We start from the raw sequence: 57,671 nt of genomic DNA on the forward strand, positions 1-57,671 counted from the left end.
GCCGGCGTTAAACACCAGCTTCAGCGGGGTGAGATTGCTGACGCTGATATAGCCGAGCAGGTGGTCGATGTAGGCGTCGCGCAGGCTGATTTGTCTGTAGCTGCCGCGCGCGGCCTCGTTCACCGGCGGGAAGTCGCCCGCTTCCGCCAGACGCTGAACGTCGCGCAGACCGGTGTCGCCGCTTATCGGGCGGGCGCCCTCGCGTACCAGCTTCATACCGTTGTAGTCCATCGGGTTATGGCTGGCGGTCACCTCAATACCGCCGTCCACGCCGAGGTGGAAGGTGGCGAAGTAAATCTCTTCGGTGCCGGACATACCGATATCCAGCACGTCAACGCCCGCGTCCTGTAACCCTTTCGCCAGCGCCAGCTTCAGCGCCTCGCTGGTCAGACGCACGTCGCCGCCCAGCACGATGGTTTTCGGTTTTAAATATTCGCCGTAAGCGCGGCCAATCCGCCACGCGATATCTTCATTGAGCTCTTCGCCCAGCCTGCCGCGAATGTCGTAGGCCTTAAAACAAGTTAAATTATTCATTATTACGTTATTCCTTAATTACGACCATACTTATCTGAAAAACGAACAATATCATCCTCCCCTAAATATGCGCCGGATCTTACTTCAATAAGCTCAAGTGGAATTTTCCCTGGGTTTTCAAGGCAGTGCTTAACACCGACAGGGATATATACGGATTCATTTTCAGTTAAAATTTTCACTTCACCTTTTATGGTTATTTTTGCGGTACCTGCAACGATAATCCAGTGTTCCGCGCGATGATAATGTTGCTGCTCTGAAATTCCTTCTCCGGGTTTTACAGTGATTCTCTTTACCTGATAACGCTCACCGAAATCGATTGAATCGTATTTACCCCATGGTCTATAAACTTCCCGATGAGTTATATGCTCATGACGATTTTCTAATTTAATTTTCTCAACAATTTTCTTAACATCTTGAACACAGTTTGTGTTTGCAACCAAAACGGCATCTTTCGTTTGCACGACTATAAGATCTTTGACACCAACAGCGGTTACCAAACCCGTTTCTGCATGGAGATAGCAATTATCTGCATTGTGGCTTAATACATCGCCTTTAGTCACATTACCATTACTATCTTTATCACTTATCTCCCAAAGAGAAGACCACGAACCGACATCACTCCAACCCGCATTTAAAGGTACGACAACCGCGTCATTCGTCTTTTCCATCACTGCATAATCAATTGATTCATCCGGGCAAGCGCAAAATGAATCTTCATCCACTCGAATGAAATCGAGATCCGTAACAGCAGATTCCATCGCTAATGAGCAAGCTTTATAAATATCAGGGCGAAATTTTTTTAACTCTTCAATATATCGATCTGCCCTAAATAAAAACATACCGCTGTTCCAGTAATACTCACCAGAATCAAGATAACTCTGAGCCGTTTCTAGATTGGGTTTTTCGACAAATTCAGCCACCCTAAACGCCAAAGAACAATCATTTTCTGCAGAGAAAAGAGCTTGCCCACGCCGTATATAACCATAACCTGTCTCTGGCATGGTAGGTACAATACCAAACGTAACTAATTTTCCTGCTTCGGCATATTTTCTAGCGTCTTGTATAGTCTTACAAAACGTTTCTTCGTCCTTAATTATATGGTCAGCAGCCAATACTAACAGTAAAGCGTTTTTCTTAAGGCATTTTAAAGCTGCCAAGGCTACTGCAGGGGCCGTGTTACGTCCAACAGGTTCTAAAATTATATCGCCAGATGATTTAGATAATTCTTTAAGCTGTTCTGCAACAATAAACCTGTGCTGCTCATTACAAATAACAATAGGATCTGAAGCATTCAAATTATTAATTCGCGTAATTGTGGTCTGAAGCATACTTTGAGAGCCATCTAAACATAAAAACTGTTTAGGATATAACGTTCGAGAAAGTGGCCATAACCGACTTCCATTTCCCCCAGCCATAATTATTGGTGTAATCATTTTCCTGTTAACCTCTCAATATTTTTCACCAAAACTGATAAACGCGTTGACCAATTAAATTTCTCCGCAACAAAATTTCGCGCATTCTTAGCAATCATTTGATATACAGAATTTTCACTCAAAGTTTCTAACGACTTCAAGTACTCATCACTATTATCAGCAATTAATATCTCTTCACCAATATTTGCTTCTATACCCTCATAACCCATTCGGGATGTGATAGTTGGAAGTCCAAGAGCCATATATTCTAATATTTTATTTTGTACACCTGCACCAAACCGAACTGGGCAAATTCCGATATGTCCTATTTTAGCCGCATCAGCCATATTTGTAACGCTGCCACTCACCACAACATTTTCAAAACCTTGTAAATATAGTTTATCACTTTTGTTTATTTTACCTAAAATGTGGAAAATATATTGCTTACCGTTATTATTTTTATTTATTGATGGTAGAATATTTTTTACGAACCATTTCACTCCGTCAAAATTTTGGAATGAACACAAGTTCCCAATAAAAATAAGATTAATTATATTGGTATTTTCAATGACTCTCTTTGTAAAAGGATAATCCTCAAGATCAACTCCATTATTACAAACCAAAATGTTATCATTCCTATTCCCAAAAAGGAATTTTTTGTCAACCTCTGATATTAACGATATGAGTGAATAGCGGCCATAAACTTCTTTTTCATATTTTAATAATCGCTCTTGTTCGATAGAGTAAATGATGCTTTTTAAAGAATTTTTCGGAGCTTCTTTTTTTATACGCGAATAATTTAAGGAAATTGCATCAGTCATTTCAAGAATATGCAAGCCAGGCTTATTTAAAGTGTAATCACCAACACGAATGAGATGAGAAAGAGTCAAATCATAATTCCCAATTATCTCATTAAGTTTATTTTCAAATTCAGTATTTTTATAATAAGCTATCTGAAGTGGTTTTCTACCAGGTAATGCTTTTAATACATTAAAATAACTTTTTATTTTAGGATGATAGATCCGGAAAATTTTATCAAAGACGTGATCATTTTTTACTATAAAATTTAAGTCTTCGATACTATCGCATAGACTTAGCAAATCTAATGTGTAGTATTTAGACAATTCCTTACAAATGCGATATATCCTTAACCTATCCCCTCCTACCACTGGATACGGAAATCGTGGGGTGAGGATGAGTATTTTACTTTTTTCCATATAAAAACTCGAGTTGGGATTTAAAAATTTCATGTTCTATCAATTGTCCATGGATATCTTTATACTTGCTAGCTAACACAGCTTTATATTGGATGTGAAAGTCATTTTGATTAGTATAAAGATATACATTTTCATCTTTTTGTTCCATAAAGGCTGATATTTGTGTACATAAAATCTTTTTATGGGACAACTTAGCCTCTGCTACAGCTCTTCCATAACCCTCATATTTCGAATGTGCCCAAATAAAGGTAGAGTTACAATAAAGACTTACAACATCATCAAGATCCAGGAAAGGAATAACTTCAATTTCACTTTGGACTCTATGGTCATCAATTATTTTTTTTACCCTCTCTATGGCATTTCCACAGCCTAATATTTTAAGCGGCAATCGTTCATCCTTGCTAATAGATGAATATAATTTCAAAGCACCATCGAGATCTTTATTATCACCCACCCCTGTTACCAATAATATATATCCAAGATCAAGAATCGTATTTTTTTTCGCAATTTCCTCGAAACGAAAAAATGTGTTTGGGAAATAATAGCCTTTACAATTTTTAAAGAGTTCAATGCTATCTATAACACGCTTAGTTGTTTTTGATATATATATATAATCGGCTTTTAATTGTGATGCTTTGAGCATACAATATGACACATATTTCGCGGATAAAGAATGGTTCTTTTTTCTTAAGCTTATTAGATCATGAATAATAACCACTGATTTACCCAAGTACGCGTCTATAATTGATGTACTATTATATGGATAGATATTAAATTTTGACTTTAATATAAGTCCAATAAGCGGAGTAAGTATTTGTTCATAGAATATGAATAAAAAATTATGTATAAAAGCAGGTAAAGGGTATAGGACTTTTGGACAAGTTAATTCACAGACTTGCATAGAGTCCTTTTTCATTTGAAGAACTAACTCTTCAGTATAAATCGGTATTCCTCTTTTTAAAACACCACTAAAATAATTATTTATTACTATCATTGTTTATTAGTCCTATATACAGTTGAGCGATCGACTGCCAATTTCTTTTTTCAGAGTACTCATAGGCACTATCATTAATTTTGGCAAAGCTATCTGTATTATTTATATAATATAAAACCTTACTCAAAAGATCATTTTTATCGTTCCCTAATACGGCAATATTTTCAAATTCAGACGAAAACTGCCCCCTTAGGGAAAATACTAATACTCGATTAATCATCGCAGCAAGGGCAGTACCTCTCCGTTCTGAGATGCCATCGGGATATGGTAATATAGCCATGTCAGTTTCAGCTAGCAGATTTGATATTTCGGCTGCTGATTTATTTAAAAGTAACTCGCACTTTTGTTCTGTACACTGTTCTATAATTAAATTGGCATAACTATTGTCAGCGCCAGGAACATAACCAATCAAGGCAGAGCGGAATTTAATATTTTTCTTATTAAGTTCTTTAATAATCCAGATAAATTCTTCTATTCCCTTTCCTTTGGAAATTATACCAAAATGAACAAGATCAAATTTTTTTTCTTTCTTTTGGCAAGAAGGTATGTTAGATGCGATAGGAATTAGTCTTGTTTTTGCAGAATTAAATAATGTTTTTTCACCTATATTCTTCTCATACTGAGTTGTAAAGATTATATAATCAGCAAGCTTAAAAATTTTTAGGAAATATTGAGCTCTCTTTGATAAACTACTAAATTCGTGTAGCGTTATCGATGTTTTTAAGCCAACTAACTTAGCTAAGATAAATGCAACATGAGGTTTAAAAGCCGCAATTTTGTTTGTCGAAAATCCAATCGATGGATATTGAATATTAATAAGTTTGATAATTTTTCTATTAGAAACTATTTTATAGATTAATTCGAATAAGGATAGTTTGACAACGTTAACTGTATAATTCTTTTTAATTTCTTGGTTTAGATTATAAACATAATCACCTACTCCACATTTATCATCTGGATACGAACCCGTATATATTAATAACATTAGTAAATACCTTGACGCTGAATTTCTGAAAATACCGATATGTAAGGATAGAAAAGTTCAGGATAAGACCCTAGTATAGAGTAAACTTGATAGCCAAAATAAAAAATCACTATAAAAATCAGAGCAGGAATCCGTGTAAAAATTCCTACACGCACTAATACTGCAGGAATCAACAATATTTCGACTATAGTAAAATATATACTAATTACTGAGAACATGGCTGAGATCGGAGATAAAAATAAATATATGATAGTTCCAAATAAATATGTTTTTACCAAAAATAAATTTGCCTTATTATTTTTTATATCAAAAGATAATGTGTAAATAAAAATAGCAGAAATTACCACCCTTTTTAAAATTCCAGATATACTTATGGAACCATATTCTTGTGCATTTTGAGTATAAACAGTGAGTTTATAGCGAACAATTTCGACAGGAATTAGACTAATAACGGAAGAAATTATATCTGATAAATAATGTGACAAAGGCAATGATAGAATGGCACCAAGCACAAGTAATATTTTATATAAGTTTAAAGATAACTTATTGATTAAAAAAACAGATAAGGTAACTAAAGACGAGATATGAAATGTCGACGCACATAGAATAAGAATAAGCGATTGCACCTTTTTATTACTTTTATATTGGATTAAAGCGAAAAAAGATAACCCAATTGCAATAATTCTTCTTTCGGCCCCAAAAAAAGACCCCAGATAATAATAACTATAAAAAACACAAACAGACAGAATAGTTAATGATATATTTTTTTGTGTTTTCAGGCATCCCCAGAATATTAACGCGATAGGAATAATTGATGTAGTGAATAGAAACAATGTATAATTATCTGTCAAATATCTTATTAATTTGACGTATAATACATACCCGATTTCAAAGTCATGTCGATTCCCTGGACTCATGAAATCATCGTAATAGGGGAGCCAATCAGTACCAGTCTGCCAACGTAAAGAACAAAACGAGACAAGAAATAAAAAACTTAGCATCAAGGCGTAAATTTTTATATTTTTATTCTTAACAAATGAAAAGAACGGAAAAATTACAATAAAAATGTAATATATCATGCTAAGTCTCTCAAATAAAAAATTATTCTTATTGTTTTCTAAAAATAATCTTTATAAATACGATATTATAATTATTCAGGACACGCTACCGCCCCTGGCTCATCAGCTACCAGTGCACTGCGTACATATCGACTTGTTACAAACCTCGCCCATCAGGGCAAAGCTCACTAAAACTTAAACGCTAATTGTCTTATTAATTGCATCCGGAAACAAGGATTAATCTTATAAAATCAACATTAAAATGCTCCAGATAACCCCTTGTTACTTAAGCCCTTTATACAAAACTAAAACGGCAGTCAACACTCGTTTCAGCCAACTTGCCGCTTCGAATGTTCACTGCCGTTATTATGTTTATCACCAACCATTTATCACGGTTGTTAATACTTATTCATGCAGAAGCTGCTCTATGCTCTTACGGAACTTCGCTCCTTCTTTCAGGTTGCGCAGCCCGTACTTCACAAATGCCTGCATGTAGCCCATTTTTTTACCGCAGTCATAGCTGTCACCCGTCATTAGCATCGCGTCAACCGACTGTTTTTTCGCCAGCTCAGCAATGGCATCGGTGAGCTGGATGCGGCCCCAGGCGCCCGGTTCGGTTCTTTCCAGTTCCGCCCAGATGTCGGCTGAAAGCACATAACGGCCTACCGCCATCAAATCGGAATCCAGCGTCTGCGGCTGATCCGGTTTTTCGATAAACTCCACAATCCGGCTGACTTTGCCTTCATTATCCAGAGGTTCTTTCGTCTGGATAACGGAATACTCCGATAAATCACCTTTCATGCGCTTCGCCAGCACCTGGCTGCGACCCGTTTCATTGAAACGCGCCACCATCGCCGCAAGGTTATAGCGCAGCGGATCGGCGGTAGCATCATCAATAATAATATCCGGGAGTACCACAATGAAAGGGTTATCGCCCACGACCGGACGCGCGCACAGAATAGAATGCCCCAGCCCTAACGGCTGCGCCTGGCGAACGTTCATAATCGTCACGCCCGGTGGGCAGATAGATTGCACTTCCGCCAAAAGCTGACGCTTAACGCGCTGTTCAAGAAGTGATTCAAGTTCATAAGAGGTGTCGAAGTGGTTCTCAACGGCGTTTTTGGACGCGTGAGTCACCAGTACGATTTCTTTGATCCCTGCAGCCACAATCTCATCGACAATGTACTGAATCATCGGTTTGTCGACGATCGGTAGCATCTCTTTTGGGATTGCCTTGGTGGCAGGCAACATATGCATACCCAAACCCGCTACCGGTATAACTGCTTTCAAATTCATCATTGTTTCTTCCACCTGTAAAATGGTTGCTGAATTATAGCTCTTTAGCTTGTTTTCGCCAGCATGAATTACTCTGCTGCCAGGGATAATGATGGCACGCTCTACATTACGTCTTAGTCGGCACCATAACATTAAGTATGAACAACTTTTTCCCAGGAATTTTCGTAAAAATAGCGGTACTTACCCTCCCCGCTTCGGCAGCGAAAAATTCACTGCTTCGACATTCACGGTTTGGTGATTAATCCTGTCGATATCCACGGAACTCTGCCCGTTTTCATTGATGGCATGAACATTAGCGAGAGAAAGCAGCGTGTCCTGGCGGGCCATAAATTGACCACGGACATCTTTACGCAAATCGAAATGCATTTTTAACGCCGGGCCAATCGCTGAAGTTTGCATCACGTTGATATTGCGCAGAAAGAGGTGCTGCGGTTGATTATGCAGTTCCAGCGTAGCACGCGTCATCCGTACATTGGTGATGGCGACAAAAGAGGGGGTGTTGCCGGAGGAAATTTGAATGCCGCGTAATTTATAAGCAACCTGGCGATTATCCAACCGAATAGCGTTTAATTTAAAGTTTTGCGGAATTGACAGGTATTTTCCTTTAGCGACGCCATAGCCGATGAGCATCCCGGCACTATTCGTCATATCAATATTATCAATGACGAAATTATCACAGCCATAAATTGCGATCGTTGCGTTATCAATACCCGCATTTTTACTGAAATCGGGCGTGATGTTTTTGGCTTTCACATTGCGAATGACGAAATGTTTGCCATTTTCTACGTGCACCAGCTGTCGGCAATCAGATCCGGTAATATTGGCCACCACAAAGTTTTTTACTGCCTGGTCTTCAGGATAACTATTGTCATAGGTGCTACCCGCCAGCCCGATGCCGATTCCCCAGTTGATTTTGCCATTGGTACAATCAATGCGTTCGATGACATGATCGGAAATCAGGATGTCGCGGTCGTGAATCGCGACATTCCACTCAATGGCGTCCCCCTGCAAATCGCTAAAGCGGCTATGCGTAATCCGCGCGCCGTCCATTTGGTTATGAAATCCCTGGCGGAGAATGGCGTAGTTGGCGTGGGTAACAGTGATGTCATCGATAATGAGATTACGCATCACCTGCGGTTCCTTACCACCGATGAAAATTTGCGCGACGGGGCCAAAGCCGCTCATCGTCACGCCTTTAATCACACAGTCCGACCCGCGAACATCCAGCGTCACATTGTGCAGACTGCCGCCCTGCTCCCCCACCACCTGACACCCGTCCTGCAAAATAAACCGTCCCCGGCCATTCCCACGCACCGCGCCCTGTACCCGCAGCGTTTTTCCCGCCGGAATCGTTATCGCCGCATTGATATTTTCACACACCCATCCTGGCGGTACGACCACGGTCTGTCCGTCGGCGAAGGCCTGTTTGAACGAGGCGATACCGTCATCCGCCGGATAATCCTTAATATCGACGGTCTGGCGAGGTTCACGCGCCTGTACCGGCAAGGCGCGCAGAAAAGGAAGAACAGCAAGCGCAGAACCTGCCGTCAGGAGAGTACGTCGGGAGAATTTATTCGCGGGCATACCACCTCGTTTATATCGTTTGTAGCAGGCAGGCTAACTGGCGATTAATCGCCTGCTGATTAAAATCTTGCGCCACTTTTTCACGGGCGCGCGTGATCACCGACTCCAGCGTGTCGTGGTCAATCTGGCTGAACTCAGCGAGCCGGGCCGCCAGCGCCTGCGCATCGTTTTCCGGCACCAGCCAGCCGGATTTGCCGGCCTCCACCAGTTCCGGAATACCGCTATGTACGGTAGATACCACGGGAATCCCCACCGCCATCGCCTCCATCAGCGCCACCGGAATACCTTCCATATCGCCATCCGTACCGGTAATCGACGGCAGCAAAAAAACATCGGCGTCATCCAGCATCGCCTTCACTTCATGGCTCGGTTTAAACCCCGGCATCTCAATGACATCCTCTAGCTGATACTGCTCGATGAGCGTGCGCAGCCGACGTTCCCACGGGCCAATCCCCAGAATGCGGTAGCGAAACGCCACGCCCTGCGCTTTCAGTTGCCGACAGGCTTCAATCGCCACATGCAGGCCTTTTTTTTCTGTCAGGCGCGCGACGGAAATCATCTCCAGCGGCATCCCTGGCTCTTTCACCGGACGATGGGAAAAACGCGTCATGTCGACGCCCATGCGCGAAACGGCAATCTTTTCCGTCGGACAGCCCATACTTTTCAGGCGACCGGCCCACAGATCGCTGATGGGCAGCATCAGATCGCCACGACGAAACAACTGCTGATACTCCGGCGTGTAATGACTGAGCACTTCGCGACTGGAAATATCAATCCCGTGGAAAATAGTCGCGATTTTGCCGCGAAGCACGCCCAGTTCGCGTAGTTTGGCCGCCGTCACGCCCGCCGGACCAAAGTGTGCGATGAACACATCCGCCCCAAAAGGCTGGCTCACCTGCGCGCAAATCGCGGAAAGGATTAAATTGCGTGATTCATCGCCATAGCGGGTAAAATTGAGCGCTTTCCAGGTCGCCGCCCGATGCAGCCCCGGCAGCGTTTTACATGCCCGGTAACGCAGTTTCGCCAGCCGTCCCTGGGGCTCATCCTGTAACCAGCGGGTTTTCGCCGCCAGGCCATACTTCTCCCAGGCGGCGTGAGTATGTTGGGTATCGCCTTTTTGTAACGCGACAATCTCCACCTCATGGCCCATATCAATAAACGCAGTAATCTGATTCAGCACAAAGGTTTCCGATGAGAGTGGAAATTTCAGCAGAAAAAAGCTGACTTTCATTGCGCCTCCCGAATTCTGTCGAGAACGGATTTGATCATCGTGAACCCTTTCGCCCGCTCCTCGGTGACGGCGTTAGCCACTTTTGCCTTTAGCGCAGGCAATTGATTGAGCGTATCGGCCACCACGCTTTGTAATGAACCGTTCAGCAAGTGACGGATATCGATAGCCAATTCCGCCAGGCCTAGCTGCTGCATAATCCCCGCGGATTTATGTTCATAATTAATGGCGATAGCGGGCGTGCCAAAATTCATGGAGATAATGGCGGAATGCAGGCGCGTCCCGATGGTCAGTACGCAGGAGGCGAGGATCTTTCCGATTTCCACATCATTGAGTTCGTCCATCGCGATATGGAAATGTTCTGAGTCGTTTACATACTTCGCCATCCGTAACGCAACCATCCGGTCATCGCGGTTATAGCGATCGATACTGGTGCAGGTTGACAGCGCCAGTACCTGATAACCGTCCGCAATCAGGCGATTCACAACCTGGGCAAAAGCCTGCTCATAGGCCTGCTGAGTGGTGCCCAGGCGTTTATCAAACGGCTCCAGATCGCGCAACGTAATCGCGACGGTTTTGCGGCGCGCGGTGACGTCCAGCCAGTGCTGCACAGCATAACTGGCGACAAACTCGTCGTGACGGCGTTCGACTAACCAGGCAGTATCCACCCCCTGCTCCACTTTCCGGGTATCGATCTGCGCGGCGGCCATCAGATCGCGGCTGACGGTTTCACGCAGGATCAGCGCACTGGTGCGTCCAAAAACATAATTGGCGAGCTGGTTAAAGTCAGGGTTCTGGAAAGGGCCGACGCTATGTCCCACCATATAAATTGGTTTGTTCGCCATAAACGCGCACAGCGGATATTCAAAGTGAGTCAAACCGTATAAGTCGACATAGTTTGAACCGCCCACCTGAATGACGGCGTCATACTGCGCAATAAATTGCGCGAATTCGGCAAATTCCGGCGCGATAGCAAAATTACGCAGCGATCCTTCCTGGGCGACTTTAGACAATAAAATTTTATGCTGAAAACGACGGCGTAATATTTTTTTCACCCGACCGTTAAGCCCTGCCGCCGCCTGCTGTTTCTGGCTTAACTGATACAGCGGGTCGGCAATAATCGGGCGCCCCTGCAACCAGGCGGAACTCACCGGGAAACGGCTCATCACATCCATCTCCGCCTCTGGCGCCTGTTGACGGATGGCATCAAGCAAACCGCGCATAATGGCGCTATCACCACGGTTGCCGCATGTGTGGTTGCCTAAAATTAATAATTTCATAAATAGCCTCTTATATCCCCGTCATCCGACACGTAATAACTTTTTCAGTTTTGCACTGCCAACAAGCTGATTTTTAATTTCCATCACCAGCGCATTGCGTGAAAAAATAATCATTAAAATAAAACTCAAAATACCGACCATAACCTGTAGTGCGAATACCCCCGACAACGGTAAATAACCGTCGACCAGCTTTCCTGCGCCGTAGCTGGTAATAAATGTTGGCAATGAGAGATAAAACGGTAGCCATAGGCTGAGAATATACTGACGATAGCTGGAGCCGAGTACCGGCTTAATCATCACGAAATAGCTCAGAATGGTGTTGATGATTTGCACCACCAGGAACCCCAGCGTCACGCCAATCGCCCCCGCCAGATGGCCGCCAATGAGAATTGCCGGGATAAACAGAAACGTTTTAAAGACGTTGAATTTAAAGCTGATATCCACGCGCGCTTTCGCCATCAGCAGCGAACCAATCGGGTTGCCGACCGAGCGCAACAGCCCCACCACGCACAGCAATTGCAGGATCGGGATAATGCTGTTCCACTTCTCGCCAAACACTAACGGCACAAAATTGTTCGCCACTACCATCAGGCCCAACAGCGCGGGAAAATTGATAATTCCCACCACAGAAAGCAACTTATAGAAGTTGACGCGCAGCTTCTCGGTATCGTCCTGGATTTTGGCGAATGCCGGAAATAGCACGCGAGTAATGATGGGGTTAAGCTTCGCCGGCGGCACAACCGCCACGTTGTACGCGAGGTTATATCCCCCGGCGACGCTTGCGCCGAGAATTCTCGCCAGTACCAGCGTCGATAAATTCGTGTTGATGTAATTGACGATACTGTCCGCCGTCAGCCACGCGCCAAAACGCAGGTTCGTGGACACCGATGCCAGCGAAAAATGCAGCCCCGGACGGTAAATCTTGCGGCCAAAGTAACCAAACAGCAGCGTTCGCACCGCGCTGTTCACCAGATAGCCGAGAATCGCGGTTAACGCCAGCGGCCAGTAATGGGCGCTAATCACCGTAAAGGTGAACCCCGCCAGCACGGAGGTCGTTTCGATCATGCCGATCTTATTGAACTCCAGCTCTTTTTGCATCAGCGCACGGAACTGCTGCCCGTGAGGGATCACGATAAACGCCAGCGACAACGTTTTGATTAACGGCGCGAGATCCGGGTTATGCAAAACATGGGCAATCGCATCGCTCAGCCAAAAGACCACCGCAAATACCACAATCCCAAGCCCAACGTTTAGCCAGTAGAGCGTGGTCAGCTCCAGATGCCCAATCGTTTTACGCTGGATAATCGAGTTCGCGATGCCAAAGTCCGAGATCGTGTCGGCCAGCGCGATAATCACCAGCGAGACGGTCAACAGGCCAAACTGGTGGTTGTCGATGATCCGCGCCAGCACCGTCATCTGAATTAACCCCAGACCGATAATCACTATCGTGGCGATAGCCGACCATTTAGCGCCGCTGATCGTTTTTTGTCGTAAACTCATTCTTTTCTCCAGAACCTGTTCACAAGGCGTCATTGGCGCAGCCAGATTGAGCACTGCCCTGGTTCGATATGGCAAGTAAATAGCCTTGTGGATCAGGTTCTTAATACGCCGCTTTATTAACAAACCCTTTAAAAATCGTCAGAAAAACGATTTTGATATCGAACCAAATACTCCATTCGCGGATGTATTCCAGGTCGAACTCCACGCGTTTTTCCATTTTCTCCAGCGTATCGGTCTCACCGCGCCAGCCATTAATTTGCGCCCAGCCGGTGATGCCCGGTTTCATCTTGTGGCGTAGCATGTAACCTTCAATCAACTGACGATACTGTTCGTTATGCGCCACCGCGTGAGGGCGTGGACCGACGATGGACATCCCGCCGGTTAACACATTGATAAACTGCGGTAATTCATCCAGCGAGGTACGACGCAAAAAGTTACCTACCCGGGTGACGCGCGGATCGTTTTGCGTCGCCTGGGTAACGACCTTATCGTTCTCCATCACCTTCATTGAGCGGAACTTCCAGACTTTGATCGGCTTGCCGTCCATCCCGTAGCGCGTCTGACGGAAAATCACCGGCCCGGGCGAGCTCAATTTGACCGCCAGCGCAATGCAGCACAGTACCGGTGAGATGAGCAGCAGAATCAGCGACGCCAGCACGATATCTTCTGCCCGTTTAAGCAGACGGTTAATCCCTGACAGCGGCGTGTCATACAGCGGAACGACCGGAACGCCGCTCATCTCCTCCACGCGCGAGTGGAGAATATTAAAGGTGAACACATCGGGAATAAGGATCACCGAGCAGGTGGTGTCGGCCAGCTCGCGCACCAGTTTTTTCACCATGGCGCCGTCGCTCATTGACATGGCGATATAAACATTGTGAATTCGCGAGGCTTTCGCATCGTCAATTAACTGCTCGAAGTTCCCGGCCCAGTCAGCAGAGACGCCGCCCGGTTTGGGATCGTGATAGACGCCCACCACCTCAAAACCCAGCCACGGCTCATTACGGAAGCTATCCAGCAACGCCTGGCCCGCAGGCAAATCTCCGGCGACGGCGACCCGGCGAGTGTTATAACCACGATTGCGTAGCCAGCCCGCGCCGAAACGAATAAATGAACGGCATAACACTAAGCCCAGGCTGGACAGCGCATACCAGGCCAGCCAGGTGGCGAGGCGGTTGTCAAAGTCATCATTAAACGCCACCAGACCGGCGCTGAAGATCAGGCTCAGCGTCCAGTTTTGCAGTAACAGCGTTAACTCTGTCGACATTTTGACGCCGCGCCAGGAGCGATAAAAATCGGTCATCCCGCCCAGCATTTGAAAAACAACCAGCGTAATCAGCGCCACCAACAGGTGCATGTACAGGAATGGCAGTCCACTGATTTCACAGATGAACCACAGCCCGCCAAACATGATGGTGATATCTGAAAAGCGTTGCACCATAGAGATTAACGATGCATTGGTTTTGGCTCGTTCGCGCTTTTTTAGATTTGTCATCGTTGTTCCTGTGATTGGCCCCTTACCCGCAGGCGGTAAGGGGAGATCTGACGTTACTGATTTAGCAGCGCCAGCAGAGTGCGTGTTCGCGCTTCCATCAGCGGAATATCGCCGCGTGATTCCACATTCAGGCGCACCACCGGTTCGGTGTTCGACGAGCGCAGGTTGAAACGCCAGTCCGGGAACGACATGCTGAGGCCGTCCGTGCGGTCCACTGCCTGCGCCTCTTCCGCGAAGTGCGCTTCCACCCGCGTAATGGCCTCCGCCGGCTCCGCCAGCCTGCTGTTGATTTCCCCGCTCGCCGGGAATGCCGCCATCCGGTCGCGGACCAGTTCACCCAGCGACTGCCCTTTCAGGCACACCAGCTCCGCCACCAGCAGCCACGGGATCATCCCGCTGTCGCAGTAGGCAAAATCACGAAAATAGTGATGCGCGCTCATTTCCCCGCCATAAATGGCATCCTCCGTACGCATCCGCTCCTTGATAAAGGCGTGCCCGGTTTTTGACATCACCGGCGTCCCGCCCGCCGCCGTCACCACTGCCTCCGTGTTCCAGGTCAGGCGCGGGTCGTGGATAATCTTCGCCCCCGGGTGTTTTTCCAGAAACGCTTCCGCCAGCAGCCCGACGATGTAGTACCCCTCGATAAACTGCCCTTTCTCATCGAACAGGAAGCAGCGGTCGAAGTCGCCGTCAAAGGCGATGCCCATGTCCGCCCCGTGTTCAATAACGGCCTTGCGGGTGTCGTCGCGACACTCCGGCAGCAACGGGTTGGGAATGCCGTTCGGGAAGGTGCCGTCCGGGGTGTTGTGGATTTTGATGAACTCCACCGGCGCGCCCAGCGCCTTCAGGCGCGCTTCGATGGCGTCAATGACCGGCCCCGCCGCGCCGTTGCCGGCGTTAAACACCAGCTTCAGCGGGGTGAGATTGTTAACACTGATATAGCCGAGCAGGTGGTCGATGTAGGCGTCGCGCAGGCTGATTTGTCTGTAGCTGCCGCGCGCGGCCTCGTTCACCGACGGGAAGTCGCCCGCTTCCGCCAGACGCTGAACGTCGCGCAGACCGGTGTCGCCGCTTATCGGGCGGGCGCCCTCGCGCACCAGCTTCATACCGTTGTAGTCCATCGGATTATGGCTGGCGGTCACTTCAATACCGCCGTCCACGCCGAGGTGGAAGGTGGCGAAGTAAATCTCTTCGGTGCCGGACATACCGATATCCAGCACGTTGACGCCCGCGTCCTGTAACCCTTTCGCCAGCGCCAGCTTCAGCGCCTCGCTGGTCAGGCGCACGTCGCCGCCCAGCACGATGGTTTTCGGTTTTAAATATTCGCCGTAAGCGCGGCCAATCCGCCACGCGATATCTTCATTGAGCTCTTCGCCCAGCCTGCCGCGAATGTCGTAGGCCTTGAAACAGGTTAATTTTGTCATGTTCTTACCCTTCTTCAGGCAACAGTTAGCCCTGACCGTAAATGGCCAACATCGTTATTGTTGTTCATTGCCGGATGGCGCGTTGCGCTTACCGGGCACCATTGCAGGCGTCAGACCCGCCCGTAACGGTCCTCGAACCGCACCACGTCGTCCTCTTCGAGATACGAGCCGGAACGCACTTCAATTAAATCGAGCGGTATTTTTCCCGGATTTTCCAGGCAGTGGGTCGCCCCCAGCGGAATATAGATGGACTCGTTTTCACCGATCAGCTTAACCTCGCCGTTGATGGTGACTCTGGCGGTCCCCGCCACCACCACCCAGTGCTCGGCGCGGTGATGGTGCATCTGCACCGACAGTCCTTCCCCCGGCTTGACGGTAATACGCTTCACCTGATAGCGCTCGCCCGCGTCGATGGAGTCGTATTTGCCCCACGGACGGTAAACCTCGCGGTGCATGTGGTGCTCATGGCGTCCGTCGGCCTTGATCTTCTCCACCACCTTTTTCACGTCCTGCACCGCGTGGCGATCGGCAATCAGCACGGCGTCTTTGGTCTGCACCACCACCAGATCCTTCACGCCGACGGTGGTCACCAGGCCGGATTCGGCGTAAACGTAGCTGTTTTCCGTTTTATGGCTGATGACGTCGCCGTGGTGGACGTTTCCCTCCGGGGTGTGGGCGCTGATTTCCCACAGCGAGGACCACGAGCCGACATCGCTCCAGCCCGCGTCCATTGGCATCACCACCGCGTCCGCCGTCCGCTCCATCACCGCGTAGTCAATGGACTCTTCCGGACAGGCGAGGAAGGCCTCTTCATCCACGCGAATGAAGTCAAGATCCGGATCGACGCCGCGCATCGCCTGTTCACAGGCGGCCAGAATATCGGGGCGGAACTTTTTCAGTTCTTCCAGATAGCGTCCGGCGCGGAACAGAAACATGCCGCTGTTCCAGTAGTAATCGCCGCTGGCGACGTAGGCCTGGGCGGTTTCCAGCCCCGGCTTCTCAACGAACTGCGCCACCTCAAAAGCCACCGCATCCGTCGCGCCCGGCACGACATCACCGCGCCGGATATAGCCATAGCCGGTTTCCGGCAGATCCGGCACGATACCGAAGGTCACCAGTTTGCCCGCGTCGGCATAGGGCATGGCGCCGCGCACCGCGTCGCGGAAGGCCTCTTCATTGGCGATCGCATGATCCGCCGCCAGTACCAGCATCAGCGGATCGCAGTCCGTATGCTGGCGCGTCGCCGCCAGCGCCGCCAACGCAATCGCCGGCGCGGTATTGCGCCCGGCGGGCTCAAGAATAATATTCTCCGTCAGCTTATTGAGCTGGCGGAGCTGTTCGGCAACGATAAAACGGTGCTGTTCGTTGCAGATAACCACCGGGCTTTCGCACTCCACGCCGTTCAGACGGCAAATGGTGGTTTGCAGCATGGTGAGATCGCCTTTCAGGCACAGAAACTGTTTTGGATAAAGCACGCGAGAAAGCGGCCACAATCGGCTACCGGAGCCACCGGCCATCACAACCGGGTAAAGTTTTGTCTGACGCATTATCATCCCCGAATATCTGCAATAAATTGGCGTAGCACGTTCTCTTTATTGAGCGTGCGTTCGGCGTATTCACGTGCCGTCGTGTTGTTTTTCGGCATGGCGAGCGCCTGGCTAATCCCGTTAACCAGCGCGTCGGTCGACTCCGGCTCCACGCAAACGGCGATGCCCGGATAGCGCGCGCAAAGTTGTCCTAATTCGGTGTGCGGCTCAGCGGTAATCACCGCATTACCGCCGACCGCCAGAATGTTAGTCAGCTTGGAGGGCAGTACCGCATCCGCCGCGCCGCGCTTTTGCACCACCAGATGGCAGTCGCCCATTTTCAGCAGCGCGGGTAAGGCGTCGTAAGGCTGCAGCGGGAGGAATTTAATATTTGCCAGGCCGCGTTCGCGGGCCATGTTCTCCAGCCGCGCCTTGCCGCCCCCCTGGCCGACAATCGCGAAAATCAGCGGTCGATCGCGTAATCGTTCCGCGGCGTCAATTACCTTTTCCAGCCCTTGTTTTTCGCCGATATTGCCGGAATAGAGCACAATTTTTTTGCCCTCTGGCAAGCCAAGCTGCTGACGCAAAGCCGTCACGTCAGCGTCATTAACGTCCTGAAAGCGCGACACTTCCGACCAGTTTGGAAAAAAGAGGATTTTTTCCGCCGCGACGCCCTTTTCCCGCGCTTTATTCATCATGGAGCGAGAGATGGTCGAAACATTATCAACGTTACGCAGCGCGCTGCGTTCAAAGGCCGTCGCTAACCGCGCTACGCTACCGCGCTTGCCTTTTCCCGCCATTCCTAAGCCGAGCATGGCGTCCACTTCGTAATCCTGAATATGCAGAACGGTCCGCGCGCCGGAGAGTGTCGCCAGCAGACGCATTCCCGGCGTACAAAAGAGCGTCGGTACAACGCCGATAATCCGATCCGGCTTCCAGCGACGCTGCGCCATCAGTGGGAAAAAACTGCTCAATGCAAAGCTCCCCAGATGAAGTAGTCGTTTTAGGGTGGAGGGCTGTTTCGGCACATACAGCGGGCAGCGCCAGACGGTAGCCTCGCCCTCTTCCCGGCGATAGCGCCAGGCGGAATAGCGCTCACCGACCTTCCACTGCGGGTAGTACGGCGGCGCAGTAATGACCCGCACCTCATGGCCTTCCCGCGCCATCCACGCCACCATTTCGCCGGTATATTTGCCGATACCGGTCAGTTCCGGCGAATAGTTAATGCCATAGACCAGGATCTTCATAGGCCCACCGCCGGCGCGTCAGGAGAGAAGTAGGCCCGACTGTTCTCATGAACATTATCGCTTGCCAGAAGCTGTTCCGGCGTCAGCCAGCGGTAACTGCCATGCTGGGCATCAGGCAGGCGTAAATCGCTCTCCGCCACGCGCAGACGAAAGCCGAGCACGATGTAGTGAGTTGAAAAATCCTCACCGGAAAAGTTGTCGTCATAGAAGTGCTGCCAGACGCCATAAAACGTCCCTGCCGCCAGCGGCAGACGCACGCCCAGTTCCGCCTGCGTCAGGCGTGCAAAGGCGGCCTCCAGCGTTTCGTCTTTGCACACCCGCCCCCCCGGCACAAACCAGTAGCCCTGCGCCGGACGGTTGAGACGCTGGCCCAGTAAAATTTCCCCCTGGCCGTTTTCCACAATGAAATCGAGGGAGATGAGGGGCGTGGTCCGCACCACGGCGGCGAAATCTTCCTGACGTAAAAACATTGTCACCCCCGGAACCGTTGCTGATTCTCAAGGAACCACTGGTAAGTACCGGCAAGCCCTGCCTCCAGTGAAATTTCGTGATACCAGCCAAGCTGATGCAGGCGCGTGACGTCGAGCAATTTACGCGGCGTGCCGTCCGGCTTCGCGGCGTCGAACACCACCCGGCCCTGGTAACCCACCACCTTTGCGATGGTCTGCGCCAGCTCGCGGATGGTGCAGTCCACGCCAGTGCCGACGTTAATGTGCGACAGCATCGGGGCGGTGTTCTCCTGCCACACTTCGCGCGCCAGCTCCATCACGTGAATACTGGCCGCCGCCATATCGTCAACGTGCAGAAATTCGCGCATCGGCGTGCCGCTGCCCCACACCACCACCTCCGGCGCGTGGCTCTGCGCAGCCTCATGAAAGCGGCGCAGCAGCGCCGGGATCACATGTGAATTGTCCGGATGGAAATTGTCATGCGGGCCGTACAGGTTGGTTGGCATCACCGAACGGTAGTCGCGACCGTACTGCCGGTTGTAGGACTCGCACAGTTTAATCCCGGCGATCTTGGCGATGGCGTACGGCTCGTTGGTCGGCTCCAGCGTCCCCTGCAGCAGCTCGCTTTCCGCCATCGGCTGCCTTGCCAGTTTCGGATAGATACAGGACGAACCGAGAAACAGCAGTTTGTTCACGTTGTGCAGGTGCGCGGCGTGAATAATGTTGCTCTCTATCATCATGTTTTCATAAATAAAATCCGCCGGATACGTGTTGTTGGCGACAATGCCGCCCACTTTCGCCGCCGCCAGATAAACCTGGTCGATACCCGCCCCGGCAAAGAAAGCCTGTACCGCACGCCCGTCGAGCAGATCCAGCTCATCGCGGGTGCGCAGTACCAGTTCCACGTCGCCGCGCTGCGCAAGCTGCCGTACAATGGCGGAGCCCACCATCCCGCGATGGCCCGCCACAAAAATTCGTTGCTTATTCATTCTCAGGACTCCAGCGCGATGGCCACCTCGTAACCGTGAGATTTCAGCAGTGAGTGTTTTTTCGCGGCCTCCAGATCGTTCGCCACCATCTCGGAGACCATCTCCGACAGGGTGATTTCCGGTTTCCAGCCCAGTTTCTCATGCGCTTTGGACGGGTCGCCCAGCAGGGTTTCCACTTCCGCCGGACGGAAATAACGCGGATCAACGGCCACAATCACATCCCCCGGTTTCACGCCCGGCGCATCGTGTCCGGTAACGGATACCACGATCCCTTTCTCATTAATGCCTTCGCCTTCAAAGCGCAGTTTTATCCCCAGTTGCGCCGCCGCCAGCTCCACAAACTGGCGCACGGAATACTGCACGCCGGTGGCAATCACGAAATCTTCCGGCTGCTCCTGCTGTAACATCATCCACTGCATCCGCACGTAATCTTTCGCATGGCCCCAGTCGCGCAACGAGTCCATGTTGCCGAGATACAGGCAGGACTCCAGTCCCTGCGCGATATTGGCGATGGCGCGGGTGATCTTACGGGTGACGAAGGTTTCGCCGCGACGCGGGGACTCGTGGTTAAACAGAATGCCGTTACAGGCGTAAATACCGTAGGATTCACGGTAGTTGACGGTGATCCAGTAGGCGTACAGTTTCGCCACCGCATAGGGGGAACGCGGGTAGAACGGCGTGGTCTCTTTCTGCGGGATCTCCTGCACCAGCCCGTACAGTTCAGAGGTGGAGGCCTGGTAGAACCGCGTTTTCTTTTCAAGACCGAGGAAGCGAATCGCCTCCAGCAGGCGCAGCGTGCCCATCGCATCCACATCGGCGGTATATTCCGGCGACTCAAACGACACCGCCACGTGGCTCATTGCGCCCAGGTTGTAGACCTCGTCCGGCTGCACTTCCTGTAAAATGCGGGTCAGGTTGGAGGCGTCGGTCAGGTCGCCATAATGCAGATGAAATTTTGGGTTGCAGCTGTGCGGGTCCTGATAAATATGGTCCACGCGCTCGGTATTAAACGATGACGCGCGGCGCTTGATACCATGCACCTCATACCCTTTTTCCAGCAGAAATTCTGCCAGGTAAGACCCATCCTGTCCGGTTACGCCAGTAATGAGAGCGACTTTTGACATTTTCATTTCCTCAAATAGTCCCGTTAGGGAGTAACTTTCTGAACGCGCTGGCGCGTTACCACTGCGGGATTGCCCCGACAAATCGCATTTGCCGGTAATGATTTAAATACGCTGCTGCGCGCGCCGACGACGGTGCCATGACCTATCGTCACGCCGGGCGCGACAAAAACATCGGTTGCCAGCCAACATTTTTCGCCAATAACAATCGGCGCGGCGTTAATATCGAAATGGGCGCTGGTATAATCATGGCTACCGGTACACAAATACCCTTTTTGTGAAATGACCGCATGTGCGCCAATATTAATTTCACCCAACGTATATAACACCGCGTCGTCGCCTACCCAGGCATAATCGCCGACGGTTAATTTCCACGGATAGGTAATTTTTACTGACGGTCGAATAACCACATTCTTTCCAATTTTGGCGCCAAACAGACGCAGCAAAAAGGCTCGCCAGCGATACAATATTTGCGGCGACCCGGCGAATAATGTCGCCTGTACCGCCCACCATAATTGTACTTTTAGCGCATTAGCGCCGCGGAACCCTTTCGGCACCGTAAAGCCGCTAAGATCCTGCATAATAACTCCCGGTGATTAGACTTTGTTATACCGCGCTTTTGTTTTACCCGTCGTTTTCAGACGTAATAAATAGGATAATTGCGCCCAAAACCCTGGCACACGTAATATTTTTCGCTGTACGTTTTTTGCATCCTGACATAATTCCAGATTATTCGAGGTTGACACGCCGCCCATCGAAAATTCAGATACCAGTCCGTTAATTCGCCGAAAAGGATAGCCTGCTTTATAGAGACGGGCCGCCAGCGCATAATCTGAAGAGACATGATATTGCAGATCATAAGGATACTTTTTTAACGCTGCCGTCGGGAAAAATATCGCCTGATGGCTGGCTGGCAAACTATGGTAGATATAATACCCGGGTTTAGCCTTCCGGCGTATTTTATGCCCGCCGCCGAAATCCAGCAGCGCGTCGCCAATATACATCGCCTCGCCCTTTTGCCGCGCCAGTTGGCGGACAAACAGCGCGGCATCATCATGGAACGCATCACCGGAATTAAGAAACAGGGTATAGCGCCCCTGCGCCAGCGCAATGCCTTTGTTCATGGCATCATAAATACCGCGATCCTTTTCACTGATAAAACGCAGGTTAAACTCACCGTGACGTTTTTGCAGAAATTCGCGCGTGCCGTCCTCCGAACCGCCATCCACTACGATCCATTCAAATGACAGACCCGGATCGCGCGCCAGATTGCGCAGCGAGCGCCAGGTTTTTACCACCCCTTCGTAATTGCGAAAGGCGACGGTAACGACGCTTAAAAACATGCAACCACCCCGTTATGAAATTTTTAACGCCTTGCGCAAAATGAACGGACAGACGATTAAAAAAGCATATTCCGGGCTAAATATTGAACCGGTAAAAAACAGCGACACCGGCGTAAAAAGATAGAGCTGCACCCGAAAATTACGATTATCGCCAAACGCATTTAGCGCCATTTTTAAAACTTTCCCCATATACCACAGCGTCATTAGCACTGCGAACCAGGAAAAATAAATAATCAGCAGATACAATCCATTGTCTATGGTTTTCCCGACATCCGCACCGTTAAAGATTCCGAATGATGCGACATATTCATAAAGTGAGCCAAATCTGACTACACCATCAATATGGGTCAAGGAATATCCGACCATGACTAACGGGCCCACAATACGATAATAAGAAGATGAGCCTTCCGTCCCTAAATCGCCAAGTCGTGTCGCGATATAAGGAAATGCAATAATTACCCCAACCAAAAACAGGGTTAATGAGACCAGCGCCAGTGGAAGTTTTTTCTTTATCGCATCCTTATTCAAATATTGGAACGCCCACTCCAGAAGGTAAAACAGGATAAAGGTCATTACCCCTGAAAATGATCCTGATAATATTATCCCTGCCAGAATCATAGCATCGCTTTTCGGTGTTTTGATACCAAACTGTTTGATGCTCAGCCAAATTGAGATTAGTGCCAAAGCGAAAAATGCCGGTTCAAAATAAAGTGCAGTGGTACGCTTACCGCCAAATTTTATGAAGTTCAGTACATAGCTATTACTGTAAATGAGATATTTCGAAATTCCTTCCATAATACTGCTTCCGCCGGTAAGGATAATTTGCGCCATCTCAACCGCGGCGAGCGCGACCACCATACCCACCACCAGATAAAAAAAACGCAAAATCTTTCGGTGGTTATGCGCGGAAATGGTTTTGAATCGGATACTCCAGACCATCCCGATAATGACCACAATATAGACAAACAGCATCGTGGACGTGACATATTTACCGGCATTCAGCGACTGGCCGAACAGGAAGTTAAATGCCGTAAGCCCCGCGCCGATGCCTAAGGCGATCATCAATTTTTTTACGCTAATGCGTTCCACAAATAACAGCAGCAACAGCGGTAAAAAAGTGACGATGGTAATGGGAAAGCTTTCCCCCAGTTGGGCAATCTTGACATTGACCAGTAGGTAGATCAGCGGCAGCAGCAGATAGCTACAGATTCTGATAGAACGAGACATACTCCTCCAGCATCTGTTGACCGCTGTACGCGACGCGGCTACGCATACGAAAGGCGTCCAGCGTTGCGCCGAATACCGCCTGAGCAATCTCTGGCTTACGCCGCTGCGCCAGGCGAAGTACATCTGTAGCGGCAAAGGTCTGGCCGCCGGATTTCGCCAGCACCTCCTCCGCCGCCTCGCTGTGGGTAGCGAGCACCGGTACGCCGATCGAGAGCGCTTCACACAAGATCAGCGGATAGTTATCGACCCGCGAGCTAAAGACCAGCGCATCCATCTCATTGAGCGCGCTCATTAATTTGCGCTTATCGGTTTCAAAACCGTGATTAACGACGTTTTGGCCGGTAAAAGGCGAAAATTTACCGAAGGTATGCAGTTCAATTTTTTCGCCCAGCGCCATCATGTCGTGTACCAGACGCTGGTCAGTTTTGCCGTCGTAACGCAAGTCATGCGCCACAATGGCGATCCGCGGTTTGCCCGGATTCAGCGGCACAGGTGATAGCTGCGCGAGAATCGCCTCGGTCGCCAGATCGATACCGTTGTTAATCACCCGGCAGAGTCCCGCGCCATAAACGCTGTTAAAGGCCTCGGCCACGTGCTGGCTCGGCGAAATAAACCGGCAGCCCAGCCGCAGCATGTCCCGAAAGCGCTGACGTTTGCCGTCAATAAGCTGGTGCGCCCGATCCACCCTGACCGGCGGATAATTGCTTAGGGTCGGGCATTTTTGGCAGCCGCTTTTCCAGCCCTCGCAACCGTCGGTGAAGGCGCAACGCCCGGTGACGCTCCAGTGATCGTGCAACGTCCAGACCAGCGTGACGTCTGGTTTTTGCGCTTTGACTTTTTCGCAAAACGTCACGATGTCCGCCAGGTTTAGCCAGTAACTGTGGAGAACATGAAAATGCAGCACCAGCGGGCCGGATGTCTGGATAACCGTGCGGTAAAGATTGTCGAGATTGCCAAACAGATCGCGATTCAGGAAACGAAACAGCGCGATATTAGCGATTGCCGTGCCGCGCGGCGTCTGTTTTATCACCTGCGGATAACGGTGGTGGCTGACGCTTTTTTTTCCGCCTTTGCCATAACCATAGACAAAACGCGACGTCAGCCCTTTTTGCAATGCCCGCAGATGGAGATCCAACGCCACTCCCGCCGCGCCGCCTTCCGCCAGCCGTACATTAAATTGCAGAATATTCATGTGCTGACCTTCACCCGTGCTTTTTCTCCCACCACCAGCGCATGGTCCGGAATACTGTCAAGCACCACGCTACCCGCGCCAATCGTGACGTGATTACCGATAGTAATATCGCCAAGCAGGATGACATTCGCCCCCAGCTCAACGCCGTTACCGATCACCGGACAAGCCAGGCTGTCCGCGCCGCGATTGCCAATGGTGACGCCGTGGCGAATGGTAAAATCGTCGCCGGCGACGACATGTTTGTTGATCACTACCGCGTAACCATGATGGATAGTGAACCGCCGACCAATGGTCGCGGCGGCCTGGATTTCATACCCGAACAGGCATTCCGTGATCACGCGATACAGCACCAGCACCGGCGCGGCCCACAGATTATTCAGCACATTCTTTTTGCGCCAGACGGAACAAAAATGAGCGATACGGTAGGCCAGCACCATGCAACAGGGGCGTAAGCTCCAGCTATTCGCGCGTAAGTCTTCCAGCATCGTTATCGCCCCCGCAGCCCGGCCGCCAGGCGTTTGCTGTTACGCACGGAGAGCAACGTCAGCAACGTGCGCCAGGTCATTCGCTTATTGCGAATTTGGTACAGGGTAAAAAGCTGGTATTTTTTGCTGGCGCGATCGAATTTATCTTTGTGCTTACGATAAAAATGGAAATAACCGGAGAACTTTTTCGGCGAAGAGGTAATCTGCATCTCGCCGTGGTTGATATGTAAAATTTGCGTCGCCTCTTCGACTTTCCACGGTTCGCCATACTCCACCACCATACGCAGAAAAATGTCGTAATCCTGCGCCGCCTTGAGTTCGGTATCGAACAAACACGCTTTAAAACGCCAGGCCCAGGTAAAAACCTGATTGCCAATAATATTGCGCTTGTAGAACAAGCGGCGCGAATAAGGGGATTTCGGATACAGCGGCAGGCTGGCAGGCTGAGAGTAGACCTCGCCCTCGCACACATAGTCGTTGGCATACAAAAAGGCGTGCGTAGTCAACTGGTGTTTATGGGCCAGAAACACGCTCAGACGGTTGGGCGTCCATTCATCGTCATCATCAATACCGGTAATATAGTGCCCTTGCGCCTGCATAATGGCCTGGTTGCGAACCGCGCAGGCACCGGTATTCCTGGCGTTATGGGTATAACGGACGCGCGGGTCGTTCAGCTCCTCAACAAATTGTTGTAGCTGCTGATAAGATGAGGAGCAATCATCCACGATGATCATCTCCCAGTGACGGTAGTCCTGACGTAGTACTGATTTAATCGCCCGGATAGCCAACTGCTGCCTGTTCCAGGTTGGCATATAAATTGAGATCAGCGGAGTTTCTGTTGTCATGCTTATTCCCCAGATAGTTTTGCCGCATGGCGCTACGCTTGTCCGGCCTACAGTCACAGGCCGCGCCATCCGGCACGCCTTATTTTTTATTTGGAATCTGACTGGTATTCATATTCGTAATAGCCATAATCCTGGTAGCCCGTCGCCCGGCGGAAAATGGAGTTGAGAATGACGCCTTTGACCTGAATGCCATTCTGGTCAAAACGGCTCAGACTGGTTTCCACCTCTTTTAAGGTGTTGACGGCATAACGCGCCACCATCAGCGTCGTCCCAACGTGACGACCCACAATCGCGGCGTCCGTCACGGCCAGAATCGGCGGCGTGTCGATTAATACCAGGTCGTAGCGGCTGCTTGCCCAGGCGATCAGCTCGCCGAAGCGCTCGCTCATCAGCAGTTCCGATGGATTAGGCGGCACCTGACCGCGCGGAATAAGATCAAAATTAGCGATCGCCGTGGGTTTCGCGCAGGAGGCTATCTCGCCTTTGCCCGCCAGAATGTCAGATAAGCCGTCCACGTTATTGGTGCCGAGCAGTTCATGGGTGTAGCCCTTACGCATATCGCAGTCGATCAGTAATACCCGTTTATGCGTCTGGCTGATGACGGCCGCCAGGTTGGCGCAAACAAAGGTTTTGCCGATAGAGGGGCTGACGCCTGTGAGCATGAGTACATTATTTTGCGCCTGCATCATGGCGAAATGCAGGCTGGTGCGCAGGCTGCGAATCGCCTCAATCGCCAGATCGGTCGGATTGCCCACCGCCAGCAGTTGGCTCTGCTTGTAACGCTTAATCCCTTTAATGGTTTTGACGCTATCGCGCGCTTTTTGCCATTCCGACAGCGGAATACTGGCATAGACGCTGATCCCGTGCTCCTCCAGCGCCTGCGGGCTTTCAATACCGCGATTAAACAGCGAGCGCAGCAGCACGCCGACAATCGATAACATTAATCCCAGAATAATGCTGCCGAGAATAATCAACGCCTTTTTCGGCTTCAGCACGCCCGGTTGGGTAATCGCCGGGTCAACGATGCGCACGTCGCCAACGGTGCTGGCTTCGGTGATTTTCAGCTCCTGCTGTTTATTAAGCAGTTGCATATAGACCTGCTGGCCGGACTCCACATCGCGGGTCAAACGCACAATCTCCTGCTGGGTTTTCGGCATCGCCGTCACCCGCCCGTTCAGTTTGGCTTTTTCATCTTCCAGCGCTTTACGTTTTTCCAGCAGGGTGCGGTAAGCCGGATGCGCTTTGGTAAAGAGCTTGGAAATTTCCGCCTCTTTAAACGTCAACTCATTCAACTGGGCGTCGATATTAACCATCGAATCGAGTACCGCCTTCGCCTCCAGCGGTAAATCCACCGAGTCTTTATCCTGGCGGAAAGCGTTTAGCTTGTTTTCTGCCACATCCAGACGGCTGCGGACTTCCGGCAGTTGTTTTGCCAGAAACGCCAGGCTCTTCCCCGCCTCTTCAGATTTCCGCGCAATATCCTGTTGCAGATAGTTACGGGTAATACTGTTGAGAATTTCGCGGATCTGGTCGCGATCCTCTCCCGTGAACGTCAGGCTCAGAACGCCGGTATCTTTGCCGGTTTCCGTTACGGTGAGGTTATTTTGCAGGTTATTAATCATGCCAAGCGTTGAGAATTTACTCACCGTAAATTCTGTATCAGGACGGGCGTCAATCGCCTCTACCTGCATCGTCACGCCGTCTTTATTGAGTGGCTGGCCCACAACGCCCTGCGCGCTAAATCCGCCGTCGCTGACCAACTGATAACGTTTGTCGCCCAGCACTTTGAGGGTGAAGATCTGTCCGCTCATCGTCTCTGGTCGGGTGAATGTCGTGACTTTCACCATTTCATTGTGACGCCCCATCAGCCGCTCCCACCCGGCGCCGAACAGCGGAAAGGTGTTTTTGGTGACGGCAATATCCAGATCCAGATCGTCAACGGTCTTCCCCAGCACCAGGCGCGATCGAATGAGCTGAATTTCCGCATCGGAAGCCGGCGGCTTATTCGCTAATGCGCTGTTGATATCCTGTACCAGCGAATTACCGGCGTTTTGTTCAATCTGCACCAGCGCATCGGCGCTATAGATGGGCGTGGCGAAGAACGTATAAATTACCGCGCACAGCGCAAATATGGCCGTCGTCCCCAACACCCACCAACGCGCTTCAATCACCGTTCCGACCAGACGCCCGATATCGATTTCATCGCTACCCGTAGCCGCCGCAGATTGTTTTACTTTTTCTGTCATGGTTTTCCCTGCTCTGCATTCAGTGCCTGCGCCCACTGGCGGGCAGACCTTTCCAGTAATGTGTACACCGCCTCAAACGCATCGCGGCTTTTGCGATACGGGTCCGGTATTTCACGCTCGCTGTCCCAATGACCAAACAGCATTACCTTGCCGCGCATTTCCGGCGCAATGTCGCACAGGGCGGCGATGTGACGTTTCTCCATCGTCAGAATCAGGTCATATTCCCGGCACAGACGCGCGGAAATTTGCCTTGCGCAGTGATTTTCCAAAGACAGATTGTGGGCGCTCGCCACGCTCGCCGCCGCAGGATCGGCGCCTTTGCCGACCAGCGCGCCTAATCCGGCGGACGCAACCGTCAGCGAGGGATGAAAGCGCTTTAGCAAACGTTCCGCCGTCGGGGAACGGCAAACATTCCCCACACAGACTACTAAGATTTTGTTAAACATAACGATTACCAGGAATGAATGTCGCTGGCCGTATCCGTCATATAACGGACACCGCTAATGGTCGGCAGCAACTGATTGATCAGACGGTTCCAGCGAGCAACCGGCGCGGTCGTGACGTACACCACATCGTAAGGCTGAAGTCGGAATTCCGTCGCCATCACCAATGACGTGGCGTCAGACATATCAAGCTGGTAGATATTGGCGATCTTGCCGCCGCGTCCCCCCTCGCCTTTCAACGGACGAATCACAAAAATGCCGCTGGCGTTGGAGGTGGTCAGATCGATGCCTTCCGCATTGCCTAAGGCTTCGGTGAGCGTCATACCGCTGAAATCCATTTTGAGGGTGCTCTGTTTTTTCACTTCGCCCATGACAAAGACTTTCAGATCGTCATTGCGCGGCACATACAGAATGTCGCCAGGGTAGAGCAAGCGGTTCTGGCTAAGATCGCCATTTTGCATCAGCGCCTGTAGCGAAATGCGCTGTTCTTTGCCGTTGTGCGTCAACACGACGTTGCGCCAGTCTGCCATATCGGTCAGGCCGCCCGCAGCGTTAATCGCATCCAGGACGGTTAGCGGTACGTTAGTAATGGCCTGCTGACCGGATTTATTCACCTGGCCGGAGATATACGCTTTTTGCGAGCGGAAAGCGGCGATATTGACATCCACCTGTGGGTCCGCGATGTACTTCGCTAAACGCCCGGTAATATCGCTGCGAATCTCTGACAAAGTTTTACCGACGACGCTAACCTTGCCAATGTAGGGATAAAACATGGTGCCGTCCGGCTGTACCCAGTTGCCGGTATCGCTTGAGCTACGGTACTGGCCTGCTGGCGTGGTCAATTCCGGGTGATCCCAGACGGTGACATTCAGCACATCGCCAGGCCCGACGCGATACTGATAGCTGGCGATCTCCTGGTCCAGCGACATATTCGGTTGCGCGACATTGGGCCGCGGGCGTAATTGCTCAACCAACCGTGGCGTCAGCGGATACACATTGACCATCCGGTCGAGATCAAAGTCAGCGTCTTGCTGTTTGATCACATCTTTCCCCATCGTAGACATATTGCTGCCCGGAAGTACTGTGCAACCACTTATCAAGCTGAGCGACGCCAATAATGGCATCAATTTCATTTTGGATTTCATCATTGATTATTTATCACTTTGGCAGAGTCATTATCCTGTGCAATTTAAATAGCGGCTTCGTCCGTGCACATTTACCTTGCAGTTAATGGCAGAGAAAATTAACTGGCATCATTCTGAAAAAAAATCAATTCATCCGCAGGCTATTGACAGAATAATAAAGGCTTATATTCAGGCTTTCAGGCACGCTACCGCCCCTGGCTTTTTAGCTACCAATACACTGATTATTCTAAATTTTCGCATTCCCCTCCGATTTCATCCTCGTTCAGATAAAAATCTTCAGCGAAATAAAGGTTACGTATTAATAGTTTTCTCGATGTCGTGACAGGATATTTAAGAGCGCTATCTTAATCCTGCAAGAATTGTTGCAGCTAACCTAATGACAGGCAAGGTAACAAACCCGCCATTCTATATTTTTAAGATTAATATTAAATGAATTAACAGATGATTTTAGGATTTTATTGATGTTGACAATATTTATTTACTCCACTCCACCTGCGATATTTCCTAAATATATTCTTGACATTATTTAGTTTCCGACAGAAACATTACGGCTATTTTAAAGTTATTTTATAGCCGCGTAACAAAGATAAATTGCTCTGCGGCATTGCATTTTTCCGCCGTATTATCCATGATCGAATTGTGACAATTGTCATATTACAGAAGGTATTGCTCTTACTATGGAATGGATTGCCGATCCGTCAATCTGGGCCGGACTGGTAACGTTAATCGTTATCGAACTTGTTCTCGGCATTGATAACCTGGTCTTTATTGCCATCCTCGCTGAAAAACTACCGCCGGGGCAGCGCGACCGCGCGCGCATTACCGGCCTGATACTGGCGATGATCATGCGCCTGCTGCTGCTGGCGTCAATCTCGTGGCTGGTCACCTTGACTAAGCCGCTCTTTAGCGTACAGGCGTTAAGCTTCAGCGCCCGCGATCTGATTATGCTGTTCGGCGGCTTCTTCCTGCTCTTTAAAGCCACCATGGAGCTCAACGAACGGCTGGAAGGGAAAGATAGCGCCAACCCTACCCAGCGTAAGGGGGCGAAATTCTGGGCGGTGGTCGCGCAAATCGTGGTGCTGGACGCTATCTTTTCTCTCGACTCCGTGATTACCGCCGTGGGGATGGTCGATCACCTGGCGGTCATGATGGCGGCAGTGATAATCGCCATTAGCCTGATGCTGCTCGCCAGCAAGTCCCTGACCCGATTTGTGAACAACCATCCCACCATTGTCATTTTGTGCCTTAGCTTCCTGCTAATGATCGGCTTTAGCCTGGTGGCGGAAGGGTTTGGTTTCCATATTCCGAAAGGGTATCTGTACGCGGCTATCGGCTTCTCAGTGATGATCGAGGCGCTCAACCAACTGGCTATTTTTAACCGCCGCCGTTTTCTTTCCGCTAACCATACGCTGCGCCAGCGCACAACGGAGGCCGTGATGCGGCTGATTAGCGGTAAAAAAGAGGATGCCGAACTGGATGCGGAAACCGCCGCGATGCTGGCAGACCATGACGACAGCCAGATTTTTAATCCGCAGGAGCGCAGGATGATCGAGCGGGTGCTGAATCTCAACCAGCGCACCGTAAGTAGCATCATGACGTCGCGCCACGATATCGAGCATATCGATCTCAACGCGCCGGAAGCGGAAATCCGCGCTCTGCTGGAAAAGAACCAGCATACGCGTCTGGTCGTGACGGGTGAAAATGAACAGGAAGATTTACTCGGCGTCGTCCACGTCATCGATCTGTTGCAACAATCGCTGCGCGGCGAACCGCTCAACCTGCGGGCGCTGATTCGCCAACCGCTGGTTTTCCCGGAAACATTGCCGCTGCTGCCTGCGCTGGAGCAGTTCCGTAACGCCAGAACCCATTTTGCCTTTGTCGTAGATGAGTTTGGCTCGGTTGAAGGCATTGTGACATTAAGCGATGTCATGGAGACTATCGCCGGTAATCTGCCGAATGAAGTCGAGGAAATTGACGCCCGCCACGATATTCAGAAGAACCCGGACGGCTCCTGGACAGCAAACGGCCATATGCCGCTGGAGGATTTGGTGCAGTACGTGCCGCTACCGCTGGATGAAAAACGGGAATACCATACGATTGCCGGATTATTGATGGAATATTTGCAGCGCATACCGCAAACCGGTGAAGAGGTTCAGGTGGGCGATTATTTGCTGAAAACATTGCAGGTAGAAAGCCATCGAGTGCAGAAAGTGCAGTTAATTCCGCTGCATAACGGCGAGCCAGACCCGGAGATGTAACGTCTGTTCGCCTGCCCCGGCCTGCTTACCAGGCAGGCCGGAGGCGCGTTAGCCTCGCCATCCGGATCTGCCCTTTGGCCAAAAACTACAGCTTATTCAGCAGCTTCTTCACATCTTTACCGTTGCGGGTATCTTTATTGCGATCCGCCCAGTCGTTGAGCCGACGCTTCGCCTCATCCTGTAAATGCTTGCGCAATAACTGATCCACTTGCAGGGTATAGTTCAGCTCCTGCCACTTGCCATAGACGCGCAGCGGCACCGGCGTCTCTTTCAGGAAGGTGATCAGGTTGCTATTGCCGTTCCATCCGCCCAGCACACGCAGATTAAATTGCGTATCACAGCTCTGCTTAACCAGATCCAGCGTTCCGCTGCCGGTTAACGCCAGCATAGAAGATTGCCCGACCATGTCGTCGAGCGTCAGCGTGCCCTTATTTAGCGTCAGATCGGTCGTGAAGCGATCCAGTCGGGTCGCGTTGTCCATATTTTCCTGCGACTGCTGCGCGTCGCCGCCGCTTCGCTCTACGGCCTGCTGCACCAGTTGCTGGAAATTCATTCCTTCAAGGCGCGTATTGCTCATGTCAACATGCGCTTTTCCTTTCCAGCTATGGCGAAATGCCTCTGCGTCAATATCCGCCCCGGAGAAATCGCCAACCAGCGACATCTTACCGGTCAGGCTAATCGGATAATTGAAGGCTTTCAGGATAGTCCCAATCTCAACATGGTTGAGGCGAGGGTGGAATTCGATGCGCGGACTGGCGGTGCGGGCGTCCAGCGTGCCGGGCAGCGACATCTCTCCGTCGGCCAGTTTCCCCTGCAACTCGGTGATATCCAGCAATCCGGCCTGATTAGACATCTTCGTCGAAACCTGGGTAAAGTCCATTCCCCGCCAGCGAACTGAATCCGCCTGTAAAGCAATCTCCGCCGTAAAGCTTTGCAGCCCCTGATAAGGCGGCGCACCAACACGCGACGCGATAACTGGCCTGGTCAGGGGGAGCGTATTTTGCCCCTGCGACACCGCGCCGCCTGTCTGAGCCACGGCGCTATGATGCGGCAACAGGTTGTCCAGATTAAGCTTGCTGGACCGGAGGTCAATTTGCCATTCCGGCTGCTCCGCCAACGTTACCTGAACATGCCCGGTCAGAGAACTGTCATTCGCCGTTAAATTTAAGTGGTTAAATGAAAGACGTTTTTGCGCTTCCTGCCACTGAGCCTGCAGTTGTCCCTGCCCCTCAATCCCCTGCGCCGGTAGATCCGCGCCCTGCAATTGCCAGCGCAGTTGCTCAATACCCGCGGTTAAATTATGCGGATAATCGGAAGCATCCACCGTTCCGCTGAACGATAAAGCAAGATCCCGCTGATCGCGGTTCACGCGTCCCGAAAAATCAAACGTGCCGCGATGCTCGGCATCTTGTTCCATATTCAGACGAATATCGCGCACCGTGACCTGATCATCATTTTCATGCTGGAAAACCAGCACGCTGTCGGCAACGCGCAGGCTACGAATATCAAACGACCAGCCGCGATCTTCCGCTACGTCCGGCAAGGTATTATCTTTCGGCGCGACCGGCGCATCATCACTGCGTACCGCTTCCGTTTGCGGCGTCAGTTGAATCACCCCGCCTTTCAGCATCACCTGCTTAACATGAAGCTGATGACTCAACAGCGGCCATAAAGCGACATCCAGGCGCATATTGTCAGCCCGCACCAGCGGTTCGCTGGCGCCTCGCGCCGTTAGCGTCATTCGCCCGGAAAGGATGCTGAGTTGCGGCCATACGTGCCAGCGCAGCGGCCCGTCCAGTTGCAACTGATATTCACTACGCGCGGCAACCTGCTGCACCATATAGGCGCGGAAATCATTCGGATTGACCAACAATACCAACGCAGAGAATCCGGCCACCAGCACGACCAGGAGAATCATCAGCGTCGTCAGAAATCGTCTCATGCTACCCTCAATGGACCGGCAGTATTGCGCCGAATGGCTCAGTCTTTATCAATCCGGCTGGCAACAGCGCCCTGCTGATCGCGATATTTGGCATCCTGACGGCGGTTATAAGGCCGCGCCGCCGGGCCGGACAGCGGCTCAAAGCTCAGCGCGCCGATGAGCATACCCGGACGCAACGCCAGCGGCAGCTTCCCGGAGTTGTAAAACTCAAGCACAATGCAGCCCGACCAGCCGGGATCGATACGGTGCGCCGTCACATGCACCATCAGTCCCAGACGCGCCAGCGAGGAACGACCATCCAGCCAGCCCACTAAATCCGGCGGCAGGGTAACGGATTCAAAGGTGACGGCCAGCGCCAACTCGCCCGGATGCAGATAAAATGCCTCGCCGTCCGGCAAAACGATTTCATCGCTCATCACGCGATCCAGCGCCGCGCTGACCTCATCTTTCGGCCCGCTCAGATCGATAAACGCCGCCGTATGGCCACGGAAGGTTCGAAATTTATTGCCAAGACGTACATCGACCGTCGCGCCGTTAATGCGCTCTACGGGAGGTCGCGGGGTGATAGACAAACGGCCTTCATCCAGCCAGGCTTCAATATCTCGGTCGCATAAACGCATGGCACTTTCTCCTTTCGCGCATCAAGCCCTTAAATCAAGCACATCAAGGGCTAACCAGGTTATCACTGAACGGTACACAATTCGCCAGATTTATTCAAAGAACTGGCTGATTTTCGCTTTCAGAATATCAATAGCGATGCGGTTTTTACCGCCGCGCGGCACGATAATATCCGCATATTGTTTGGAAGGCTCAATAAATTGCAGGAACATCGGACGCACCGTTTTCTGATATTGCGCCATCACCGAATCCATTGAGCGACCACGCTCGTTCACATCGCGTTTGATACGGCGCATCAAACAGATATCCAGCGGCGTATCGACAAAAATAGAGAAGTTCATCTCTTCACGCAAACGCGCGTCGGTCAGTAACAGAATACCTTCAAGAATAATCACTTTCTTCGGTTCTACGCGAACCGTTTCCTGCATACGGGTATGCTCAACATAACTGTATACCGGTAATTCAATCGCCGAACCGCGCTTGAGCGCCTGAAGATGCTGAAATAGCAGGCTGTGATCCATCGCATTCGGATGGTCATAGTTAGTTTTTACGCGTTCTTCCATCGACAGATGGCTTTGATCTTTGTAATAACTGTCTTCGGGAATAACGCCAATATGTTCGTCACCCACTTGTTCACGCAATTCGCGGTAAAGGGTACTGGCAATAAGACTCTTGCCGGAAGCCGATGCGCCAGCGATACCGATAATGACGCACTGATGAGACTGATCAGTCATAAATTTAGCGACCTGATTAACCTGGATGTAAGGAAGGGGGGCGCCGAAACGCCAAACGCGGCAATTATAGGGATTTCAGCAGCGCGATACCAGTCCGGCGCTATGCCACGGTGAATTTGTTGGCGGCGCATTCGACGTCGCGACGTAAAAGCGTTCAGTTTTAACGCGGGCAGCGGTTTTATCGACCCGTCTGGAGGAGGAATACGCCGGGAGCCACAATTTATATTCAGCCAGCGTATAAATCATTACGCGTTTATACTAGCATAATCACAGAGTAAACTGACGCGTCCGGTATTCCGCGACGTTACCGGCGATTCGGATAGAGTGGTAATGAGTAAACCATCCCAACATGTTTTCGTTACCGTCCCCCACCCGCTATTGCGTCTGGTCAGTTTAGGCCTGGTCGCGTTTGTCTTTACGCTCTTTTCGCTCGTATTATCGCGTGTCGGCACCCAACTCGCGCCGCTGTGGTTCCCCACCTCCATTATGATGGTCGCGTTTTACCGCCATGCGGGCCGTCTGTGGCCAGGGATCGCGGTCGCCTGCTCGCTCGGCAGCATCGGCGCCTCACTGACTTTATTTCCTGCCGCCTCGCTTAACTTTAGCTGGACGGCAATAAATATTATCGAGGCGGCCACTGGCGCGATACTGCTGCGAAAACTGCTCCCCAGCTACAACCCCTTACAAAATTTGAATGACTGGTTTCGTCTGGCTATCGGCAGCGCCGTGATTCCGCCGCTACTCGGCGGCCTGTTATTTTGGCTAATAGCGCCGGAAGCGGTCGCCTCGAAAGCGTTTCTGATTTGGGTATTATCGGAAGCCATCGGCGCGCTGACGCTGGTGCCGTTAGGTTTACTGTTTAAACCACACTATCTGTTGCGTCATCGCGACCCGCATCTGTTGCTGGAAACGCTATTGACGCTGGTCATTACGCTGGCGCTAAGCTGGCTCGCTATGCGCTATATTCCGTGGCCGTTTACGTGCGTTATCGTCCTGTTGATGTGGAGTGCGGTGCGCCTGCCGCGAATGGAGGCGTTTTTAATTTTTTTAGCTACCGTTATCGTGGTCTCGCTCATGCTGGCCAATGACCCCACGCTGCTCGCCACGCCGAAAACCGACGTGATGGTCAATATGCCGTGGCTGCCTTTTTTAATGATCCTGCTGCCTGCCAATATGATGACGATGGTGATGTACGCGTTTCGCACGGAACGCAAACATATCACCGAGAGCGAATCCCGCTTTCGCAACGCGATGGAGTATTCCGCCATTGGTATGGCGCTGGTCGGTACGGAGGGTCAGTGGCTACAGGTCAATAAATCTCTGAGCCATTTTCTTGGCTATAGCCAGGATGAATTACGCACGATGACATTTCAGCAATTGACCTGGCCAGAAGACCTGAATAACGACCTTGAACAGCTAAACATGCTGGTGCGCGGCGACATCAATAGCTATTCCATGGAAAAACGCTACTACACCCGCAACGGCGATGTCGTCTGGGCGCTGCTGGCCGTCTCGCTGGTTCGTCATAAAGACAATAAACCTCTCTATTTTATTGCTCAGATCGAAGATATTAACGATCTCAAGCAAAGCGAGCAGGAAAACCAGCGGTTGATGGAGCGTATTACACAGGCGAACGAGGCGCTGTTTCAGGAAAAAGAACGGTTGCACATCACGCTTGACTCTATCGGAGAAGCGGTGGTGTGTATTGATGTCGCGATGAATATCACCTTTATGAACCCGATCGCCGAGAAGATGAGCGGCTGGCGGCAAGAGGATGCTTTAGGCGCGCCATTATTAACGGTTCTGCGCATTACGTCAGGTGATAAGGGGCCGCTGCTGGAGGATATTTATCGCGCCGACAGGTCGCGATCGGACATGGAACAGGAGATAGTGCTCCATTGTCATAACGGCGGCAGCTACGATATTCATTACAGTATCACGCCGCTCAGTACGCTTGACGGCGATAAGATTGGTTCGGTTCTGGTTATCCAGGACGTTACCGAATCACGAAAAATGTTACGCCAGCTCAGCTACAGCGCAACGCATGACGCCCTCACCCATCTTGCCAACCGCGCCAGTTTTGAAAAACAGCTGCAACAGCGCCTGCAAACAATACAGGAATCGCCTCAACATCATGCGCTGGTGTTTATCGATCTGGACCGTTTTAAAGCGGTTAACGACAGCGCGGGACATGCCGCCGGCGATGCCTTATTGCGCGAGCTCGCGTCACTGATGCTCAGTATGCTTCGATCCGGCGATCTCCTGGCCCGTCTGGGTGGCGATGAGTTTGGCCTGTTGCTGCCGGATTGTAATAGTGACAGCGCGCGCTTTATCGCGACGCGGCTTATCAACGCCATTAATGAGTATCACTTTATGTGGGAAGGACGCCTGCATCGGATCGGCGCCAGCGCCGGGATCACAATGATAAATGAACATAACTGCCAGCTCACAGAGGTCGTGTCTCAGGCCGATATTGCCTGCTACGCCGCGAAAAATAGCGGTCGAGGCCGTCTGACCGTGTACGAACCGCAGCACGCATTAACCTCCTCAAAGGGAATGATGCCGCTGGAAGAACAGTGGCATATGATTAAAAATAACCACCTGCTGATGCTTGCCAGAAACGTCGCGCCGCCGCGTACGCCGGAGGCCACCAGCTTTTGGCTGGTCTCACTCAGGCTGTGGACCAGCGAAGGGGAAGTGATGGAAGAGCGCGCGTTCCGGGCAGGGTTAGCCGACTCCGCGCTGCATCACGCGCTTGACCGACGGGTATTCCATGAGTTTTTCCACCATGCGGCGACCGCCGTCGCCAGCAAGGGATTAAGCGTTGCGCTGCCGCTGTCCGCCGCGGGATTATACAGCGCGACCCTTATTGATGAGCTGCTGGAACAACTGGAGCATAGTCCACTGCCGCCACGGTTATTACACCTGATTATCCCGGCTGACGTTATCGTTAAGCAGGCGCAGACCGCCGCTGCGACTCTGCGAAAACTGCGGCAACGCGGCTGCCAGGTGATTCTCAGCCATGTCGGGCGCGATTTACAGCTGTTTAATTTACTTCCCCTGCATATCGTCGATTATTTACTGCTGGATAGCGACCTTATCGCCAACGTTCATGAAAGTTTAATGGATGAAATGCTGACCTCGATCATCCAGGGACACGCCCAGCATCTGGACATCAAAACGCTCGCCGGGCCGGTACAAAACCCACAGGTGCTGGATACGCTCTCCCGTATTGGCGTGGATTTGATTTATGGCGACACTGTCGCCGAAGCGCAACCGCTGGATTTGTTACTGAATACCAGCTATTTCGCTATCCATTGACGGTTGCCAGCCGTGGGTATACCAGATATGCAGTAGCGCGTAGGAACGCCACGGTTTCCAGCGCTCCGCGTAGCGACGGATCTGCGCGGGCGTCATCCCGGCGAAGCGCTGCTTAATTAAGTAATCATCGGGTAAAAAGATATCTTTTGCCTGCCAACCGCGCAGGGCGAAATAGTTCGCCGTCCAGCGGCCAATTCCCGGAAACGTTTGTAAATTTTTAACGCTCTGCTCAATATCCGGCGGCGCGGCGAGCGCCACTTTTCCCGCCAGCGTCGCCTGCGCCAGATGAATCAGCGCTTCGGCGCGCCGCAGCGGCATCCCCAGAGCTTTAAGCGCCAGCGGATCGGCCACCGCCAGCGTTTCCGGACCGGGAAAACAGACATAATCGGGGGCATCCGGCAACGCCTCGCCATAGCGGCGCGCCACTTTCGCCGTCAACCTTGCCGCCATCGCGACACTCACCAGTTGCCCCAGTATCGCCCGCACGCCTTGTTCAAACGTATCAACCGATCCCGGTAAACGCAGCCCCGGTCTGTCCTCGCCCAGTGGCCCCAGCACGGCGGCAACCTGCGCGGGCTGGCAGTCAAGATCAAACAGACGCGAAACCTTCGCCAGACACGCCGGCGCGACGGGAAGTAATCCGGCGCTCACGCTGACCTGCACAGTGTGGGTGGGCAGATGGGGGCTCACGCTGATCAGTCCGCGATGCTCGCCCACCACCAGGCTGCGCGCATAAAAGCCCTCGCCTACCGTTTCCACGCCGTCCACCGCACGCGCGGCAAGAAAGCCCAACATCCACGACCAGTCGTAAGGCGGCTGCCAGCTCAGGGTAAACATACTTTTCTCCTTTATTTGACCTTTCAGCATAAACGCTAATCGCACGTAACGCCTTGCTTTCATATTCCAGTTGTCGCCGCGACGACATTTCGCTAAAGTCACGCCCCTTCTTCACTGGCATGGGGATTTTAAGGTGTTTATCGGATTTGATTACGGTACGGCAAACTGCTCGGTCGCCATTATGCGCGACGGGCATCCACAGTTGCTGACAATGGAGAATAACAGCGCATTACTGCCGTCTATGCTGTGCGCGCCGACGCGCGAAGCGGTGAGCGAGTGGCTGTATCGCCATCATGATGTGCCGGCAACGGACGAAGAAACCCAGGCGCTGCTACGCCGCGCGATACGCTACAACCGCGAGGAAGATATTGAGGTTGGCGCGCAAAGCGTACAGTTTGGTCTGGCGTCGCTGGCGCACTATATTGACGATCCCCAGGAGGTCTGGTTTGTCAAATCGCCGAAATCCTTTTTAGGCGCCAGCGGCCTGAAACCGCAGCAGGTCGCGCTGTTTGAAGATTTAGTCTGCGCCATGATGGTACATATTCGTCATACGGCGCACAGCCAATTGCCGGAGGCCATTACCCAGGCGGTGATCGGTCGCCCGATCAACTTTCAGGGACTCGGCGGCGATGACGCGAACCGCCAGGCGCAGGGTATTCTGGAGCGGGCGGCAAAACGCGCCGGTTTTCAGGAGGTGGTATTCCAGTATGAACCGGTTGCGGCGGGCCTGGACTACGAAGCTACGCTGCGGGAAGAGAAGCGTGTGCTGGTCGTGGATATTGGCGGCGGTACCACCGACTGTTCCATGCTGCTGATGGGGCCGCAGTGGCGTCAGCGCGCCGATCGTGAAAACAGCCTGTTGGGGCACAGCGGTTGCCGCGTGGGCGGAAACGATCTGGATATCGCGCTGGCCTTTAAAAATCTGATGCCTTTGCTGGGCATGGGCGGCGAAACCGAAAAAGGCATCGCCCTACCGGTGCTGCCGTGGTGGAACGCCGTGGCGATTAACGACGTCCCGGCGCAAAGCGATTTTTACAGTAGCGCGAATGGTCGTCTGTTGAACGATTTGGTTCGCAACGCGCGTGAAGCAGACAAGGTCGCGTTGCTGCTCAAGGTCTGGCGTCAGCGGCTTAGCTACCGCCTGGTACGCTGCGCGGAAGAGAGCAAAATCGCCCTTTCCGGCCAGGCGGATGTTACGGCGAGGCTGCCATTTATCAGCGACGACCTGGCGGTCGCTATCAGCCAGCAAGGACTGGAAGCGGCGCTGGATCAACCGCTGGCGCGTATTCTGGAACAGGTGCAACTGGCGCTGGACAGCGCGCAGGAAAAACCGGATGTCATCTATCTGACCGGCGGCAGCGCCCGTTCGCCATTGATTAAAAAAGCGCTTTCCGAACAGTTACCGGGCATACCCGTCGCTGGCGGCGATGATTTCGGCTCCGTCACCGCAGGACTGGCGCGCTGGGCGGAGGTCGTTTTCCGCTAAGCGCCTCGCAAGCCCAGCGCTGATGGATTGACATTATTCTTGATGTGGCTTAACGTCAGGAGTGAGGGTAAGGGAGGATTCCTCCTCCCCCTGGTGTCTTAGTAAGCTGGTAGGCTAATCACTAAGAGTATCACCAGTATGATGACTACCTTCATCATAACCCTTTCCTTATTTTGGCCCCTTCCTCGGGAGGGGCTTTCCCGTTTCAGCGTCCTGCTGAAATCGGTGGCTTATCTTCATTGCCGTGCCGCCACTTTACCGCACTCCGGCGCGTTAACGATTTTCACCGATGAGAGTTGCGTAGCGCCTCGCAAAGCGGGTCGCCATTCAGAATAATCCCGACCGTGTTCCATAATTCCTCCATTTTTCTCCCTTCCCTGCTGACTACAATAGAGGGAGCAACATTCCGCAAAACGTTTCAGGATGAGAAACTTATACCGATGAAAGGCAGTAATACTTTCCGCTGGGCAATAGCGATTGGGGTTGTAGTGGCCGCCGCCGCATTCTGGTTCTGGCATAGCCGTAGCGAAAGCCCGACCGCCGCGCCGGGCGTCGCCGCGCAAGCGCCGCATACCGCCGCCGCAGGTCGCCGCGGTATGCGCGACGGCCCTCTGGCGCCGGTACAGGCCGCGACCGCGACCACACAGGCCGTACCGCGCTATCTGAGCGGGCTGGGCACCGTGACCGCCGCGAATACCGTTACGGTGCGTAGCCGCGTGGACGGTCAACTCATCGCCCTGCACTTTCAGGAAGGTCAGCAGGTCAACGCAGGCGATCTGCTGGCGCAAATCGATCCCAGCCAGTTTAAGGTCGCCCTGGCGCAGGCGCAGGGACAGTTGGCGAAAGATAACGCTACGCTGGCGAATGCGCGTCGTGATCTGGCGCGCTATCAGCAACTGGCAAAAACCAATCTGGTTTCTCGTCAGGAACTGGATGCGCAACAGGCGCTGGTCAACGAAACCCAGGGAACCATTAAAGCGGATGAAGCCAATGTCGCCAGCGCGCAGTTACAGCTCGACTGGAGTCGTATCACGGCCCCGGTCTCGGGACGCGTGGGTCTGAAACAGGTGGATGTCGGCAACCAGATTTCCAGCAGCGATACCGCAGGTATTGTCGTCATTACGCAAACGCACCCGATTGATCTCATTTTTACTCTGCCGGAAAGCGATATCGCGACCGTGGTTCAGGCGCAGAAAGCGGGGAAAACGCTGGTCGTAGAAGCCTGGGATCGGACTAACTCGCACAAATTGAGCGAAGGTGTGTTGCTCAGTCTGGACAACCAGATTGATCCCACGACGGGAACGATCAAAATTAAAGCGCGCTTTACCAATCAGGACGATACGCTGTTCCCCAATCAATTTGTGAACGCCCGGATGCTGGTCGATACCGAACAAAATGCCGTTGTGGTGCCTGCCGCGGCGGTGCAAATGGGCAATGAGGGCCACTTTGTGTGGGTGCTGAACGACGAAAATAACGTCAGCAAGAAGCGGGTAAAAATCGGTATTCAGGATAACCGAAACGTGGTGATCAGCGCAGGCTTGTCGGCAGGCGATCGCGTCGTTACCGATGGTATTGATCGGCTGACGGAAGGCGCAAAAGTCGAGGTCGTTGAGCCGCAAACCACCGTGGCGGATGAAAAATCCCCTTCCCGCCATGAAGGTCAAAAAGGAGCGCGCGCCTGATGCAGGTATTACCTCCGGGCAGCACGGGCGGCCCTTCGCGTCTGTTTATTCTGCGCCCCGTGGCCACCACTCTGATGATGGCGGCGATTTTACTCGCCGGGATTATCGGCTATCGCTTCCTGCCCGTCGCCGCTTTGCCGGAGGTCGACTACCCCACTATTCAGGTTGTTACGCTCTACCCTGGCGCCAGCCCGGATGTCATGACCTCCGCCGTCACCGCGCCGCTTGAGCGCCAGTTCGGCCAGATGTCAGGACTTAAGCAGATGTCGTCGCAAAGCTCCGGCGGCGCGTCGGTGGTAACGCTACAGTTTCAGTTGACGCTGCCGCTGGACGTTGCCGAGCAGGAAGTACAGGCGGCGATTAACGCAGCCACCAATTTATTGCCTTCCGACCTGCCGAATCCGCCGATTTACAGCAAAGTCAACCCGGCGGACCCGCCGATTATGACGCTTGCCGTCACCTCAAACGCGATGCCGATGACCCAGGTAGAGGACATGGTAGAAACCCGCGTGGCGCAGAAGATCTCACAGGTCTCCGGCGTCGGACTGGTGACGCTTGCCGGCGGGCAGCGCCCTGCGGTACGCGTAAAACTGAATGCTCAGGCTGTCGCCGCGCTCGGTCTGACCAGCGAAACGGTCCGTACCGCAATTACCGGCGCCAACGTCAACTCGGCGAAAGGCAGTCTGGATGGCCCCGAACGGGCGGTGACGCTTTCTGCTAACGATCAGATGCAGTCTGCCGACGAATACCGCAGGCTTATCATCGCGTATCAAAACGGCGCGCCGGTACGGCTGGGCGATGTCGCCACCGTCGAACAGGGGGCGGAAAATAGCTGGCTCGGCGCATGGGCGAATCAAGCGCCGGCTATCGTGATGAATGTTCAGCGCCAGCCCGGCGCCAATATCATTGCGACGGCGGACAGCATTCGCCAGATGCTGCCCCAGCTTACCGAAAGCCTGCCGAAATCGGTGAAGGTCACGGTCCTGTCCGATCGCACCACCAATATTCGCGCTTCCGTGCGCGATACCCAGTTTGAACTGATGCTGGCGATCGCGCTGGTCGTCATGATTATCTATCTGTTTTTACGTAATATTCCCGCCACAATTATTCCCGGCGTCGCCGTACCGCTGTCGCTTATCGGCACCTTTGCGGTGATGGTATTTTTGGATTTTTCCATTAATAACCTGACGCTGATGGCGCTCACTATCGCCACGGGTTTCGTGGTGGACGATGCGATTGTGGTGATCGAGAACATCTCGCGCTACATCGAAAAAGGAGAAAAACCGCTGGCGGCGGCGCTCAAAGGCGCGGGCGAAATCGGCTTTACCATTATTTCCCTCACCTTTTCACTGATTGCAGTGCTGATCCCGTTGCTCTTTATGGGCGATATTGTTGGTCGACTGTTCCGCGAATTTGCGGTGACGTTGGCGGTAGCGATTTTAATCTCCGCCGTCGTCTCTTTGACGCTCACGCCCATGATGTGCGCGCGTATGCTCAGCCAGCAATCTCTGCGTAAACAAAACCGCTTTTCCCGCGCCTGCGAGCGGATGTTTGACCGCGTGATCGCCAGCTACGGACGCGGATTAGCGAAAGTGCTCAACCATCCGTGGCTTACATTGAGCGTGGCATTCGCCACGCTCCTGCTCAGCGTTATGCTGTGGATAGTCATCCCGAAAGGGTTCTTTCCGGTACAGGATAACGGCATTATCCAGGGGACGCTGCAGGCGCCGCAATCGTCATCGTATGCCAGTATGGCGCAACGTCAGCGCCAGGTGGCGGAGCGGATATTACAGGACCCGGCGGTGCAAAGCCTGACGACTTTTGTTGGCGTAGACGGCGCTAACCCCACGCTGAATAGCGCGCGCCTGCAAATTAACCTCAAGCCGCTGGATGCGCGTGATGACCGCGTGCAGCAGGTGATCTCCCGGCTGCAAACCGCCGTGGCGACGATTCCCGGCGTGGCGCTGTATCTCCAGCCGACGCAGGATTTAACCATCGACACGCAGGTCAGCCGCACGCAGTATCAGTTTACCCTGCAGGCCACGACGCTCGATGCGCTCAGCCACTGGGTGCCAAAACTGCAGAACGCGCTACAGTCGTTACCACAGCTCTCTGAGGTAAGCAGCGACTGGCAAGATCGAGGATTAGCGGCCTGGGTGAATGTCGACCGCGACAGCGCCAGCCGTCTGGGTATCAGCATGGCGGATGTGGATAACGCGCTCTACAACGCGTTCGGACAACGCCTGATTTCAACGATTTATACCCAGGCGAACCAGTACCGCGTCGTGCTGGAACATAATACCGCCAGCACGCCGGGCCTGGCGGCGCTGGAGACGATTCGCCTGACGAGCCGCGACGGCGGCACCGTACCGCTCAGCGCGATTGCCCGCATTGAGCAGCGCTTCGCCCCGCTCTCCATCAATCATTTAGATCAGTTCCCGGTTACGACATTTTCGTTTAACGTGCCGGAGGGCTATTCGCTCGGCGATGCGGTGCAGGCGATTCTCGATACGGAAAAAACGCTCGCCCTGCCAGCGGATATTACAACGCAGTTTCAGGGCAGTACGCTCGCCTTCCAGGCGGCGCTGGGCAGCACCGTCTGGCTTATTGTCGCCGCCGTGGTGGCGATGTATATCGTGCTCGGCGTGCTGTATGAGAGTTTTATCCATCCGATCACGATTCTCTCAACGCTGCCTACGGCGGGCGTCGGCGCGCTGCTGGCGCTGATCATCGCTGGTAGCGAGCTCGATATTATCGCCATTATCGGCATTATTTTGCTGATCGGCATCGTGAAGAAAAACGCCATCATGATGATTGACTTCGCCCTCGCCGCTGAACGCGAACAGGGGATGAGTCCGCGCGACGCTATCTTCCAGGCCTGTCTGCTGCGTTTTCGACCGATTCTGATGACCACGCTGGCGGCGTTGCTCGGGGCATTGCCATTAATGTTGAGTACCGGCGTTGGCGCGGAATTACGTCGCCCGTTGGGGATCGCGATGGTGGGCGGCCTACTGGTCAGCCAGGTATTAACTCTGTTTACCACACCGGTGATTTATCTCCTGTTTGACCGCCTGTCGCTGTACGTGAAAAGTCGCTTTCCGCGCCATAAAGAGGAGGCGTAGATGCGCTTTTTCGCCCTTTTCATCTACCGCCCGGTCGCCACCATTTTGATTGCCGCCGCCATTACGCTGTGCGGCATTCTGGGCTTTCGTCTGCTGCCGGTCGCCCCGCTGCCGCAGGTCGATTTCCCGGTGATTATGGTTAGCGCCTCGCTGCCGGGCGCCTCGCCGGAAACCATGGCTTCGTCGGTGGCGACGCCGTTGGAACGTTCTTTGGGACGCATTGCAGGCGTCAATGAAATGACTTCCAGCAGCTCGCTCGGCAGTACGCGCATTATTCTCGAATTTAATTTCGATCGTGATATTAACGGCGCGGCGCGCGATGTGCAGGCCGCCATTAACGCCGCGCAAAGCTTGTTGCCAGGCGGAATGCCCAGCCGCCCGACTTATCGCAAGGCCAACCCGTCCGACGCGCCGATTATGATTTTAACGCTCACCTCGGAGAGCTGGTCACAGGGCAAACTGTATGATTTCGCCTCTACCCAACTGGCGCAAACCATCGCGCAAATTGACGGCGTCGGCGATGTTGACGTCGGCGGCAGCTCCCTGCCCGCAGTACGTGTAGGCTTAAACCCGCAGGCGCTCTTTAACCAGGGCGTCTCGCTGGATGAGGTCCGCGAAGCGATCGACAGCGCCAACGTACGCCGACCGCAAGGCGCAATTGAAGATAGCGTCCACCGCTGGCAAATCCAGACCAACGACGAACTGAAAACCGCCGCCGAATACCAGCCGCTGATTATTCACTATAACAACGGCGCGGCGGTACGCCTGGGCGACGTCGCCAGCGTCACCGACTCGGTGCAGGATGTCCGTAACGCCGGGATGACGAACGCTAAACCCGCTATTTTGTTGATGATCCGCAAGCTGCCGGAGGCCAATATTATTCAGACGGTCGACGGCATCCGGGCAAAACTGCCGGAACTGCGGGCAATGATCCCCGCCGCTATCGATTTACAAATCGCTCAGGATCGTTCGCCGACGATTCGCGCGTCGCTGCAAGAGGTAGAAGAGACGCTGGCTATCTCTGTCGCGCTGGTGATCCTGGTGGTGTTTTTATTCCTGCGTTCCGGGCGCGCCACGCTAATCCCCGCCGTCGCCGTTCCCGTTTCGCTCATCGGCACCTTCGCCGCCATGTATCTGTGCGGCTTCAGCCTCAACAATCTGTCGCTGATGGCGCTGACTATCGCGACCGGATTTGTCGTTGATGATGCCATTGTGGTGCTGGAAAATATCGCCCGCCATCTGGAGGCGGGAATGAAACCTTTGCAGGCGGCATTACAGGGTACGCGGGAAGTCGGGTTTACGGTCATCTCCATGAGTCTGTCGCTGGTGGCGGTATTTCTGCCGCTGCTGTTAATGGGCGGTCTGCCAGGGCGATTATTACGGGAATTCGCCGTTACCCTCTCGGTGGCGATTGGCATTTCGCTGGTGGTCTCGCTCACGCTGACGCCGATGATGTGCGGCTGGATGCTTAAATCAAGCAAACCGCGCACCCAACCGCGTAAACGGGGCGTTGGCCGTTTGCTGGTCGCCTTGCAACAGGGTTACGGCACGTCGTTAAAATGGGTGCTTAACCATACGCGTCTTGTCGGTGTGGTTTTTCTTGGCACCATTGCGCTGAACATCTGGCTTTATATCGCCATCCCTAAAACATTCTTTCCGGAGCAGGACACCGGCGTGTTGATGGGCGGTATTCAGGCTGACCAGAGCATCTCTTTCCAGGCCATGCGCGGCAAGCTGCAGGATTTTATGAAAATTATTCGCGACGATCCGGCGGTGAATAATGTCACTGGTTTTACCGGCGGCTCGCGGGTGAATAGCGGCATGATGTTTATTACGCTGAAGCCGCGCGGCGAACGCAAAGAGACGGCGCAGCAAATCATTGATCGACTGCGGGTCAAACTGGCAAAAGAACCCGGCGCCAGGCTGTTTCTGATGGCGGTACAGGATATTCGCGTCGGCGGGCGGCAGGCTAACGCCAGTTACCAATATACGTTGCTGTCTGACTCTCTGGCGGCGCTGCGCGAGTGGGAGCCGAAAATACGCAAAGCGCTCTCGGCCCTGCCGCAACTGGCGGACGTAAACTCCGACCAGCAGGATAACGGCGCGGAGATGAACCTTATCTACGACCGCGACACCATGTCACGACTGGGCATTGATGTTCAGGCCGCAAACAGTCTGTTAAATAATGCTTTCGGCCAGCGGCAAATTTCCACCATTTATCAGCCGATGAACCAGTATAAAGTGGTGATGGAAGTCGATCCGCGCTATAGCCAGGATATCAGCGCGCTGGAGAAAATGTTCGTTATCAACCGTGACGGAAAAGCGATCCCCCTCTCTTATTTCGCCCAATGGCGGCCCGCCAATGCGCCGCTGTCGGTGAACCATCAGGGACTTTCCGCGGCGTCCACGATTGCCTTTAACCTGCCGACCGGCACATCGTTATCGCAGGCGACAGAGGCCATTAATCGCACCATGACGCAGCTTGGCGTCCCTCCGACGGTACGCGGCAGTTTTTCCGGAACGGCGCAAGTCTTCCAGCAGACCATGAATTCGCAGCTTATTTTGATAGTGGCGGCGATCGCTACCGTCTACATTGTGCTGGGGATACTGTACGAAAGTTACGTCCATCCGCTGACCATTCTCTCTACTCTGCCATCGGCAGGCGTTGGGGCGCTTCTGGCGCTGGAGCTCTTCAATGCCCCTTTCAGCCTAATCGCCCTGATAGGGATCATGCTATTAATTGGCATTGTGAAGAAAAACGCCATTATGATGGTCGATTTTGCGCTTGAAGCGCAACGAAGCGGCGGCCTGACGCCGGAACAAGCCATTTTCCAGGCCTGCTTGTTACGCTTCCGTCCAATAATGATGACCACGCTGGCGGCGCTGTTCGGCGCACTGCCATTGGTGTTATCTGGCGGAGACGGTTCGGAATTACGGCAGCCGTTGGGGATAACCATTGTCGGCGGTTTGGTCATGAGCCAGCTCCTGACGCTCTATACCACGCCGGTGGTGTACCTCTTTTTCGACCGTCTGCGGCTGCGTTTTTCGCGTAAAAATAGCAAACCGGTAGTAGAGATATGACAGAACTTCCTGACAACGCCCGCTGGCAACTCTGGATTGTGGCATTCGGCTTTTTTATGCAGTCGCTGGATACCACCATCGTCAACACTGCGCTGCCCTCCATGGCGAAAAGCCTGGGGGAAAGCCCGCTGCATATGCACATGGTAGTGGTGTCATATGTTCTTACCGTCGCCGTGATGCTCCCCGCCAGCGGCTGGCTGGCAGATAAAATCGGCGTGCGTAATATCTTCTTTGCCGCCATTGTGCTGTTCACGCTGGGTTCGCTGTTTTGCGCCCTTTCCGGCACGCTTAATCAACTGGTATTAGCGCGGGTTTTACAAGGCGTAGGCGGCGCGATGATGGTGCCGGTCGGACGCCTGACGGTCATGAAAATCGTGCCGCGCGCGCAATATATGGCGGCGATGACCTTCGTCACCCTACCGGGACAGATCGGGCCGTTACTCGGCCCCGCGCTGGGCGGGGTGCTGGTGGAATATGCTTCATGGCACTGGATCTTTCTGATCAATATCCCGGTGGGAATTGTCGGCGCTATGGCAACCTTTATGCTGATGCCAAACTACACCATAGAGACCCGGCGCTTTGATCTGCCGGGGTTCCTGCTGTTAGCTATCGGCATGGCGGTACTCACGCTGGCGCTGGACGGTAGTAAAAGCATGGGGATCTCGCCCTGGACATTAGCCGGACTTGCTGCGGGCGGCGCAGCAGCCATTCTGCTCTATCTCTTCCATGCCAAAAAAAACTCAGGCGCGTTATTCAGCCTGCGATTGTTCCGCACGCCCACGTTTTCACTGGGGTTGCTGGGCAGTTTTGCCGGGCGTATCGGCAGCGGTATGCTGCCGTTTATGACGCCGGTCTTTTTGCAAATTGGTCTTGGTTTTTCACCGTTTCATGCCGGTTTGATGATGATCCCCATGGTGCTGGGCAGCATGGGAATGAAGCGGATTGTGGTGCAGATAGTTAACCGTTTTGGCTATCGTCGGGTTCTGGTGGCGACCACGCTCGGACTGGCATTGGTTAGCCTGTTGTTTATGTCGGTCGCGCTGCTCGGCTGGTATTATCTCCTGCCGCTGGTACTGCTTTTGCAGGGAATGGTGAACTCGGCGCGCTTTTCTTCCATGAATACCTTAACGCTAAAAGACCTTCCCGATACGCTGGCCAGCAGCGGCAATAGCTTATTATCGATGATTATGCAGCTCTCGATGAGTATTGGCGTCACTATTGCCGGAATGCTGCTGGGTATGTTTGGCCAACAGCATATCGGGATAGACAGTAGCGCCACACATCACGTCTTTATGTACACCTGGTTATGTATGGCGGTTATTATCGCGCTACCGGCGATAATTTTTGCCCGCGTGCCGAACGATACACAGCAAAACATGGTCATTTCACGGCGTAAAAGGAGCCTGTAATGAAAGTCTGGCGGCCCGGAATCACCGGCAAGCTGTTTCTGGCGATTTTCGCCACCTGCATCGTGCTGCTGATCAGTATGCATTGGGCCGTGCGCGTCAGTTTTGAACGCGGATTTATTGACTATATCAAACACGGCAACGAGCAGCGGCTACAAATGCTGGGCGATGCGCTGGGCGACCAGTACCAGCAACACGGCAACTGGCGTTTTTTACGTAACAACGATCGCTTCGTTTTCCAGATTCTGCGTTCATTTGAGCATGACAACGACCGCGATAAACCCGGCCCCGGTATGCCGCCGCACGGTTGGCGCACCCAGTTCTGGGTCGTCGATCAAAATGGCCGGGTGCTGGTCGGCCCACGCGGTCCGGTGCCGCATGACGGTACTCGCCGCCCCATTCTGGTCAATGGCGTCGAAGTCGGCGCGATTATCGCCTCTCCTGTCGAGCGGCTGACGCGCAATACGGATATTAATTTTGATATGCAGCAGCGGCGCGCCAGTTGGATGATCGTGGCGTTATCAACGTTGCTGGCCGCGCTGGCGACATTTTTGCTGGCGCGTGGCCTGCTCGCCCCGGTCAAACGGTTGGTCGAGGGTACGCACAGACTGGCGGCGGGGGATTTTACCACGCGCGTGACCCCAACCAGCGCCGATGAGCTGGGAAAACTGGCGCAAGACTTTAACCAGCTTGCCAGCACGCTGGAAAAAAACCAGCAAATGCGCCGCGACTTTATGGCGGATATTTCCCACGAACTGCGCACGCCGCTGGCGGTATTGCGCGGCGAACTGGAAGCCATTCAGGATGGCGTTCGCCAGTTCACGCCAGAATCGGTTACCTCGCTACAGGCGGAAGTCGGTACGCTTACCAAACTGGTTGACGACCTGCATCAGCTGTCGTTGTCTGACGAAGGCGCGCTGGCTTACCAAAAAACGACCGTCGATCTTGTTCCCCTGTTGGAAGTCGCTGGCGGCGCGTTCAGAGAGCGCTTTACCAGCCGGGGGCTAACGCTACATTACGCGTTGCCGGATAGCATGACCGTCTTCGGCGACCCGGATCGCCTGATGCAACTGTTTAATAATCTACTGGAAAACAGTCTGCGCTACACCGACAGAGGCGGCGGCCTGCATATTTCCGCCGAACAACGCGACAAATCATTATTCCTGACCTTTGCCGATTCTGCACCGGGCGTCAGCGATGAACAGTTACAAAAGCTTTTTGACCGTTTTTACCGCACGGAAGTGTCCCGTAACCGCGCCAGCGGCGGTTCTGGACTGGGGCTGGCAATATGCGTCAATATTGTACACGCGCATAACGGTCATCTTCACGCCGCTCATTCGCCTTTTGGCGGGGTTAGCATTACAGTAGAGTTACCGCTGGATCGCGATTTACAGAGAGAAGTATGACTGAATTACCCATTGATGAAAACACGCCGCGCATTTTGATTGTTGAAGATGAACCCAAGCTGGGACAGCTGCTTATTGACTACTTACGCGCGGCGAGTTACGCCCCCACGCTCATCAATCATGGCGACAAGGTACTGCCGTATGTGCGTCAAACGCCGCCGGATCTGATCCTGCTGGATCTGATGCTGCCGGGTACCGATGGTCTGACGCTATGCCGGGAGATTCGCCGTTTTTCCGACATCCCCATTGTGATGGTCACGGCCAAAATCGAAGAGATCGACCGGCTGCTGGGGCTGGAAATCGGCGCCGATGATTATATCTGTAAGCCTTACAGCCCGCGCGAAGTCGTGGCCCGCGTGAAAACCATTTTGCGCCGCTGTAAACCGCAGCGCGAACTCCAGCAGCAGGATGCCGAAAGCCCGTTAATGATTGATGAAAGCCGCTTTCAGGCCTCCTGGTGTGGTAAAGCGCTGGATTTAACCCCCGCTGAATTCCGCCTGCTAAAAACCTTATCGCTTGAACCGGGTAAAGTTTTTTCCCGCGAGCAGTTGTTAAACCACCTCTACGACGACTACCGTGTGGTGACCGATCGTACTATCGACAGCCACATTAAAAACCTGCGCCGTAAACTGGAATCGCTGGATGCCGAACAGTCATTTATACGCGCGGTCTACGGGGTGGGATATCGCTGGGAAGCGGATGCGTGTCGCCTGGTATAATGATTATTGGCATAACAATAACAAGGTCGTAAGACGATATTTTCCGCCAACGCTATTCTGGCGGAATTAACACACAGTCCTCTTTCCTTTGGCCGAGCGGTATCCCGAAAACCACGACGAACGCGATCGGGGACAATAAATTATTTGGCCGCTCTTTTTAGTTTACCGATATACTGTGAGTAGTTTTTTAAACTTATTGCGCATTAATTCATTAAGTGAATCTAAAAATACATAAACATAATACCAGCTTAATTATACATGGATTTTTATGACAGAAACGTCATCTCACCGCTATAAACCACGCAATATAATAAATGCGCCAAATGTAAAATCGTCTATTTTTTCCCGGAGCCAACAACGCGGCGACAGCGAAATTATCCAGCGCTGGTTAAGCAACCATTTTTATCGTTGGATCATTGGTGACTTTCCTCATGTTTATCCTGTGCGCTCCGTCGCCGATTATGCCGTTTATTTTAGCGCTGATGCAGAAATCCCCGCCTGGCTGGCGCCAAAGCTGGGTGGCGATGAGCGCTTTTACTACCTTAACGTTCAGCACCCGCAACTCGTGGCAATGGAAAGAGATTTAGTGGAATTTCTTTCGCGTCAGGAAGGAACGCGGCTGGAAACTAAACTACAGCGTATCAACTGCTTTACCGTGCTGGCAATGCGCGAAGCGGAGCATCAAAAAATGCAGCGCCTGCGTGAACAAGGTTGGTATCCCTCCAACAGCGAGGCGCTAAAACCGGTGATGGCGGTGAATAACGGTGTACTGGTTGAGCTTGATGCAACAAACCCCGGCCTGCGCAGTGAGATGGCGTATGAATCCTGGCATATGCAACACTGCGTCGGAGATTTTGATAATAAAGGCGCGCTTTCCGGCGGCTACGGCGATTACTACGCCCGGCAAATGGAACAACAGAAACTTCGCCTGTTCAGCCTGCGCGACGACAATAATATTCCCCACGTCACAATAAGCCTGGTGGTTGGTAATAACGGCCTGAGTATTGATCAGATTAAAGGTAAGCAAAATCGCCATCCTATTAAGAAATATGCTAACGATGTTTTATCTCTGTTACGCCATCTGCAACCACTTCCTGAGCGCCACGCCGATTGCGAAGAGATGGGAATAGTTTATGAAGCAACGCCGGAATATTCAGGTTGGAAATTTATTACTCATATTCATGACCTCAATTTTCTGCTCAATGTGCTGCATGACAATTTTCATTTAATGGAGCACTTCCCTACGCCTCCGGTGGCTTTACAGTGGCTGCTGCTGCACAGCGCCCCGGAGGCGCTGCGCTATCTTCAGGTTGTTGATCCTAACGTGGCGACGGCTGCGGAAATGCTGTTTCCACGGCATGAATGGCACCCTACGCTTGCCGGAAAAAACACCAGTAGTGAACCTTTCGAAATTGAAAGCCTGACGCTACAAACCACGCGCTATCTTTCTGCAACCAGGGAGGAGCGCTAATGTTCTGGATTGTTCTTATTATTGCCGCCCTATTTTTTAGCTGGCGCAACTACAAAAAAAACAAACCGCTGATTGCGGCCCGTATCGCCGAGGAGAAAGAAAAAGATCGCCTGAAGGATCTGCGTCGCGATACCCGGCGGCGGCAATGGGCGCTGGCGCTAGCTGATATCCTCGCCCGGCGCAACGGGCTACCGATCAAAGGCGTTGAGCTGGTCTTCAAACTTGACGATGACAAACGCCGCTATCTGGCACAGCAGGTAAAAAAAGAGCTGGGCTTGAGCGAAAATCTCGACGATGCAGCGTTACGCCACAAGGTTGAGGATATCTTACGCCGCTGGCCTGCGGGCATCGGCAGCTCGCCGCGCACGTTTTACCATTATCTGGCGGCCCAGGGACAGGTCCGCGACGCGCTGGCATTCGACTGCATGCGCACCGCCTTCCTGACCCGCTGTATCGCCGGGCTCGGCTGGTGTGATGAAAATCAGGCCTGGCTGGTGTTGTTACTTAACGCCCAGCGCGCTCAGGACTGTTTTGATTCCTGGGAGGATTACGCCACCGCCTACGTTCGCGCCCGCCGAGTATGGCTCACGCTACGTGACACGCCAACAGCGCTTGCCGGACGGGATTTACAGGAAGCCACCCATTATCTGCAAGACCCTGTCAGCCGCTGGCGACAACTGCCGTGGAATGAATTCAAAATTTTCGAGCCGATTTAAAGGACTATTTATGGAACAGGATGATCGTCTGCTCAACGCTATGTTTGAGATGTGCAACCACAAAAATCCCCTCAATGACGGGCAACGAGAGTGGCATATCGCCGATATTTCCGGCCTGCTGCGCGAAGAACGTTATGACGAACTGGACGAACGCTACAACCAGGCGCTGACGGAGAGCTTTACCAGCCGCGAAGCGGAAAAGCGCTATTTCTTCGCCTGGAATCAAATGGACAACCCTTTTTACGATATGGACACGCTGGTTGAGGCTGGGCCGCAAGGATTAGCGCTGATCAAAAACTGGCAGCGCGCTCGTCCCCGCTCCACTCACGCCTGGCTTGCCGAGGCGCAATACTGGAATCACCGTGCGTGGCTGTATCGCAGCTATGGCTGGGCGAGAGAAACCACCCGAGCGATGTGGATCTGCGCCGCCGCCTGCAACGAACGGATGGTCATCGCCGCGCTCAATGCTATCGACTGTGAACCGCGCCAGTGGATGGCGGCGGCCCTGACCAGCACCAACTCAAAAGTCTTCGGCCAGCCCGACTGGCTGGTTGAGTTCCTTGTGGGCGCGGATGTTGCCGGGCAGCCATTAATGGAAGATCTGGCTGAATATCATCGCCATTCACCGCAGGAGGTGGACGCGCTGATGGCCCATTCCGGGCTGTCGTTTGCCGACGCGGTTTGCCCAAATTTGCCGCGCCCGTCCGTATTGCCGGAGTGCGATGACGATGCCGGGCAAAAATACTGGCTCGCCGTCTGCCAGGCTATTTTCCCGACGGCATTTTACGTGCTGGATGAATATATCCCGTTTCGTATGCCGCGCTGGGGAGGATCTCACGAGGAGATCCGCGAATTTCTGGAATCAAGCGTATGCGATCACCTTTCTGCCGCAGAACGTGAACATCTGGAGCTATTGATCTGGTGGGACGATCACCGCGATCTGCGCATCAAAGAGGTTGACTCCCCGGCAGAACAGGAACGTATTATCGCCAAAGCCGAAGAGATTAGCCTGCGAGCGCATATCCAGGAATCTCGCCACAACGCGCTGGAGTGGCTGCGGGTCTGCTATAGCGATCTGGACGATAATGACGCGCTCTGGCGAACCCTTCAGCGTTCGATCATGGAAAAAGTTAAGCTCAACAATTACTTCTCTGATGACACGATAAAGTTCGCCCTGCGCGATTTTCCTGACACCTGGTGGATGTATAATTTCCTCTGTCAGAATGCGCAGCAAACGGAATTCGCAGTGCCGAAAATCCGTCGTGGCTACTTTCAGTACGCCGGGCTATTGGGTTTCGAAAAGGATGAGGCGCAAGGCCTCGCCTGGCTCAATAGCGTCGCCGACATTCAATATAACCATAACTGGCGGGCGGCGATTAAAAATTTCAACTGGTTCGGGCTCCCGGAACATTTCGTGCCGCTGGCAGAGCTGGGCGCGCAAAGAAATATACCCGCCGCGCTAAACCTGCTGGGCCTTGAACACAATAATAGAGAGAACAACGGCCTACTACCTTACGATCCTGCCATCGCGTTAGGGTATTTTCAGCGCGCGGCGGAGATTTTGCACCGTCAGTTAGCGCTGCGCGAGAGCACCCCGTACAAATTAATAGATAACGGAGGCTATACCGACTATGAAAATGACCTACAAAATATTCATTTCAGCATCGGCGTCTGCAACCAGCGTCTGAGTAAACAAGAACCTGATACCGAAAAACGTTCCGCTTATGAAAAAGAACTGCTCGATAATCTCTGGCTGGCGCATCAGTTCGGGCATAAAGAGGCCTGGGGCTTGTTCCTGCTGAATATTTTTGAAGTGAAGGATATTACGCTGGCGCATAAGCATCTGGAACTGGTGCAACAAGAGGCCAACAAAGGCACGCTACATGCTATGGTGACCCTATCGCGCCTGCACGGTAATAAACACGATCGAACGCTGTTTAATATGAAGCTAAGCGCACGCTGGGCACATTTTGCCTTCACGCTTTACCCGGATAATGAAATCGTTATGGACTGCCTGGACCACCTGCATTTCGATTCTTTCTGGAAACGCTTTCGTTTCGCCTGGTATACCGTCCGCATCCCGAATTCAGAGCTGCCGGGACAGGTCAACTCAATGGTGTAATGGAGTGATAATACAAAGAAAATCTCTATTTCTTTGCGCCCTGCTTCTACTCTGCGCCACCGCCAGGGCTGAAATTACGGAGCAGCAGATCGAGGCCGACTGCGCAAAAATTCCAGTTTTTGCCAGCCAGGGCGAACAGCTTTACAAGACCCAAAAGTATGCCAAAGCGCGAGACGCTTTTGAACAGCAGGCCGCATGGAGCGAAAGCTGCGCCCTTGACGACAGCGCCATCGCGACGGCCTACAACAACGTGGCGCTAACCTGGATACGTGAAGGCGAGTGGCGTAAAGCCCGCGCCTGGCTGATGCTAAGGCCGAATGATAGCAAGTCGATCTACAACCTGAAACTTATCAAAGATAAGCTATCGGCCCTGCCGCCACCGGTTTTTGCGGCGGGGGAATACTGGCGCTATGCCGGGCGCGCCTCCTGGAACGTGCTTAGCGTGAAGGCATTACCCACCCCATCGCGCTATCAGGTTAATTTTC

The 57,671-nt window shown here is 52.5% G+C and carries 45 protein-coding genes (2 of these 45 running past the window's edge); 13 read left to right on the top strand and 32 right to left on the bottom strand.

Annotation, left to right across the window (positions count from 1 at the left end):
• From cpsG (ACLJQD_RS11020) to ACLJQD_RS11150, 27 genes are all read right to left on the bottom strand, one after another.
• A protein-coding gene (gene cpsG, locus ACLJQD_RS11020) for a colanic acid biosynthesis phosphomannomutase CpsG (RefSeq protein WP_017441794.1) crosses the window boundary here: on the bottom strand, positions 1-534 show its beginning. It extends 837 nt beyond the left edge of the window; the window shows 534 of its 1,371 coding nt (coding positions 1-534); the start codon lies at positions 532-534; the stop codon falls past the left edge of the window.
• Between the two features lie 14 nt (positions 535-548).
• Entirely contained in the window at positions 549-1,967 is a 1,419-nt protein-coding gene (locus ACLJQD_RS11025; RefSeq protein WP_017441793.1) for a mannose-1-phosphate guanylyltransferase/mannose-6-phosphate isomerase, read from the bottom strand.
• A complete protein-coding gene (locus tag ACLJQD_RS11030; RefSeq protein WP_000415709.1) occupies positions 1,964-3,163 on the bottom strand; it encodes a glycosyltransferase in 1,200 nt (399 codons plus the stop codon). The genes ACLJQD_RS11025 and ACLJQD_RS11030 overlap by 4 nt, the downstream gene beginning before the upstream one ends.
• Positions 3,150-4,157, bottom strand: coding sequence for a glycosyltransferase (locus tag ACLJQD_RS11035; protein ID WP_001536394.1), 1,008 nt, complete (start codon positions 4,155-4,157; stop codon positions 3,150-3,152). The genes ACLJQD_RS11030 and ACLJQD_RS11035 overlap by 14 nt, the downstream gene beginning before the upstream one ends.
• A complete protein-coding gene (locus ACLJQD_RS11040; RefSeq protein ID WP_000924685.1) occupies positions 4,141-5,142 on the bottom strand; it encodes a glycosyltransferase family 1 protein in 1,002 nt (333 codons plus the stop codon). The genes ACLJQD_RS11035 and ACLJQD_RS11040 overlap by 17 nt, the downstream gene beginning before the upstream one ends.
• On the bottom strand, positions 5,142-6,221 hold the full coding sequence (locus ACLJQD_RS11045; RefSeq protein WP_000642134.1) for an EpsG family protein: 1,080 nt from the start codon (positions 6,219-6,221) through the stop codon (positions 5,142-5,144). The genes ACLJQD_RS11040 and ACLJQD_RS11045 overlap by 1 nt, the downstream gene beginning before the upstream one ends.
• 384 nt (positions 6,222-6,605) lie before the next feature.
• A complete protein-coding gene (gene galF / locus ACLJQD_RS11050) occupies positions 6,606-7,499 on the bottom strand; it encodes a GalU regulator GalF (protein ID WP_000981469.1) in 894 nt (297 codons plus the stop codon).
• 177 nt (positions 7,500-7,676) lie between these two features.
• Positions 7,677-9,080: a colanic acid biosynthesis protein WcaM gene (gene wcaM, locus ACLJQD_RS11055; RefSeq protein ID WP_017442212.1), complete on the bottom strand. Its 1,404-nt coding sequence runs from the start codon at positions 9,078-9,080 to the stop codon at positions 7,677-7,679.
• 10 nt (positions 9,081-9,090) lie between these two features.
• On the bottom strand, positions 9,091-10,311 hold the full coding sequence (gene wcaL, locus ACLJQD_RS11060; protein WP_017442211.1) for a colanic acid biosynthesis glycosyltransferase WcaL: 1,221 nt from the start codon (positions 10,309-10,311) through the stop codon (positions 9,091-9,093).
• A complete protein-coding gene (gene wcaK / locus ACLJQD_RS11065; RefSeq protein ID WP_017442210.1) occupies positions 10,308-11,588 on the bottom strand; it encodes a colanic acid biosynthesis pyruvyl transferase WcaK in 1,281 nt (426 codons plus the stop codon). Before wcaK ends, wcaL begins: the two co-directional genes overlap by 4 nt.
• 21 nt (positions 11,589-11,609) lie before the next feature.
• On the bottom strand, positions 11,610-13,088 hold the full coding sequence (wzxC, locus tag ACLJQD_RS11070) for a colanic acid undecaprenyl disphosphate flippase WzxC (RefSeq protein ID WP_000058681.1): 1,479 nt from the start codon (positions 13,086-13,088) through the stop codon (positions 11,610-11,612).
• Positions 13,089-13,188: 100 nt separating this feature from the next.
• Positions 13,189-14,583: an undecaprenyl-phosphate glucose phosphotransferase gene (gene wcaJ, locus ACLJQD_RS11075; protein WP_017442209.1), complete on the bottom strand. Its 1,395-nt coding sequence runs from the start codon at positions 14,581-14,583 to the stop codon at positions 13,189-13,191.
• A gap of 53 nt (positions 14,584-14,636) precedes the next feature.
• Positions 14,637-16,007, bottom strand: a complete 1,371-nt coding sequence (gene cpsG, locus ACLJQD_RS11080) for a colanic acid biosynthesis phosphomannomutase CpsG (protein ID WP_017442208.1) — start codon at positions 16,005-16,007, stop codon at positions 14,637-14,639.
• A 110-nt stretch (positions 16,008-16,117) separates the two neighbouring features.
• Positions 16,118-17,560 (bottom strand): mannose-1-phosphate guanyltransferase, encoded by a 1,443-nt coding sequence (gene cpsB / locus ACLJQD_RS11085; protein ID WP_017442207.1) that lies wholly within the window; start codon positions 17,558-17,560, stop codon positions 16,118-16,120.
• The gene (gene wcaI / locus ACLJQD_RS11090; RefSeq protein ID WP_017442206.1) at positions 17,557-18,780 is read right to left on the bottom strand and encodes a colanic acid biosynthesis fucosyltransferase WcaI; all 1,224 of its coding nucleotides are present in this window, start codon (positions 18,778-18,780) and stop codon (positions 17,557-17,559) included. The genes cpsB and wcaI overlap by 4 nt, the downstream gene beginning before the upstream one ends.
• Entirely contained in the window at positions 18,777-19,250 is a 474-nt protein-coding gene (locus tag ACLJQD_RS11095; protein ID WP_017442205.1) for a GDP-mannose mannosyl hydrolase, read from the bottom strand. The genes wcaI and ACLJQD_RS11095 overlap by 4 nt, the downstream gene beginning before the upstream one ends.
• A gap of 2 nt (positions 19,251-19,252) precedes the next feature.
• Positions 19,253-20,218, bottom strand: coding sequence for a GDP-L-fucose synthase family protein (locus ACLJQD_RS11100; protein WP_001041701.1), 966 nt, complete (start codon positions 20,216-20,218; stop codon positions 19,253-19,255).
• A 2-nt stretch (positions 20,219-20,220) separates the two neighbouring features.
• Complete coding sequence (gmd, locus tag ACLJQD_RS11105) at positions 20,221-21,342, bottom strand: GDP-mannose 4,6-dehydratase (protein ID WP_000048160.1); 1,122 nt, start codon at positions 21,340-21,342, stop codon at positions 20,221-20,223.
• Between the two features lie 23 nt (positions 21,343-21,365).
• Positions 21,366-21,920 (bottom strand): colanic acid biosynthesis acetyltransferase WcaF, encoded by a 555-nt coding sequence (gene wcaF, locus ACLJQD_RS11110; RefSeq protein ID WP_001153603.1) that lies wholly within the window; start codon positions 21,918-21,920, stop codon positions 21,366-21,368.
• 15 nt (positions 21,921-21,935) lie between these two features.
• Complete coding sequence (gene wcaE, locus ACLJQD_RS11115) at positions 21,936-22,682, bottom strand: colanic acid biosynthesis glycosyltransferase WcaE (RefSeq protein ID WP_000480132.1); 747 nt, start codon at positions 22,680-22,682, stop codon at positions 21,936-21,938.
• Between the two features lie 12 nt (positions 22,683-22,694).
• Positions 22,695-23,909, bottom strand: coding sequence for a colanic acid polymerase WcaD (gene wcaD, locus ACLJQD_RS11120; RefSeq protein WP_000091397.1), 1,215 nt, complete (start codon positions 23,907-23,909; stop codon positions 22,695-22,697).
• Positions 23,884-25,101: a colanic acid biosynthesis glycosyltransferase WcaC gene (wcaC, locus tag ACLJQD_RS11125; RefSeq protein WP_017442204.1), complete on the bottom strand. Its 1,218-nt coding sequence runs from the start codon at positions 25,099-25,101 to the stop codon at positions 23,884-23,886. Before wcaC ends, wcaD begins: the two co-directional genes overlap by 26 nt.
• A complete protein-coding gene (gene wcaB / locus ACLJQD_RS11130; RefSeq protein WP_000888725.1) occupies positions 25,098-25,586 on the bottom strand; it encodes a colanic acid biosynthesis acetyltransferase WcaB in 489 nt (162 codons plus the stop codon). The genes wcaC and wcaB overlap by 4 nt, the downstream gene beginning before the upstream one ends.
• A gap of 2 nt (positions 25,587-25,588) precedes the next feature.
• Complete coding sequence (gene wcaA, locus ACLJQD_RS11135) at positions 25,589-26,431, bottom strand: colanic acid biosynthesis glycosyltransferase WcaA (protein ID WP_017442203.1); 843 nt, start codon at positions 26,429-26,431, stop codon at positions 25,589-25,591.
• An 86-nt stretch (positions 26,432-26,517) separates the two neighbouring features.
• Complete coding sequence (gene wzc / locus ACLJQD_RS11140; RefSeq protein ID WP_017442202.1) at positions 26,518-28,677, bottom strand: tyrosine-protein kinase Wzc; 2,160 nt, start codon at positions 28,675-28,677, stop codon at positions 26,518-26,520.
• Positions 28,674-29,123 (bottom strand): low molecular weight protein-tyrosine-phosphatase Wzb, encoded by a 450-nt coding sequence (gene wzb, locus ACLJQD_RS11145; RefSeq protein ID WP_000482226.1) that lies wholly within the window; start codon positions 29,121-29,123, stop codon positions 28,674-28,676. Before wzb ends, wzc begins: the two co-directional genes overlap by 4 nt.
• 5 nt (positions 29,124-29,128) lie before the next feature.
• The gene (locus ACLJQD_RS11150; protein ID WP_000978077.1) at positions 29,129-30,268 is read right to left on the bottom strand and encodes a polysaccharide export protein; all 1,140 of its coding nucleotides are present in this window, start codon (positions 30,266-30,268) and stop codon (positions 29,129-29,131) included.
• Between the two features lie 674 nt (positions 30,269-30,942).
• Here ACLJQD_RS11150 and ACLJQD_RS11155 point away from each other — a divergent pair.
• Positions 30,943-32,523: a TerC family protein gene (locus tag ACLJQD_RS11155; protein WP_000454712.1), complete on the top strand. Its 1,581-nt coding sequence runs from the start codon at positions 30,943-30,945 to the stop codon at positions 32,521-32,523.
• Between the two features lie 85 nt (positions 32,524-32,608).
• On the opposite strand, the gene asmA is transcribed toward ACLJQD_RS11155, so the two are convergent.
• The 3 genes from asmA to udk form a co-directional block, all read right to left on the bottom strand.
• Complete coding sequence (asmA, locus tag ACLJQD_RS11160) at positions 32,609-34,465, bottom strand: outer membrane assembly protein AsmA (protein ID WP_001252265.1); 1,857 nt, start codon at positions 34,463-34,465, stop codon at positions 32,609-32,611.
• Between the two features lie 38 nt (positions 34,466-34,503).
• Complete coding sequence (gene dcd / locus ACLJQD_RS11165) at positions 34,504-35,085, bottom strand: dCTP deaminase (protein ID WP_001234783.1); 582 nt, start codon at positions 35,083-35,085, stop codon at positions 34,504-34,506.
• A 90-nt stretch (positions 35,086-35,175) separates the two neighbouring features.
• Complete coding sequence (udk, locus tag ACLJQD_RS11170; protein WP_000132082.1) at positions 35,176-35,817, bottom strand: uridine kinase; 642 nt, start codon at positions 35,815-35,817, stop codon at positions 35,176-35,178.
• A gap of 330 nt (positions 35,818-36,147) precedes the next feature.
• On the opposite strand from udk, the gene ACLJQD_RS11175 reads away from it, so the two are divergent.
• A complete protein-coding gene (locus ACLJQD_RS11175) occupies positions 36,148-39,138 on the top strand; it encodes an MASE1 domain-containing protein (protein ID WP_017442201.1) in 2,991 nt (996 codons plus the stop codon).
• On the opposite strand, the gene alkA is transcribed toward ACLJQD_RS11175, so the two are convergent.
• Positions 39,106-39,975, bottom strand: coding sequence for a DNA-3-methyladenine glycosylase 2 (alkA, locus tag ACLJQD_RS11180; RefSeq protein ID WP_017442200.1), 870 nt, complete (start codon positions 39,973-39,975; stop codon positions 39,106-39,108). The genes ACLJQD_RS11175 and alkA overlap by 33 nt on opposite strands.
• A 133-nt stretch (positions 39,976-40,108) precedes the next feature.
• Between alkA and yegD the strand changes: the two genes are divergently transcribed.
• Positions 40,109-41,461: a molecular chaperone gene (gene yegD, locus ACLJQD_RS11185; protein ID WP_000469628.1), complete on the top strand. Its 1,353-nt coding sequence runs from the start codon at positions 40,109-40,111 to the stop codon at positions 41,459-41,461.
• A gap of 98 nt (positions 41,462-41,559) precedes the next feature.
• On the opposite strand, the gene ACLJQD_RS11190 is transcribed toward yegD, so the two are convergent.
• A complete protein-coding gene (locus tag ACLJQD_RS11190) occupies positions 41,560-41,619 on the bottom strand; it encodes a type I toxin-antitoxin system Ibs family toxin (RefSeq protein WP_105887528.1) in 60 nt (19 codons plus the stop codon).
• Between the two features lie 282 nt (positions 41,620-41,901).
• On the opposite strand from ACLJQD_RS11190, the gene mdtA reads away from it, so the two are divergent.
• The 10 genes from mdtA to ACLJQD_RS11240 all read left to right on the top strand — a co-directional run.
• Positions 41,902-43,143, top strand: a complete 1,242-nt coding sequence (gene mdtA / locus ACLJQD_RS11195; protein WP_000678816.1) for a multidrug efflux RND transporter subunit MdtA — start codon at positions 41,902-41,904, stop codon at positions 43,141-43,143.
• Positions 43,143-46,265, top strand: coding sequence for a multidrug efflux RND transporter permease subunit MdtB (gene mdtB / locus ACLJQD_RS11200; protein WP_017442199.1), 3,123 nt, complete (start codon positions 43,143-43,145; stop codon positions 46,263-46,265). Before mdtA ends, mdtB begins: the two co-directional genes overlap by 1 nt.
• Entirely contained in the window at positions 46,266-49,346 is a 3,081-nt protein-coding gene (gene mdtC, locus ACLJQD_RS11205) for a multidrug efflux RND transporter permease subunit MdtC (protein ID WP_017442198.1), read from the top strand. It abuts the gene before it with no gap.
• Positions 49,343-50,755: an MFS transporter gene (locus ACLJQD_RS11210; RefSeq protein ID WP_017442197.1), complete on the top strand. Its 1,413-nt coding sequence runs from the start codon at positions 49,343-49,345 to the stop codon at positions 50,753-50,755. Before mdtC ends, ACLJQD_RS11210 begins: the two co-directional genes overlap by 4 nt.
• Positions 50,755-52,158 (top strand): two-component system sensor histidine kinase BaeS, encoded by a 1,404-nt coding sequence (baeS, locus tag ACLJQD_RS11215; RefSeq protein WP_017442196.1) that lies wholly within the window; start codon positions 50,755-50,757, stop codon positions 52,156-52,158. The genes ACLJQD_RS11210 and baeS overlap by 1 nt, the downstream gene beginning before the upstream one ends.
• The gene (gene baeR, locus ACLJQD_RS11220) at positions 52,155-52,877 is read left to right on the top strand and encodes a two-component system response regulator BaeR (RefSeq protein ID WP_000137854.1); all 723 of its coding nucleotides are present in this window, start codon (positions 52,155-52,157) and stop codon (positions 52,875-52,877) included. The genes baeS and baeR overlap by 4 nt, the downstream gene beginning before the upstream one ends.
• Before the next feature lie 268 nt (positions 52,878-53,145).
• Positions 53,146-54,348 (top strand): PcfJ domain-containing protein, encoded by a 1,203-nt coding sequence (locus ACLJQD_RS11225; protein ID WP_017442195.1) that lies wholly within the window; start codon positions 53,146-53,148, stop codon positions 54,346-54,348.
• Positions 54,348-55,064, top strand: a complete 717-nt coding sequence (locus ACLJQD_RS11230) for a DUF1266 domain-containing protein (RefSeq protein ID WP_017442194.1) — start codon at positions 54,348-54,350, stop codon at positions 55,062-55,064. The genes ACLJQD_RS11225 and ACLJQD_RS11230 overlap by 1 nt, the downstream gene beginning before the upstream one ends.
• 10 nt (positions 55,065-55,074) lie before the next feature.
• The gene (locus ACLJQD_RS11235) at positions 55,075-57,186 is read left to right on the top strand and encodes a DUF4034 domain-containing protein (protein WP_017442193.1); all 2,112 of its coding nucleotides are present in this window, start codon (positions 55,075-55,077) and stop codon (positions 57,184-57,186) included.
• A 4-nt stretch (positions 57,187-57,190) separates the two neighbouring features.
• A protein-coding gene (locus ACLJQD_RS11240; protein ID WP_000586675.1) for a tetratricopeptide repeat protein crosses the window boundary here: on the top strand, positions 57,191-57,671 show its 5' portion. It continues 239 nt past the right edge of the window; only the first 481 of its 720 coding nucleotides appear in the window; the start codon lies at positions 57,191-57,193; its stop codon lies beyond the right edge, outside the window.

The organism is Salmonella sp. SAL04214 (assembly GCF_046550615.1).
GTDB classification, from domain to species: Bacteria; Pseudomonadota; Gammaproteobacteria; order Enterobacterales; family Enterobacteriaceae; genus Salmonella; species Salmonella enterica.

What these genes read in the sequence shown, in the direction of transcription:
- ACLJQD_RS11025 (WP_017441793.1), bottom strand. Translation starts at nt 1,967, where the DNA reads ATGATTACACCAATAATTATGGCTGGGGGAAATGGAAGTCGGTTATGG.
- ACLJQD_RS11030 (WP_000415709.1), bottom strand. Translation starts at nt 3,163, where the DNA reads ATGGAAAAAAGTAAAATACTCATCCTCACCCCACGATTTCCGTATCCA.
- ACLJQD_RS11035 (WP_001536394.1), bottom strand. Translation starts at nt 4,157, where the DNA reads ATGATAGTAATAAATAATTATTTTAGTGGTGTTTTAAAAAGAGGAATA.
- ACLJQD_RS11040 (WP_000924685.1), bottom strand. Translation starts at nt 5,142, where the DNA reads ATGTTATTAATATATACGGGTTCGTATCCAGATGATAAATGTGGAGTA.
- ACLJQD_RS11045 (WP_000642134.1), bottom strand. Translation starts at nt 6,221, where the DNA reads ATGATATATTACATTTTTATTGTAATTTTTCCGTTCTTTTCATTTGTT.
- galF (WP_000981469.1), bottom strand. Translation starts at nt 7,499, where the DNA reads ATGATGAATTTGAAAGCAGTTATACCGGTAGCGGGTTTGGGTATGCAT.
- wcaM (WP_017442212.1), bottom strand. Translation starts at nt 9,080, where the DNA reads ATGCCCGCGAATAAATTCTCCCGACGTACTCTCCTGACGGCAGGTTCT.
- wcaL (WP_017442211.1), bottom strand. Translation starts at nt 10,311, where the DNA reads ATGAAAGTCAGCTTTTTTCTGCTGAAATTTCCACTCTCATCGGAAACC.
- wcaK (WP_017442210.1), bottom strand. Translation starts at nt 11,588, where the DNA reads ATGAAATTATTAATTTTAGGCAACCACACATGCGGCAACCGTGGTGAT.
- wzxC (WP_000058681.1), bottom strand. Translation starts at nt 13,088, where the DNA reads ATGAGTTTACGACAAAAAACGATCAGCGGCGCTAAATGGTCGGCTATC.
- wcaJ (WP_017442209.1), bottom strand. Translation starts at nt 14,583, where the DNA reads ATGACAAATCTAAAAAAGCGCGAACGAGCCAAAACCAATGCATCGTTA.
- cpsG (WP_017442208.1), bottom strand. Translation starts at nt 16,007, where the DNA reads ATGACAAAATTAACCTGTTTCAAGGCCTACGACATTCGCGGCAGGCTG.
- cpsB (WP_017442207.1), bottom strand. Translation starts at nt 17,560, where the DNA reads ATGATAATGCGTCAGACAAAACTTTACCCGGTTGTGATGGCCGGTGGC.
- wcaI (WP_017442206.1), bottom strand. Translation starts at nt 18,780, where the DNA reads ATGAAGATCCTGGTCTATGGCATTAACTATTCGCCGGAACTGACCGGT.
- ACLJQD_RS11095 (WP_017442205.1), bottom strand. Translation starts at nt 19,250, where the DNA reads ATGTTTTTACGTCAGGAAGATTTCGCCGCCGTGGTGCGGACCACGCCC.
- ACLJQD_RS11100 (WP_001041701.1), bottom strand. Translation starts at nt 20,218, where the DNA reads ATGAATAAGCAACGAATTTTTGTGGCGGGCCATCGCGGGATGGTGGGC.
- gmd (WP_000048160.1), bottom strand. Translation starts at nt 21,342, where the DNA reads ATGTCAAAAGTCGCTCTCATTACTGGCGTAACCGGACAGGATGGGTCT.
- wcaF (WP_001153603.1), bottom strand. Translation starts at nt 21,920, where the DNA reads ATGCAGGATCTTAGCGGCTTTACGGTGCCGAAAGGGTTCCGCGGCGCT.
- wcaE (WP_000480132.1), bottom strand. Translation starts at nt 22,682, where the DNA reads ATGTTTTTAAGCGTCGTTACCGTCGCCTTTCGCAATTACGAAGGGGTG.
- wcaD (WP_000091397.1), bottom strand. Translation starts at nt 23,909, where the DNA reads ATGTCTCGTTCTATCAGAATCTGTAGCTATCTGCTGCTGCCGCTGATC.
- wcaC (WP_017442204.1), bottom strand. Translation starts at nt 25,101, where the DNA reads ATGAATATTCTGCAATTTAATGTACGGCTGGCGGAAGGCGGCGCGGCG.
- wcaB (WP_000888725.1), bottom strand. Translation starts at nt 25,586, where the DNA reads ATGCTGGAAGACTTACGCGCGAATAGCTGGAGCTTACGCCCCTGTTGC.
- wcaA (WP_017442203.1), bottom strand. Translation starts at nt 26,431, where the DNA reads ATGACAACAGAAACTCCGCTGATCTCAATTTATATGCCAACCTGGAAC.
- wzc (WP_017442202.1), bottom strand. Translation starts at nt 28,677, where the DNA reads ATGACAGAAAAAGTAAAACAATCTGCGGCGGCTACGGGTAGCGATGAA.
- wzb (WP_000482226.1), bottom strand. Translation starts at nt 29,123, where the DNA reads ATGTTTAACAAAATCTTAGTAGTCTGTGTGGGGAATGTTTGCCGTTCC.
- ACLJQD_RS11150 (WP_000978077.1), bottom strand. Translation starts at nt 30,268, where the DNA reads ATGATGAAATCCAAAATGAAATTGATGCCATTATTGGCGTCGCTCAGC.
- ACLJQD_RS11155 (WP_000454712.1), top strand. Translation starts at nt 30,943, where the DNA reads ATGGAATGGATTGCCGATCCGTCAATCTGGGCCGGACTGGTAACGTTA.
- asmA (WP_001252265.1), bottom strand. Translation starts at nt 34,465, where the DNA reads ATGAGACGATTTCTGACGACGCTGATGATTCTCCTGGTCGTGCTGGTG.
- dcd (WP_001234783.1), bottom strand. Translation starts at nt 35,085, where the DNA reads ATGCGTTTATGCGACCGAGATATTGAAGCCTGGCTGGATGAAGGCCGT.
- udk (WP_000132082.1), bottom strand. Translation starts at nt 35,817, where the DNA reads ATGACTGATCAGTCTCATCAGTGCGTCATTATCGGTATCGCTGGCGCA.
- ACLJQD_RS11175 (WP_017442201.1), top strand. Translation starts at nt 36,148, where the DNA reads ATGAGTAAACCATCCCAACATGTTTTCGTTACCGTCCCCCACCCGCTA.
- alkA (WP_017442200.1), bottom strand. Translation starts at nt 39,975, where the DNA reads ATGTTTACCCTGAGCTGGCAGCCGCCTTACGACTGGTCGTGGATGTTG.
- mdtA (WP_000678816.1), top strand. Translation starts at nt 41,902, where the DNA reads ATGAAAGGCAGTAATACTTTCCGCTGGGCAATAGCGATTGGGGTTGTA.
- mdtB (WP_017442199.1), top strand. Translation starts at nt 43,143, where the DNA reads ATGCAGGTATTACCTCCGGGCAGCACGGGCGGCCCTTCGCGTCTGTTT.
- mdtC (WP_017442198.1), top strand. Translation starts at nt 46,266, where the DNA reads ATGCGCTTTTTCGCCCTTTTCATCTACCGCCCGGTCGCCACCATTTTG.
- ACLJQD_RS11210 (WP_017442197.1), top strand. Translation starts at nt 49,343, where the DNA reads ATGACAGAACTTCCTGACAACGCCCGCTGGCAACTCTGGATTGTGGCA.
- baeS (WP_017442196.1), top strand. Translation starts at nt 50,755, where the DNA reads ATGAAAGTCTGGCGGCCCGGAATCACCGGCAAGCTGTTTCTGGCGATT.
- baeR (WP_000137854.1), top strand. Translation starts at nt 52,155, where the DNA reads ATGACTGAATTACCCATTGATGAAAACACGCCGCGCATTTTGATTGTT.
- ACLJQD_RS11225 (WP_017442195.1), top strand. Translation starts at nt 53,146, where the DNA reads ATGACAGAAACGTCATCTCACCGCTATAAACCACGCAATATAATAAAT.
- ACLJQD_RS11230 (WP_017442194.1), top strand. Translation starts at nt 54,348, where the DNA reads ATGTTCTGGATTGTTCTTATTATTGCCGCCCTATTTTTTAGCTGGCGC.
- ACLJQD_RS11235 (WP_017442193.1), top strand. Translation starts at nt 55,075, where the DNA reads ATGGAACAGGATGATCGTCTGCTCAACGCTATGTTTGAGATGTGCAAC.